Origin of the sequence: Neotamlana nanhaiensis, assembly GCF_000943555.1 — a bacterium.
GTDB lineage: Bacteria > Bacteroidota > Bacteroidia > Flavobacteriales > Flavobacteriaceae > Neotamlana > Neotamlana nanhaiensis.
In genome coordinates this window covers 57,672-115,342 of record NZ_JTDV01000001.1, presented here as the reverse complement: position 1 = coordinate 115,342, position 57,671 = coordinate 57,672, and the positions used below count along the sequence as shown (strand labels likewise).

49 protein-coding genes (2 of these 49 cut by a window edge) are annotated in these 57,671 nt (G+C 34.7%); 33 read left to right on the top strand and 16 right to left on the bottom strand.

Annotation, left to right across the window (positions count from 1 at the left end; translation table 11 throughout):
• The 32 genes from PK35_RS00495 to PK35_RS00340 form a co-directional block, all read left to right on the top strand.
• Nucleotides 1-205, top strand: partial view of a D-ribose ABC transporter substrate-binding protein gene (locus tag PK35_RS00495; protein WP_044624718.1) — the 3' end only. 755 nt of this gene lie to the left of the window's left edge; the window shows 205 of its 960 coding nt (coding positions 756-960); its start codon lies off the left edge, out of view; it ends in the stop codon at nucleotides 203-205.
• A gap of 5 nt (nucleotides 206-210) precedes the next feature.
• Nucleotides 211-831 (top strand): DUF2291 family protein, encoded by a 621-nt coding sequence (locus PK35_RS00490; RefSeq protein ID WP_044624717.1) that lies wholly within the window; start codon nucleotides 211-213, stop codon nucleotides 829-831.
• 6 nt (nucleotides 832-837) lie between these two features.
• On the top strand, nucleotides 838-2,355 hold the full coding sequence (locus PK35_RS00485; protein WP_044624716.1) for a sugar ABC transporter ATP-binding protein: 1,518 nt from the start codon (nucleotides 838-840) through the stop codon (nucleotides 2,353-2,355).
• Between the two features lie 33 nt (nucleotides 2,356-2,388).
• Nucleotides 2,389-3,357: an ABC transporter permease gene (locus PK35_RS00480; protein WP_044624715.1), complete on the top strand. Its 969-nt coding sequence runs from the start codon at nucleotides 2,389-2,391 to the stop codon at nucleotides 3,355-3,357.
• Between the two features lie 15 nt (nucleotides 3,358-3,372).
• Nucleotides 3,373-4,872, top strand: coding sequence for an FGGY family carbohydrate kinase (locus tag PK35_RS00475; protein WP_044624714.1), 1,500 nt, complete (start codon nucleotides 3,373-3,375; stop codon nucleotides 4,870-4,872).
• 23 nt (nucleotides 4,873-4,895) lie between these two features.
• Nucleotides 4,896-5,453 (top strand): RNA polymerase sigma factor, encoded by a 558-nt coding sequence (locus PK35_RS00470; RefSeq protein ID WP_044624713.1) that lies wholly within the window; start codon nucleotides 4,896-4,898, stop codon nucleotides 5,451-5,453.
• A gap of 97 nt (nucleotides 5,454-5,550) precedes the next feature.
• On the top strand, nucleotides 5,551-6,735 hold the full coding sequence (locus PK35_RS00465) for a FecR family protein (protein ID WP_044624712.1): 1,185 nt from the start codon (nucleotides 5,551-5,553) through the stop codon (nucleotides 6,733-6,735).
• 223 nt (nucleotides 6,736-6,958) lie between these two features.
• Nucleotides 6,959-10,396 carry a TonB-dependent receptor gene (locus tag PK35_RS00460; protein WP_052825718.1) on the top strand — a complete coding sequence of 1,146 codons (3,438 nt, stop codon included), beginning with the start codon at nucleotides 6,959-6,961 and terminating at the stop codon, nucleotides 10,394-10,396.
• 29 nt (nucleotides 10,397-10,425) lie between these two features.
• Entirely contained in the window at nucleotides 10,426-11,832 is a 1,407-nt protein-coding gene (locus tag PK35_RS00455) for a RagB/SusD family nutrient uptake outer membrane protein (protein WP_044624711.1), read from the top strand.
• A 472-nt stretch (nucleotides 11,833-12,304) separates the two neighbouring features.
• On the top strand, nucleotides 12,305-13,501 hold the full coding sequence (locus PK35_RS00450; RefSeq protein ID WP_044624710.1) for a T9SS type A sorting domain-containing protein: 1,197 nt from the start codon (nucleotides 12,305-12,307) through the stop codon (nucleotides 13,499-13,501).
• A gap of 183 nt (nucleotides 13,502-13,684) precedes the next feature.
• Complete coding sequence (locus PK35_RS00445; protein ID WP_044624709.1) at nucleotides 13,685-14,533, top strand: dihydrodipicolinate synthase family protein; 849 nt, start codon at nucleotides 13,685-13,687, stop codon at nucleotides 14,531-14,533.
• A 33-nt stretch (nucleotides 14,534-14,566) separates the two neighbouring features.
• Nucleotides 14,567-16,105: a sodium:solute symporter family protein gene (locus PK35_RS00440; RefSeq protein ID WP_044624708.1), complete on the top strand. Its 1,539-nt coding sequence runs from the start codon at nucleotides 14,567-14,569 to the stop codon at nucleotides 16,103-16,105.
• Nucleotides 16,105-17,253, top strand: coding sequence for an iron-containing alcohol dehydrogenase (locus PK35_RS00435; RefSeq protein ID WP_044624707.1), 1,149 nt, complete (start codon nucleotides 16,105-16,107; stop codon nucleotides 17,251-17,253). Before PK35_RS00440 ends, PK35_RS00435 begins: the two co-directional genes overlap by 1 nt.
• 11 nt (nucleotides 17,254-17,264) lie before the next feature.
• The gene (pdxA, locus tag PK35_RS00430; protein ID WP_082048476.1) at nucleotides 17,265-18,287 is read left to right on the top strand and encodes a 4-hydroxythreonine-4-phosphate dehydrogenase PdxA; all 1,023 of its coding nucleotides are present in this window, start codon (nucleotides 17,265-17,267) and stop codon (nucleotides 18,285-18,287) included.
• Between the two features lies 1 nt (nucleotide 18,288).
• Entirely contained in the window at nucleotides 18,289-19,455 is a 1,167-nt protein-coding gene (locus tag PK35_RS00425; protein WP_044624705.1) for a four-carbon acid sugar kinase family protein, read from the top strand.
• A gap of 11 nt (nucleotides 19,456-19,466) precedes the next feature.
• The gene (locus tag PK35_RS00420) at nucleotides 19,467-20,606 is read left to right on the top strand and encodes an extracellular solute-binding protein (protein ID WP_044624704.1); all 1,140 of its coding nucleotides are present in this window, start codon (nucleotides 19,467-19,469) and stop codon (nucleotides 20,604-20,606) included.
• 10 nt (nucleotides 20,607-20,616) lie between these two features.
• The gene (locus tag PK35_RS00415) at nucleotides 20,617-21,759 is read left to right on the top strand and encodes a CaiB/BaiF CoA transferase family protein (protein ID WP_044624703.1); all 1,143 of its coding nucleotides are present in this window, start codon (nucleotides 20,617-20,619) and stop codon (nucleotides 21,757-21,759) included.
• Between the two features lie 3 nt (nucleotides 21,760-21,762).
• The gene (locus PK35_RS00410) at nucleotides 21,763-22,902 is read left to right on the top strand and encodes a CaiB/BaiF CoA transferase family protein (RefSeq protein ID WP_044624702.1); all 1,140 of its coding nucleotides are present in this window, start codon (nucleotides 21,763-21,765) and stop codon (nucleotides 22,900-22,902) included.
• Nucleotides 22,895-24,118: an ABC transporter substrate-binding protein gene (locus PK35_RS00405; protein WP_044624701.1), complete on the top strand. Its 1,224-nt coding sequence runs from the start codon at nucleotides 22,895-22,897 to the stop codon at nucleotides 24,116-24,118. Before PK35_RS00410 ends, PK35_RS00405 begins: the two co-directional genes overlap by 8 nt.
• A gap of 3 nt (nucleotides 24,119-24,121) precedes the next feature.
• On the top strand, nucleotides 24,122-25,192 hold the full coding sequence (locus PK35_RS00400; protein WP_044624700.1) for a Gfo/Idh/MocA family protein: 1,071 nt from the start codon (nucleotides 24,122-24,124) through the stop codon (nucleotides 25,190-25,192).
• A gap of 208 nt (nucleotides 25,193-25,400) precedes the next feature.
• The gene (locus tag PK35_RS00395; protein ID WP_044624699.1) at nucleotides 25,401-25,844 is read left to right on the top strand and encodes a MaoC/PaaZ C-terminal domain-containing protein; all 444 of its coding nucleotides are present in this window, start codon (nucleotides 25,401-25,403) and stop codon (nucleotides 25,842-25,844) included.
• 45 nt (nucleotides 25,845-25,889) lie between these two features.
• Complete coding sequence (locus PK35_RS00390; RefSeq protein WP_044624698.1) at nucleotides 25,890-26,936, top strand: L-rhamnose/proton symporter RhaT; 1,047 nt, start codon at nucleotides 25,890-25,892, stop codon at nucleotides 26,934-26,936.
• A 118-nt stretch (nucleotides 26,937-27,054) separates the two neighbouring features.
• Nucleotides 27,055-27,741, top strand: coding sequence for a LamG-like jellyroll fold domain-containing protein (locus PK35_RS00385; protein WP_052825716.1), 687 nt, complete (start codon nucleotides 27,055-27,057; stop codon nucleotides 27,739-27,741).
• Between the two features lie 131 nt (nucleotides 27,742-27,872).
• Entirely contained in the window at nucleotides 27,873-29,357 is a 1,485-nt protein-coding gene (locus PK35_RS00380) for a pectate lyase (protein WP_238320843.1), read from the top strand.
• Nucleotides 29,358-29,370: 13 nt separating this feature from the next.
• A complete protein-coding gene (locus PK35_RS00375) occupies nucleotides 29,371-32,157 on the top strand; it encodes a T9SS type A sorting domain-containing protein (RefSeq protein ID WP_052825710.1) in 2,787 nt (928 codons plus the stop codon).
• A gap of 4 nt (nucleotides 32,158-32,161) precedes the next feature.
• Nucleotides 32,162-34,708: a hypothetical protein gene (locus PK35_RS00370; protein ID WP_044624696.1), complete on the top strand. Its 2,547-nt coding sequence runs from the start codon at nucleotides 32,162-32,164 to the stop codon at nucleotides 34,706-34,708.
• A 14-nt stretch (nucleotides 34,709-34,722) separates the two neighbouring features.
• A complete protein-coding gene (locus PK35_RS00365; protein WP_117624636.1) occupies nucleotides 34,723-36,270 on the top strand; it encodes a family 43 glycosylhydrolase in 1,548 nt (515 codons plus the stop codon).
• A 5-nt stretch (nucleotides 36,271-36,275) separates the two neighbouring features.
• On the top strand, nucleotides 36,276-37,634 hold the full coding sequence (locus PK35_RS00360) for an MGH1-like glycoside hydrolase domain-containing protein (protein ID WP_044624695.1): 1,359 nt from the start codon (nucleotides 36,276-36,278) through the stop codon (nucleotides 37,632-37,634).
• Between the two features lie 36 nt (nucleotides 37,635-37,670).
• Nucleotides 37,671-38,417, top strand: a complete 747-nt coding sequence (locus PK35_RS00355; protein ID WP_162182419.1) for a cupin domain-containing protein — start codon at nucleotides 37,671-37,673, stop codon at nucleotides 38,415-38,417.
• A gap of 19 nt (nucleotides 38,418-38,436) precedes the next feature.
• Entirely contained in the window at nucleotides 38,437-39,447 is a 1,011-nt protein-coding gene (locus tag PK35_RS00350) for a zinc-binding alcohol dehydrogenase family protein (protein ID WP_044625163.1), read from the top strand.
• A 13-nt stretch (nucleotides 39,448-39,460) separates the two neighbouring features.
• Nucleotides 39,461-40,288 carry an amidohydrolase family protein gene (locus tag PK35_RS00345; protein WP_044624693.1) on the top strand — a complete coding sequence of 276 codons (828 nt, stop codon included), beginning with the start codon at nucleotides 39,461-39,463 and terminating at the stop codon, nucleotides 40,286-40,288.
• 17 nt (nucleotides 40,289-40,305) lie between these two features.
• Nucleotides 40,306-41,100 (top strand): SDR family oxidoreductase, encoded by a 795-nt coding sequence (locus PK35_RS00340; RefSeq protein ID WP_044624692.1) that lies wholly within the window; start codon nucleotides 40,306-40,308, stop codon nucleotides 41,098-41,100.
• On the opposite strand, the gene PK35_RS00335 is transcribed toward PK35_RS00340, so the two are convergent.
• Nucleotides 41,097-43,619 (bottom strand): rhamnogalacturonan lyase family protein, encoded by a 2,523-nt coding sequence (locus tag PK35_RS00335; protein ID WP_238320842.1) that lies wholly within the window; start codon nucleotides 43,617-43,619, stop codon nucleotides 41,097-41,099. The genes PK35_RS00340 and PK35_RS00335 overlap by 4 nt on opposite strands.
• A 239-nt stretch (nucleotides 43,620-43,858) precedes the next feature.
• Between PK35_RS00335 and PK35_RS00330 the strand changes: the two genes are divergently transcribed.
• Nucleotides 43,859-47,305 carry a T9SS type A sorting domain-containing protein gene (locus PK35_RS00330; protein ID WP_131474381.1) on the top strand — a complete coding sequence of 1,149 codons (3,447 nt, stop codon included), beginning with the start codon at nucleotides 43,859-43,861 and terminating at the stop codon, nucleotides 47,303-47,305.
• A gap of 160 nt (nucleotides 47,306-47,465) precedes the next feature.
• On the opposite strand, the gene PK35_RS00325 is transcribed toward PK35_RS00330, so the two are convergent.
• The 15 genes from PK35_RS00325 to PK35_RS00260 form a co-directional block, all read right to left on the bottom strand.
• Entirely contained in the window at nucleotides 47,466-48,770 is a 1,305-nt protein-coding gene (locus PK35_RS00325) for a cryptochrome/photolyase family protein (RefSeq protein ID WP_044624690.1), read from the bottom strand.
• A complete protein-coding gene (locus PK35_RS00320) occupies nucleotides 48,771-49,232 on the bottom strand; it encodes an SRPBCC family protein (RefSeq protein WP_044624689.1) in 462 nt (153 codons plus the stop codon). It abuts the gene before it with no gap.
• A 13-nt stretch (nucleotides 49,233-49,245) separates the two neighbouring features.
• Nucleotides 49,246-49,707, bottom strand: a complete 462-nt coding sequence (locus PK35_RS00315) for a TspO/MBR family protein (RefSeq protein ID WP_044624688.1) — start codon at nucleotides 49,705-49,707, stop codon at nucleotides 49,246-49,248.
• Nucleotides 49,704-49,871 carry a Lacal_2735 family protein gene (locus tag PK35_RS17460; protein ID WP_044624687.1) on the bottom strand — a complete coding sequence of 56 codons (168 nt, stop codon included), beginning with the start codon at nucleotides 49,869-49,871 and terminating at the stop codon, nucleotides 49,704-49,706. Before PK35_RS17460 ends, PK35_RS00315 begins: the two co-directional genes overlap by 4 nt.
• A gap of 4 nt (nucleotides 49,872-49,875) precedes the next feature.
• Nucleotides 49,876-50,397, bottom strand: a complete 522-nt coding sequence (locus PK35_RS00305; RefSeq protein WP_044624686.1) for a glutathione peroxidase — start codon at nucleotides 50,395-50,397, stop codon at nucleotides 49,876-49,878.
• 12 nt (nucleotides 50,398-50,409) lie between these two features.
• A complete protein-coding gene (locus tag PK35_RS00300) occupies nucleotides 50,410-51,093 on the bottom strand; it encodes an SDR family NAD(P)-dependent oxidoreductase (protein WP_044624685.1) in 684 nt (227 codons plus the stop codon).
• A gap of 24 nt (nucleotides 51,094-51,117) precedes the next feature.
• On the bottom strand, nucleotides 51,118-51,333 hold the full coding sequence (locus PK35_RS00295; RefSeq protein WP_044624684.1) for a hypothetical protein: 216 nt from the start codon (nucleotides 51,331-51,333) through the stop codon (nucleotides 51,118-51,120).
• Nucleotides 51,334-51,493: 160 nt separating this feature from the next.
• On the bottom strand, nucleotides 51,494-51,718 hold the full coding sequence (locus PK35_RS00290) for a hypothetical protein (RefSeq protein ID WP_044624683.1): 225 nt from the start codon (nucleotides 51,716-51,718) through the stop codon (nucleotides 51,494-51,496).
• A 4-nt stretch (nucleotides 51,719-51,722) separates the two neighbouring features.
• Nucleotides 51,723-52,409, bottom strand: a complete 687-nt coding sequence (folE, locus tag PK35_RS00285) for a GTP cyclohydrolase I FolE (protein ID WP_044625161.1) — start codon at nucleotides 52,407-52,409, stop codon at nucleotides 51,723-51,725.
• A 48-nt stretch (nucleotides 52,410-52,457) separates the two neighbouring features.
• Nucleotides 52,458-52,742 (bottom strand): TIGR03643 family protein, encoded by a 285-nt coding sequence (locus PK35_RS00280; protein ID WP_262509278.1) that lies wholly within the window; start codon nucleotides 52,740-52,742, stop codon nucleotides 52,458-52,460.
• Nucleotides 52,739-53,176, bottom strand: coding sequence for a hypothetical protein (locus PK35_RS00275; RefSeq protein WP_316930155.1), 438 nt, complete (start codon nucleotides 53,174-53,176; stop codon nucleotides 52,739-52,741). Before PK35_RS00275 ends, PK35_RS00280 begins: the two co-directional genes overlap by 4 nt.
• Nucleotides 53,177-53,285: 109 nt before the next feature.
• Complete coding sequence (locus PK35_RS00270; protein ID WP_044624681.1) at nucleotides 53,286-54,818, bottom strand: cryptochrome/photolyase family protein; 1,533 nt, start codon at nucleotides 54,816-54,818, stop codon at nucleotides 53,286-53,288.
• A 48-nt stretch (nucleotides 54,819-54,866) separates the two neighbouring features.
• Nucleotides 54,867-56,177 (bottom strand): DASH family cryptochrome, encoded by a 1,311-nt coding sequence (locus PK35_RS00265; RefSeq protein ID WP_044624680.1) that lies wholly within the window; start codon nucleotides 56,175-56,177, stop codon nucleotides 54,867-54,869.
• Nucleotides 56,150-56,287 carry a DUF2256 domain-containing protein gene (locus tag PK35_RS17265; RefSeq protein ID WP_202903801.1) on the bottom strand — a complete coding sequence of 46 codons (138 nt, stop codon included), beginning with the start codon at nucleotides 56,285-56,287 and terminating at the stop codon, nucleotides 56,150-56,152. The genes PK35_RS00265 and PK35_RS17265 overlap by 28 nt, the downstream gene beginning before the upstream one ends.
• Before the next feature lie 4 nt (nucleotides 56,288-56,291).
• Nucleotides 56,292-57,671 carry the 3' portion of an SDR family oxidoreductase gene (locus PK35_RS00260; protein ID WP_044624679.1) on the bottom strand. The gene runs 45 nt beyond the window's last position, so only the last 1,380 of its 1,425 coding nucleotides appear in the window; its start codon lies off the right edge, out of view — the gene reads right to left on this strand; the stop codon is at nucleotides 56,292-56,294.

Here is a 57,671-nt window from a genome sequence, read left to right as displayed (position 1 = left end):
CGATGATGTTATGAATGCCATTGCTGATAAGAAAATAAAAGCTACAGTAATGCAATCGCCTAAAGCTATGGCACAAACGGCTGCAGAATTAGCTGATGAATACCTTAAGGGTAAACGGAATTTTTCAGCAAAAACACCTTTGGCTGTTCAGTTGGTAACCCGTGAAAATATTTACCAATTTGAAGACTTTGGTTCAACTAACTAATACCTATGAAAAAGTTAATTAAATATTTGGCTATTGTTCTATTTATTGCAATTTCATTATATAACTCGATCTATATAAAAGATTTAGATGAAATAAAAGCCGAAAAATCTAAAACTAGTTTTAACTCTAAAGTATTTGCTTCAGAATTTATTGAAAACAAAGTTAGCGATTTAAAAGCTATTGAAGCCTTAGGTTTTTTAAACGAGATTTCAAAAAATGTTAAGTCATATTCTGAAACACATGGGAATAAATTGGGTATTAGTAACGATTACTATTTTATAATTTATGGCAATGCAACAGTTTTAACTATTGAAGATGAAGATGTGGTTGTGGCTCTCGCCAAAAGTCAACAAAAACTAAAAATTGCTATCGATTTTATTTTTGGGAATGCTATTCGTGAAGGGGCTAAAATGGCAAATATAGGCGATTACCAAAACACTATGGATTATAATAATATTTCCGTAGAGATCAATAATCTTGTTCGAGAAAATATTGTTCCACCTTTCAGAAGGTCGGTAAAAATAGGAGATAGTATTTATTTTAAAGGAGCGGTAAGGGTAAATGTGTTAAAACAGAAAAATGATACATTACGAGTTATTCCTTTGCAACTTAACATTAAATCTTAGGCCAGTTTGGAACAACAAGATATATTATTTCAAGCTAAAAATATAACCAAAAAATTTGGTGGAGTTACTGCTTTAAACCAAGTGAATTTGAATGTCCATACTGGCAAAGTAAACGTAATTGTTGGCGAAAATGGTGCAGGTAAATCTACTTTAATGAAAATTTTATCTGGCGTTTATCCAGATTATGAAGGCGAGTTAATTTTAAATGGAGAGCTTGTGAGTTTTAGTAACCCTAAAGATGCAATGCAAAAAGGAATCGCCATAATGCACCAAGAGTTAAATTTGATTCCGCATTTAAGTATAACCGAGAACATTTTTTTAGGCAGAGAATTACAAAACAGCTTTGGTTTGTTAGACTCAAAAACTATGTACAGCCAAACCAAAGAATTGTTGGTGCGGTTAGGTTGTGGTTTGAATCCCAGTACTTTAGTTTCAAAACTTCGTGTGGGCGAACAGCAACTTGTTGAAATTGCAAAAGCACTATTGGAAGAGGCAAAAGTGGTAATTATGGACGAGCCTACTTCTGCAATTTCAGATGCTGAAGTTGAGGTGTTGTTTAATATTATCAAATCGTTAAAAGCACAAAACGTTTCCGTGCTTTATATCTCGCATAAATTAGATGAGTTGTTTTTGATTGCAGATAGATTTATTGGTTTGCGAGACGGGAAAACCGTAGGAACCATTGAAAATGTTGAAGCGACTACAAAAAACGATTTAATTAGATTGATGGTAGGGAGAGATATAAAAAATAAATATCAAAAAGATGTGGTCGATTTTGGGAAAGAAGTTTTACGTGTTGAAAATATTAACCTCCCTAACGTAAATAATAAAGAGTTCAATATTCTAAAAGACATTAGTTTCAGTCTGAAAAAAGGAGAGGTTTTAGGTTTTTTTGGCTTGATGGGAGCAGGAAGAACCGAATTACTTGAAACCATTTTTGGTTTGCATCCTAAGGTAATGACAGGTCAAATTTATATTGATGAACAAGAAGTGAAAATTAACGCGGTTAGCGATGCTATTAAACAAGGCTTAGGTTTAGTTCCTGAAGATAGAAAAGAAGATGGCTTGGTATTACAAATGGAAATTTGTAAAAATACCAGTATGGCAGCTGTTGATACTGTGATAAAAAACGGATTTTTAAATAAAAAGTTAGAAGCAGATCTTTCAAAAAAATATATCCAATCACTTAAAATTAAGACACCTTCAGAAAATCAATTATCAAAAAATTTAAGCGGTGGAAACCAACAAAAAGTAGTTTTAGCCAAATGGCTGGCAACAAAACCTAAAGTTTTATTTTTAGACGAACCCACTCGAGGTATTGATGTTAATGCGAAAAATGAAATTTACCATCTTATAAATAAATTAGCTAAAGAAGGATTGGGAATAGTAGTTGTATCATCAGAATTACCAGAAATTATGGCTATTTCCGATCGTATTTTGGTGCTAAGCCAATCAAAAATATCAGGAGAATTTTGTCAAAAAACAGCAACAGAAGAAGTAATTATGCAGGCAGCAACCTTATAAACAGCTAACAAACTAAAACTACAAAACTAAATTATGGCAAACATTAAACCCTATCTGGTAAAGTTTCAATCTATTATAGTGCTTTTAATATTGAGTATGGTGTTAACCATTTTATCCGATAAGTTTTTTACACTCGAAAATGGCTGGAACATCGCTAGACAAATCTCGATAAATGTTTGTATTTCTGTAGGTATGACTTTAGTGATTTTAACCAAAGGAATCGATTTATCGGTAGGCTCGCTATTGGCATTTAGTGGTGCTATTGCAGCCGGTTTATTAAAATTTGGGCTGGAGTTTCCAGTATCAAACACTTTTATTGGTTTTACGGTTTTTGGAGCTATTATCGCCGCTTTAATGGTTGGTGGTGTTTTTGGTGTTTTTAACGGTTTGATGATTACAAAGTTTAAAGTACCACCATTTGTAGCTACGTTGGCTATGCTAACAATTGCACGTGGTGCAACAATGTTGTGGACAGGTGGTTTTCCAATAACTGGTCTGGGTAATAATTTTGCATTTATTGGTACTGGTTGGTTTTTAGGTATGCCTATGCCAGTATGGATAACTTTAGTAGTGGTTGTTTTTACTATAGTTTTAACAAAAAAAACAAAATTTGGACGTCATATTTACGCTATTGGAGGTAACGAAAGTGCCGCCAGACTATCGGGAATAAATATTAACAAGATAAAAATTTGGGTTTATGCAATTGCGGGAACTTTAGCTGCTGTTGGAGGTGTAATTTTAACTTCTAGGTTAGATTCGGCACAGCCCAATGCAGGAATGGGTTACGAGTTGGATTCAATTGCGGCAGTTGTTATTGGAGGAACATCACTATCTGGTGGGCGTGGCTCTATTGTAGGAACTGTTCAAGGAGCATTAATTATTGGTGTTTTAAATAGTGGTTTAGTGTTGCTTAATGTATCTCCATTTTGGCAGCAAATAATTAAAGGACTTGTTATTTTAATAGCAGTAATAATGGATAGACTAAATAATCCAAACAATTAAAACAAATAAATAAACATGTCCAATTCATACATACTATCCATAGATCAAGGAACCAGCGGTACAAAGGCCATAATTTTTGATACACAAGGCAAAGTCGTAATAAAAACAACAACACCTTTAAAATCTTATTATCCGCAGCCAAGTTTTGTAGAGCAAAATCCAGAGGAAATTTATCAAAGCGTCATTAATGCTGTAAAAGCATGCATTGCAAAATTTAGCGAAGAGTTTCCTAATGAATTAGATAATATTAAAGCATGCGGGATTTCGAATCAAAGAGAAACCTTTGTTGTTTGGGATAAAGCAGGTAATGCCTTGTGTGATGCTGTAGTGTGGCAATGTAAGCGATCGAACGCCATCTGCGAACGATTAAAAGCCGAAAATTTAGAAACAAAAATAAATCAAGTTACAGGTTTAACCATAGACCCTTATTTTTCAGCAACAAAAATGATGTGGTTAAACGAGAATAATTCCGAAATAACTTCAGCTATAGCATCAGGAAAAGCTTATTTTGGAACTGTAGATACCTGGTTATTGTATAAACTAACTAATGGGGAAAGCTATAAAACAGACCATACGAACGCTTCACGAACATTGTTCTATAATATTTATGATTTAGAATGGGATAAGTGCTTACTTAAAACGTTCAATTTAGAGCAATTAAACTTACCTGAAGTAATGTTTTCATCCGATAATTTTGGAGCATCGACCTTTCAAGGTACATTCTCAAAACCATTACCAATTTCGGGAATGATAGGCGATTCGCAAGCAGCATTTTTTGGAGAATCGTGTTTCGCATCAGGAATGGCTAAGGCGACATTGGGCACTGGATCTTCCATTTTATGGAATACAGAAAAATTAGATCAACAAACCGAAAATGGCATGCTCACAACTATTGGTTGGAGTGCTAATGGCGAAGTTAATTATGCTTTAGAAGGTGTTATTGTAAGTTGTGGTTCTACGCTGGAATGGTTAAAAAATCAGCTAAATATTTTTACATCACATGATGAAATAGAAGCTATGGCAACCCGTTTGGAAACCAACGAAGATGTTTATTTAATTCCTGCATTTAGTGGTATGGGCGCACCGTATTGGCAAGAAGAATGGAAAGCTTCCATTCACGGATTAACATTTGGTACAAAAAAAGAACATTTGGTAAGAGCAGCATTAGAGTCTATAGCTTTTCAAATAAAAGATGTTGTAAGTTCTATTGAAAAGGAAACAAATTCAAATTTAAAAGAATTAAAGGTTAATGGAGGCATAACAGCAAATGGTTTTTTAATGCAGTTTCTTTCAGACTTATTAAATACGCCAATTACTAATATGGGAATAACCGATGTTTCGTCTTGGGGTGCTGCTTTAATGGCAGGGTTAGGAGTAGGAGTATGGCAAGATTTTAACGATTTGCCTAAACCATCAGAAGATGTGATCAAGAATTACGTGCCAAATTCAGAAAATGTAATGGTAAAAACGGTTTATAACCAATGGCTTAAACTACTTAATGATAAGAAGTTTTAAAACTCGCTAAATTATTTTGCTTAATGATAAGTAGTAGAGATGCAGACATATTAGAAAAACTCAAGCTGGGTAACTCTAAGGCTTTTAAAGAGTTATTCGATCTGTATTATGTGCCTCTTACAAGTTATTCGTTAAAATACTGTGATTCTTTCGAAATGGCCGAAGATATTGTTCAAGACTTATTTATCAAGTTTTGGGACGATAAACTATATGATAAACTTGATTATAGTATTGGCCCATATCTCTTCAAATCTGTAAAAAATAATACACTTCTTTTAAACAAAAAGAATTCAAAATATCGTTTTGAAGCCATCGAAAACCAAGTTGGGACTCTTGTCGATGAGTTTAACTTTAACAATTTCAATTTAGATAATGAAAAAAGTAAACTTCAAGATCAAATCGATAAACTTCCCACAAAAAGTAAGGCAGTTTTTAAAGCAATTGTTTTAGAAAATTTAAAATATAAAGAAGTTGCAAAACAATTTAATATTAGTGTTAATACTGTGAAAACACACTATTCACGAGCCTTAAAGCAACTTCGAGAGGCTGTGGCAATCATTATTTTAATCCTGTTAAACTAAAAAAGTTTATTTTTTTGTCACCCATTTTTTAGTTTTTGTTATTCTATTAATATAGCATATATAATTGTTAAAATAGTATATGTTTTAAAATAATAGAATGAATACTAACAAAGCGATAAAAAAACTATTCTCTTCGTATATAGAAAAAACTATTTCTAAAGAGGATTTTAACGAGTTAAAAAACTGGGTTAATCAATCGGTAGAAAACAAAAATACCTTCATAGAATATTTACGTGTTTATAAAGTAAATAGAAATATAAGTTTTGTTGAGAGTTTAGATAAAGATATCGCTTGGAACAAAATAATTTCTAGAGTTAATCGACCCTTTTTAGAAGGAAGTAAATCTCAAAAATCTGAAACGAAACGATTTGTTCTTACAACAAGGTTTCTTAAATATGCTGCGGTTGCGGTTGTTTTTTTAAGTGTCGGATATTTTGTGTTTAACAACAATTTTTTAAAATCTGATAAAGATTTAATCCCTGAGAATAGTATTGTTCTTGAAATGGAAGATGGTAGTTTAAAGATTTTAAACGAGACATCAAGCAACCAATTAATAGACCTTAACGGCAAACCAATAGGTAAACAACAAGGCACTCATTTAACCTATGAAAAAAAGGGAAACAATGAAAAATTGGTTTATAATACGTTAAATATACCCTATGGAAAGCGTTTTAATATCACGTTATCTGATGGAACAAAGGTGTTCTTAAACGCAGGCTCTTCATTAAAATACCCAATTAATTTTATTGATGGTAAAAGTAGAGAAGTGTTTTTATCAGGTGAGGCACATTTTGATGTTATAAAAGATGCACGTAATCCATTTATTGTTACTTCTGAAAATTTTGATGTTACAGTTTTAGGTACCGTTTTTAATGTTTCGGCGTATCCAGAGGATATTGTTTCAGATGTGGTTTTAATAGAAGGCTCTGTAAGTATGCAATCTACCAGCAGTTTAAAAACAAATGGTCAAATTTTAAAACCAGGATTTAAAGGTTCTATAAATAAAAATAATAACCAGATTACCTCAGAAAAAGTTAATACAGGCATGTATACGTCTTGGGTAAAAGGCGAGTTATTTTTTAGAAATATGCCGTTCAAAAATATTGTAAAAAAGCTAGAGCGTCATTATAATCGTGAGATAATAGTTTTAAATGAAAATTTAGATACCGAAATATTTAACGCTAGCTTTAAAGATGAACCAATAGAAAATGTATTAAGCTATTTTGAAGATAGTTTCAATATAAAACACCACATAAAAAATCAAATTATTTACATCAACTAACTAAAATTAAAAAAGACAAGAACTATGACACATTAATTTATTCCACACAAAAGCATCACTTAATAATACCACAAAATAAAACCGGAAAATGCGGCAACATTTCCCGGTACATTTTAAGTGAAACCAAAATCAATCAGTAATCACTAATTAACATCGTAAAAATATGAAAAAACTTCATGTCAACAGGGGTGAACTATACACTTTTGTGAAATTTGACTTAAAGATGAAACTTACCGCGATATTTATATTCACATCTATTTTTAGTATGCTCGCAAAAACGGGTTATACACAAAACATATCATTGAATGTAGAAAATGTTACGGTATCTCAAGTCATTGATAATATAGAGTCTAAAACTGAATACAGATTTGTTTACAACACGAAATTTGTAGACTTAAACCGAAAAGTATCTATAAAGGTAAAAGACGAAAAAATTGAAAAGATTTTAAGTAATCTATTTCATAACACAAGTACTTCATTTAAAGTTAGAAATACTCAAATTATTCTAAAGGAAGCTACTAAAACACAAAACCAGAACAGTGTACATATTAACAAAGAAAACCAAATACAAAGTTACATAGTTACAGGAAAAGTTACCGATGTTAACGGACAACCGTTAATGGGTGCTAATATTATAGAAAAAGGAACTTCTAATGGCTCGCAAACAGATTTTGATGGTAAGTTTTCGTTTAGTAGTAGTAACGAAAATCCAACCATAGTAGTATCTTATATGGGGTTTGTAACACAAGAACTTACAGTAAATACTAAAACAGATATTACTATTGTTATGCAGGAAGATGCAGCCGCATTAGACGAAGTTGTAATTGTTGGATATGGCTCTGTAAAAAAACGCGATTTAACTGGGTCGGTAATTTCCGTAGGATCAGAAAAATTAGAAGGACGATCAAATAGTAATGCATTACAATCTCTTGCAGGACAAACTACAGGTGTGCAAATTACACAATCACAGGGAGCACCGGGTTTAGCACCAACTATAAAAGTACGTGGCGCTTCATCTATTAATGCAGGAACAACGCCGTTATATGTAATAGATGGTATTCCTTTAGAAGATAATACTACAAATGCGACGGATACAGGAATTACGTCGGGTAGCAATTTAAGTTTTAATAGAAATCCTTTAAATTTTATTAATCCAAATGATATTGAATCTATTGATATTTTAAAAGATGCATCTTCCGCTGCCATTTACGGTTCGCGAGGCGCTAATGGTGTGGTTATTATAACAACCAAGCAAGGACGTGCAGGAAAAACCAAAATTAATGCAACTTTCGAGTCTGGATTGTCTCATGTTAATAGAAAAACAGACATGATGAGTGCCTCAGAATTTATAGCCTTTAATTCTGCGGCTCGTAATAACTCATGGGCAACTATAGTCGCCGAAAATCCTACAGCAACAAGAGGTTTAAATGTTACGGTACCACCAGAGTTTTCAGATGCAGAATGGCTTGAAAGAATAGGGAATGGTACCGATTGGCAAGATGTAACATTTAGAACCGCTAAGAGTAGTAATTTTCAAATATCAGCCTCAGGAGGTAGTGAGAATACTCAATTTATGGTGTCTTTAGGGTATTTAGATTCGGAAGGCGTTGTAGATAACAATACCTACGACAGAATTAATTTAAGATCTAATTTAAAGCATAACTTCAATGATAAAATTAGGTTAGGATTAAATATTGGTTTAAGTAGAACCAAAGAAGCGCCTTACGGAACAGGAGGAAAGAGTGATGTAGTAAGTCTAGCACTACAAAGCGACCCATTCTTTCCGTTGTATGTTGAAACTGGAAGTTTAGGTTTTAAAGATCCAAATTCTATTTGGAATACTTTTGCTAAATACGGATTTCAGTTTTGGCACCCATATTCGCTAACTAGAGAAGCTAGTACTAAAAAAATCATGAACGTTTCTACGGTAACATCATTTTTAGAATGGGATATTTTTAAGGATTTAAGAGTAAAAACATCCGTTAGTTCTAACATAGAAAATACAGAACACAATTTTTATTGGAACGAAGGCCAAAATTGGGGATATTCTGGTTGGGTACCAGCTCAAGCAAGTTTTAAAACCTTAAAATCTAATAACTGGATTTCTGAAACTACTTTAACCTACAATAAAACATTTAATGACGATCATACTTTAAATTTATTAGCTGGGTTCTCTGCGCAAGAACAGCGTATGGATACCAGTAATATGTCTGCAACAAATTTTCCAAACGATTTGGTACATACACTAAATGCAGGTGTTGTAAACTCAGGTAGTACCTTTTCTGAAGAATGGTCGTTAGTATCCTATTTAGCACGTGCTAATTATTCATATAAAGGAAAATATTTAGCATCTGCCGCTATACGAGCCGATGGCTCTTCACGTTTTGGAGCAAATAGCCGATGGGGTTATTTCCCATCTGGTTCTTTAGCATGGCGAGTTTCAGAAGAGCCTTTTTTGCAAGATGTTAATTGGATAAACAACTTAAAAGTTAGATTAAGTTATGGCGTTACGGGTAATAATCAAATTCCTAATTACGGATCAATTGGGGTTTTGGGTTACAACAGATACGTAAGTTCGGGTACGGTTAACCAAGGTATTTATACCACCAATTTTGCCGATAAGAATTTAAAATGGGAAAAAACAAGTCAAACTAATTTTGGTATAGACTTATATGCGCTGAACGGAAGAATTAAATTTACAGGAGATGTTTACTATTCTAAAACAAACGATTTACTATTAAACGTTCCTATTCCAATTCTGTCTGGGTTTTCTTCAACCTTAACAAATATCGGTGAGTTAGAAAATAAAGGTTTCGAAATAAACGTAGGAACTATAAACTTTGATAATGATTTTAAATGGAGTACAGATTTTAACCTATTCGCAAACAGAAATAAGGTACTGAAATTAGGTGTAAATAATGCGCCTATCGATATAAATGTAAGTAGTATGACCTCGCGTACTGCCGTGGGTAAACCTATAGGGATGTATTATGGTTACGTTATTGATGGTGTTATAATGTCTCAAGCAGAATTAGATAGTAATGCTTATCCTGTTTGGCCAGGTAGTGAAGCTGGAGACCCAAGAGTGAGAGATGTTAATGAAGATGGAATTATAGATTCTGATGACAGAACATACTTAGGAAATAATCAAGCCGATTTTCAATGGGGAATTACAAATAATTTTTCGTATTCAGGATTCGAATTATCAATTTTAGTGAGAGGTTCTCAAGGCGGTGAAATACTTAACCATAACGCGAGATACTTAAAATCTGGAGTTGGCGGTGGTAACCGAAATATGTATTCGGTTGTAAACAATTATTGGAAATCGGAAGCAGATCCAGGAAATGGAATGATTCCTAAACCGCGAATGTTACCAACTACAGTAAGAGATTTTGGATCGAGTTATTGGGTAGAAGATGGCTCTTTTGTGAGAATCCAAAATATCCGCTTAGGGTATAATTTACCAGAAAAAATAGTTGAAAAAATTAAACTAAGTAATGTGAAATTATATGTGAACATGGAAAATGTTCATGTTTTTTCAGACTATTTAGGGTTCGATCCAGAAGGAAGTACGTATCAATCAGGTGTTTTGGTTGGTTTCGATTACGGTGCTTATCCTTATCCATTTACAACAACAGCAGGTATAAACATTAGTTTCTAGGTCTGTATTAATTATTAAAATTTAAGAGAATGAAAAAAATATATATCACACTTTTTTGTTGTGCATTTTTGTTGAGTTGTAGCTCTGATTTTTTAGATAAGGCGCCACTATCAAATGCGAACGAAGAAAATTTTTATAAATCACAGGAAGATATTGAAGTCGCTTTGTGGTCTGCTTACAATTCGTTATACACGTTATACGGCCCAGAGAGTTTACCGTCTTTTTATGGAGAACTCATGTCTGATAATGCTTATAGCGATAATGCCGCAGGAAGAATTCAAGATTATGAAAGTTTTGAGTTGCATACTATGGCGGTAGATAATGAGTTGGTTTTAAATTTTTGGAACAGTTATTATCAATCACTGTACATCATAAATAATATTATAGCAAGCGCAGAAAATCTTGATTTTTCTGGTCGAGATACGTTGATAGCAGAAGCCAAATTTTTAAGAGCGCTGTATTATTTCGATATGGTTAGAGCTTGGGGCGATGTGCCTTTAGTAACGAAACCAATTGGTATTGCAGAGGCTTACGCACAAGGACGCACTCCAAAAGAACAAGTTTATAATCAAATTATTGATGATTTAGGTTTTGCTGAAACAAATTTACCTTCAAAATCCGGTGAACGATTTGTTGGAGCAGCAAATCAAGATGCTGCCAATACGCTATTGGGTAAGGTTTATTTAACGCTAAATGATAAGCCTAAGGCAGAAGAAGCGTTATTAAAAGTTTATGGAAAATTTAGTTTAGTTCCTTATGCTAATCTGTGGGATTTAAATAATAAAAATAGCGCATCATCAATTTTTGAGATACAATATAAAGGAGGTATTTCCAATCCATACAGTTTATATTGGGCCATGTTTTCTCCTGTAGATAACCGTGTGGTTACTGCTTGGGGTGGTGGTTTTAATCAAATTACAGAAGATTTGTGGAATGCTTATGAAGTTGATGATCCGAGGCGAGATATTACTATTCAAAATGGTTATGAAACAGCCAACGGAGCAACTGTTGATGTGAAATTTCCAGTAAAATGGAGAGATACAGAGGCAACTGTTGATGGTTTAAGAGAAACTTCAGATAATAACTTTATAATTTTTAGATATGCCGATGTACTGCTAATGCTTACAGAAGCTACTGGAAATGCTCAATATCTTAATGAAGTAAGAGATAGAGTAGGTTTACCCAATTATGGTGCTGCGGGCTATCCTTCAGAATACAATACTATAGAATTGGCTTTAGAGCATGAAAGACAAGTTGAATTTGCATGTGAGTTCCACCGTTGGTTCGATTTAATAAGGACAGGAAGAGCCATTACGGTTATAAAGAATAGCAGTAAGGATGTTACGATTGCGGAAGAAGATTTATTACTTCCCATACCATTTTTAGTTATTAATCAAAATCCAGATGTCATCACTCAAAATGAAGCATACCAATAAAAGATTAAAAGCAAACGAATTTTCAATACCTATTAAATAGTAGTTTAGTTAGTTAGCTAATTGAATTTTTATTCAATTAGTATTTTTCATTAGGCGTTAAAATAGAATTTTAGCGCCTTTTTTAATTATAATTTTATTTGAAATCTTAAGTTATCACTTAAAAAATAAATTTCCCATATAAATCTTACTCATATTTAAAGGTTTTTTTATCTACAGAATTGTGTAATAGATTATATTTTTTTGCTTTTAAGCAAAAATAAAGATGTATTTGTCGATTTTTTTTAGTTATAAAGATGAGTTGTCCATATACAATTTATATTATAGATAACGAAATATTATGAAATTCTAAATCTAGAATTTATAAAATTGACCATCGTGCAAAAATTACCATTATTTTATGTAGATTTTTAAAATTTGTAATAATTAATAAAAATTGCGCGAAAATTATATTTAACAGCTAAAACTATTTAAAATGAAAAAAAAATTACTATTACTAATGTTACCAATGTTGTTTGCTTCGGCAACATTTAATGCCCAAATTAAATATTGGGATTTTGGTGGAAAAGAACTAGGAGCAGGTTATGATAATATGATGCCAACAGAGTATATAAATGCGGTTTCTAATAAAGATCGCAATATTAATTGGGTTGATTCTGGCGGTACTCAACAAGATAATTATGCTGATGGAGTTGGTTATGCTCCGAAAAGTTCAGATTATGCCAACGAAAATGGAGAAAGCATGTTTACTTGTTATTTTTATCAAGGTTTTTTAGGTGCTTATGCAAATTATGCAACAGAGGGTTTTCAAAACTTATGTCGAAAAAGAGATACTGGTGTTGATGGTATATTAATTAGTGGGTTAAGTAGTTTTACTAAGCCAAAGTTACTTCCTGACTTAGATGCAAATACCAATATGACTTGGATGTATGACAGTACAAATGATAGAATTGTTACTGTAAAAAGCGATCTTACACGTTATGATGAGCGTACTGAAATGCCAGATGATGTAGATATAAACGAATTTTCTGGTTGTATTCAATTTACATCACCAGGCGAAAAACGTTGGGATAATAGTGGTGGCCGAGGCTTCTCTATGAATCTTCAAGCAGGTGAATATTTAACTGTAGTTGGGTCTGGGCAATACACAGATATAGAAGGAGATGGTACTTTAGGTTTTTCTACAGGAACATTTCAATTTGCAACTTATGGAGGTACAGGAACTCCGGTAGATATTACCGATTCTGGAACTGGAACAGGAAATCCAAATGGACCTATTGATGGTTCTGATACTGGTGATGAGTCTGTTAGAGTTATGGAATTCCAAGCAGTCGATGCTGGGTCATACATTTTAAGAAACCGAGGTGGTAAAATTAGAATTTATAGAATGTATGTAAGTTCTACATCTATTAAAAGTCAGGTAGAAGCATTATTAAGTGTAGAAGATATTAAATCTAAAGCTTCAACCGATATTAAAGCTGTTGGAAACACAGTATACTTATCAAATGTAACAGCTAAAACAGAAGTTAATATTTACAGCATAACAGGTGCTTTAGTAAAATCTTTAAAAACAGATGTCGATACCGACTTCGAATTTCAATCTGGACTTTGGATTGCTACAATTAAAACACCAAGTGGAAAAAAATCGGTTAAGTTCGTTACTTCAAAGTAATTGTTTTTCCGTAGTTATTAAAATCAACATTTTTTTAAAGAGGTTTGTATTTACAAACCTCTTTTTTATTGCACAAAATCTAATTAAATTTTTACAGAATTGAACACCGCTCAAAAATAACAGCAAAATATTTACAAATTGGCAATATTGCATAGTTACATTTATGTAAAAACCAACTAACTTATGCAAAAACGATTCTCTGGTGTGGTCGTACCAATGGTGACACCTTTAAATAATGATTATACAGTTGATGTAGATGCAGTAAAAAAACTAGTTACACTTTTTGCTGAAAATAACATACATCCTTTAGTACTTGGTACTACTGGTGAATCTTCTTCAATTGGAGCGACAGAGAGTTTAAAACTTGTTGAAGCTGCTGTTAGGGCAAAAGGCAACAATCAATGTATTTATGCAGGTCTAGTAGGAAATCAAGTTTTTGATGTCATAGAACGCGGTAATCAATATATTAATTTAGGAGCCGATTGTGTCGTGGCAACTTTACCTTCATATTACAAACTTATAGATTCGCAGATAACGGATTTTTACACCTTATTGGCCAATAAAATTAATGGCCCTGTAATGATGTACAACATCACAGCAACAACGCATATGTCTATACCTCTTCATGTTGTTCATCAATTACATAATCATCCTAATATTTGGGGTTTAAAAGATTCTGAAAGAGATGAAATACGCATGAAAACTTGCATTGAAAATTACGGCAACGATACTAATTTTTCTTTTTTCTGCGGATGGGGAGCACAAAGTTATGGTAGTTTAAAATTAGGAGCCGATGGCGTCGTACCGAGTACAGGAAATTATGTGCCAGAATTATATAAAAAACTATATGAAGCTGCTTTAAATGAAGATTGGGACACGTGCGAAAAAATGCAGCATGAAACCGATGAAGTCGCTAAAACATATCAAAAAGATTACATTTTAGGGGAATCTTTAGCAGTTTTAAAATATTTAATGAATAAAAAAGGACTTTGTAATAAAACCATGATGCCGCCATTAACCACGGTGGAATAAAATAAATAAAACCAACTAACTAAACCACTTATTATGCTTAACCTTCATTGGATTGATATTGTTATTGTTATTTTAACGGTTATTATTACTCTAGGTGCTGGCTTTTATTTTGCTCGAAAGAACAAGAGTACGAAACAGTATTTTTTCGGTAGTAATAATATTCCTGCTTGGGCCATTGGTATGTCTATTTTTGCTACTTTAATTAGTAGTGTTACTTTTTTAGCTTATCCTTCAGCAGCCTATAAATCAAATTGGATTTTATTAGTACAAGGGCTTATGGTGCCTATTGTTTTGGTATGTTTTATTTGGGTGCTTGTACCATTATTCCGTAAGGTAATAAAACTAAGTACTTACGAATATTTCGAGCGTCGTTTTAGTCCATTTGCGCGTATGTATAGCTCTCTAGCTTTCGTTCTCACGCATTTTTCAAAAATGGGTACCGTACTATATTTAGTAAGTTTAGCATTGGCAACATTAACAGGCATCGATGTTACTATTTATATTGTTTTTTTAACCATCATCATTTTATTTTTAACGCTTTTAGGCGGTATCGAAGCCGTAATTTGGATGGATGTAATCCAAGGATTTTTACTTATTGGCGGCGGTTTGCTTTGTGTGTTTATTTTATTGTTTAAAACGGATGCAGGTGCAGGTTTTATGTTATCTGAGGCAGTTAATTTAAAGAAGATTGATTTTGGTCCCTACGATTTTTCGTTTTCGGAACTTACTTTTTGGGTCATGGTTATTAACGGTGCTTTTTATGCGTTACAAAAATATGGAACCGATCAAACTATTGTGCAACGCTATTTAACTGCAAAAACAGATAAAGACGCAAAAAAAGCAGCCTATTTTGGGGTTTTTGCGAGCGTACCGGTTTGGACACTTTTTATGCTAATAGGTGCATTATTATATGTGTTTTATAATTCTGGCGGCGCTCAACTACCCGAAAATTTAACAGCCGATCAAGTGTTTACATATTTTATAGGTACCGAGTTACCCGTAGGCGCTGTTGGATTAGTTTTAGCCGCACTTATTGCAGCAGCAGTTTCTAGTTTAGATTCCGATATGAACTGTTTAGCAGCCGTAGGTGTTCAAGATTTTTACAGCAGGTTTTATCCTAATTCGTCTGATAAGCAACGTTTACGAGTTGGTCGTCTTTTAGTACTTTTTTCAGGGGTAGCAATGGCCATAGTGGCGTTGCTTTACGCTGCTTGGGATGGTCAAGGTGTTTTAGGTGTTGTGTTTAAATTATATGCCATTTTTTCGGCTGGTATTGTTGGTATTTTCATGTTAGGTTTATTTTCTAAAAAAGCTAATAAGCAAGGGTTGCATGTTGGTATCATAGTCTGCATCCTCTTTACAGCTTATGCTATTTTAACAACCACAAAAATTGGTGATAAGTTAATTCTAGATTTAGGAAGTTTAAATTTTCCGCATCATAAATATATGCTCGGGGTTTATAGTCACTTAATTGTTTTGGTTATTGGGTATTTAGCAAGTTTATGTTTTAAATCCGATCCTGTAAAAGACGAATTAACCATTTATGGATATTTTAAAATGAAGAATAAATAATGCATTCTATTTCACTATTACAACCTAATAAAATCGTTTTTGGAGAAAACGCCATTCTACAAATTCAAAATGATACTATAATTGCATCGTCCAACCGTATTTTATTTTTAGTAGCAACACCTTTATTAGATGTTGTCCATGAACTTTCAGAAATTTTAAAAGCTAAAGAAAAGGAGGTTGTTTGTGTAGAATATACTTTTTTAGGCGAGCCTACTTTTTCGCAGTTTAATAGTTTAATAAGTGAAAACGAAGCTTTTAATCCAGATTGTGTTATTGGTGTTGGTGGCGGAAGTGTATTAGATTGTGCTAAATTACTAGCAGCTTTAATTAATAACACCCAAAAGTTAGAAGATGTTGTTGGTATTGGTTTGTTAAATGGTAGAACGATCAACCTAATTTGTGTACCAACAACTTCAGGAACGGGTAGTGAAGTGTCTCCTAATGCAATTTTGTTAAATGAAGAAACTCAAGCTAAAAGTGGTATTATTAGTCCGTTTTTAGTTCCAGATGCCTGTTATCTCGATCCGGTTTTAACCATAAGTTTACCAGCTAAACTAACCGCCGAAACAGGTATTGATGCATTATCGCATTGTATTGAAGCTTATACTAACAAGTTTGCGCATCCTATGGTTGATGTTTATGCATTAAAAGGCATCAAACTTATTTCAGAAAATCTTAAAAAAGCTTACGATAATGGTAACGATATCGAGGCACGCTCAGCATTATTATTGGGTTCTATGTATGGCGGATTATGTTTAGGCCCCGTAAACACTGCCGCAGTTCATGCTTTATCTTACGGATTAGGTGGAAAATTTCACATTACGCATGGGTTATCCAATGCCATGTTGATGCCCGAAGTTTTACGATTTAATTTATCAGCAAATACTAAACGTCATGCAGAAGTTGCTTTAGCTATGGGTGTAAAAAATGAGGGAACTGATGAAATCATTGCTTTGGCTGGCATCAATCAAATTGAAGCCTTATCAAAAGCTTGCAACATTCCTCAGAAATTAACCGACATAGGAGTAGCGGAGCATGATATTCCCGAATTAGCTGATATCGCTATGAAAGTCACCCGTTTATTAAAAAATAATCCGAAAGAAGTTACAAGAGAAGATGCCATTGAAATTTATAAAAAACTGCTTTAAAATTTAAATAGATGAAACCTAAAATAGGAATCTCAATGGGCGATCCTGCGGGAATTGGTCCAGAAATTATAATAAAAACACTGGCTTTACAAGATGTGTATCAGCGTTGTCAACCTTTGGTTGTTGGTGATGCTCAAACGATGCAAAATGAAATTAAGTCGTTAGAATCATCTTTAAAAATAAATGCCATTACAGAAGTTAGTGATGCTAAGTTTGAACATGGAACTATTGATGTATTCGATTTAAAAAATGTGAATACTGAAGCATTAAAACCTGGCGTAGTCACTGCTATGGCAGGTAAAGCAGCTTTTGAAGCAGTTATAAAAAATATCGAATTGGCCTTAGCAAACAAAATTGATGCAACGGTAACAGCGCCGATAAATAAAGAATCTATTCACAAGGCGGGACATAAATATTCTGGGCATACCGAGATTTATGCCGACTATACCAACACCAAAAAATATGCGATGCTTTTGGCTGATGAAAACTTTCGAGTTATTCATGTGAGCACGCACGTATCCTTACGTCAAGCTTGCGATTTATGCAAAAAAGATCGTGTTTTCGAGGTGATTACTTTATTAAATGATGCATGTAAAAAATTCGGAATAGAAAAACCAAGAATTGCCGTGGCAGGATTGAATCCGCATGCGGGTGAAAATCAGTTATTTGGTGATGAGGAAGTTACAGAAATCATTCCTGCCATTGAAGAAGCTCGAAAATTAGGTTACGATGCACAAGGGCCATTTCCTCCAGACACAATGTTTGTTAAGGCGGTCCAAGGTAAGTTCGATGGTTGTATTGCCATGTATCACGATCAAGGTCATATTCCTTTTAAACTTGAAGGTTTTAAATGGGATAACGATAAAGGCACCATGAAAAGCGTAAAAGGCGTAAACATAACCTTAGGTTTGCCAATTATTAGAACTTCTGTAGACCATGGAACTGCTTTTGAAATAGCAGGACAAGGTATTGCCTCGGCCGATGCTATGTTGGTAGCAATAGATTATGCAATTGTAATGGCTAAACACAATTAATATGATAACAGTAATTGCTGATGATTTAACGGGAGCCGCGGAAATAGCCGGAATATGTCTTAGACATGGCATTGATGTGGGATTTGGTATTGATACAATTCCAGAAAATCAAGGGCAAGTTAATGTTATAGCAACCGATTCGCGTTCATGCTCCGAATCTGAAGCCTATGAAATACATAAAAACATAGCAAAGCAACTTTTAAAAAGCGAGTCGTCTCAAATTATTTTTAAAAAATGTGATTCGGTTTTACGTGGTCATATTTTAGCCGAAGTATCTGCTATGTTAGAAGTTTTAAACAAAAACATTGCAGTGTTACAGCCAGCTAATCCAGAAAACAACAGGTATGTTAGAAACGGAATTTACTACGTTAATGGCAATAAAATTGAACTTTCTGGTTTTGCAACCGACCCTGATTTTCCTGCTAAATATTCAACGGTAAAAGATATTTTAAACAGCAGGAATCATCAAGAATTAAAAAAGCTCGATCATGTTTTTACAGGTGAAATTACGCGCATTAACAAACAGGGTTTGTATATACCAGATTGCCATTCGGTAGACGATTTTTCATCAACTTTAGAGCTGTATAACGGTTCAAATTTAATAGGTGGTTCTGCACCCTTTTTTGAGGCATTTTTATTGAAACAGCCCGTATTTTCAAGAATGAAGGTAACTTCTAGATATCAATTTTCAAGTCAGTATTTGTTGTTATCGGGCAGTTCCCATAACGAAAGTATAAAATTCGCTAAGGCTTTACGCTTAAAAAATTGTCCGCTTGTGGTGTTTCCAAAAGAGCTGCTAAAACCTGAAGTTTCAAACGCTGATTTAGCTTTATTCAAAACAGAAATAACCAATCAATTTGCAAAACACCAAAAAGTAACGCTCCGTGTTTCAGTTGAATTGATTCATTTTAAAAATAGCTCTAAAATTTTAAAAGACAGATTATGTCTCATCGTAAAGCAATTTTTAAGCGATCAAAAAATCAATGATATTTTTATTGAAGGCGGCGCCACGGCATATGATGTTTTAAAAAAACTAAACTGGAATTCGTTTACACCAATTGCCGAATTAGCTCTTGGTGTGGTGCGTATGCGAAACGATTTGCATCCAGAAAAATATATTACAATTAAACCAGGTAGTTATAAATGGCCATACGGTTTATTTAATTAGTAAATAACACGATGATAAATTTAAAAGGAATCGCTTGGAATCACACCCGCGGATTTACTTCGGTAGTCGCCACAGCACAGCGTTTTGAAGAATTAAATCCCGACGTTAGAATTACTTGGGAAAAACGTTCGTTACAAGCTTTTGCCGATGCACCTTTAGATGAATTAACCAATGAATACGATTTGTTAATCATGGATAATCCGCATGTGTCAATAGCCGCTAGAGATGGTGTGTTATTGCCTTTTGATGATTATTTAAAACCCGATTTCATAAAAGAATTAGCCGAAAATAGCGTCGGAAAATCCTATAACAGCTACCATGTAAATGGTAAGTTATGGACGTTAGCAACCGACGCCGCAACACCAGTGGCCACATGGCGTGAAGATTTAATAGCAAAACATCATATCGACATTCCAAAAACCTGGGAAGAATTGCTAGAACTCACTAAAACAGGTAAAGTTGCCTTTGCATCTATTCCTATCGATACCTTAATGCATCACTACATGATGTGTATTGCTTTAGGAGCTAATGTTTTTGAAAGTGAAATCGAAGTTGCACCAAGACAAATAATGATTGATGCGATTAAAACGTATAAACAACTTATTGATATCGCGCCATTATTCTGTTTAGAAATGAATCCGATAAAGATTTACGAACACATGACACAAACAAATGAGATTGCTTACAGTCCGTTTAACTATGGTTATTCCAACTATTCCAAGAAAAATTATGCCGACCATACTTTAAAAGCAGGCGGTTTAGTAACGTTTAACGGAAAACGTTTACGTTCTACTTTAGGCGGCGCGGGAATCGCAGTGTCATCAAAAACAAAACACGCAGAAATTGCTATGAAATATGCCGAATTCACAGCGCTTGAGAAAACCCAATCAGGTTTGTATTTTGAGTTTGGGGGACAACCAGGACACCGAAAATCATGGTTAAACGAAGACGTAAACAGCCAAAGTAAAAACTTTTTCAAAGATACTTTGCAAACTTTAGATGAAGCCACTATGAGACCACAATATTACGGTTACATGCATTTTCAAGACGAAGCAAGCCCCGTTATTCACGAAGCTGTTTCAGGAAAGGCATCCATAGAAGCCGCAGTCGATAAAATGAATGCGATATACAGAGAATCATTAACACATTAATTAAGACAGTTTGAAACCACTTGAAGGTTTATTGGTATTAGAGTTTTCCCAGTTTTTAGCGGGACCATCGGCGGGTTTAAAATTGGCCGATATGGGCGCACGTGTTATAAAAATTGAACGCCCAATAAAAGGTGAGGCTTGTCGCCAGTTAAGTATAAAAGATTTGTTTGTTGATGAAAGCAGCATGCTATTTCACACCATCAACAGAAATAAAGAATCGTTTGAAGCTAATTTAAAAGATGAAAACGACTTGCAATTGGTTAAAAAACTCATTGAAAAAGCCGATGTACTCACGCATAATTTCCGACCAGGAGTTATGGAAAAAATTGGCTTATCATTTAAAGAAGTAAAAGCCATAAACCCAAAATTAGTTTACGCAAGTATAACTGGTTACGGCGATAAAGGGCCTTGGGCAAACAAACCTGGTCAAGATTTGTTAGTGCAATCGTTATCAGGACTCACATGGCTGAGCGGTAAAAGTATTCAAGGGCCAGTGCCTTTTGGTTTGGCTGTAGCCGATTTAATGTGTGGCAATCATTTTGTTCAAGGCATTTTAGCGGCATTGTTAAAGCGCGCCAAAACAGGACAAGGCGTTTTGGTAGAAGTAAGTTTGTTAGAATCTATTTTAGATGTACAATTCGAAGCACTAACCATATTTTTAAACAATGGCGGTAAGTTGGCAGATCGCGGTAATGTGCGTGGTAGTGCACATGCCTTTTTGAGCGCACCTTATGGCATTTACGAAACAAGCGATGGTTATTTGGCTTTGGCTATGGGCGATTTGGTGCTACTTGCAAGCGTCCTTGAAGCCGATTTAGGTAAATACGCTGACAAAAAAACGTGGTTCCGTTCGCGTGCTGCTATCAGAAAAATTTTAGCTAAAAAAATTATCGAGAAGCCATCCGATTATTGGATTAAGGCTTTACGCGGAAAAGGTCTTTGGTGCGAAAAAGTGTCGAATTACAACGATTTGAATCAGCAAGCATTCATGGAAGATTTTCAATTGAAGCAATCTGTAACAAATACGGAGGGTAAAAAAATGACAACCACGAGACATCCTATTCGATTTAATGGAGATATTTTAAGCAGCACGAAAGCAGCACCAAAAGTAGGAGAGGACAATGAAAAGATTTATAAACAATTTCTAAGCTAAACGATGAAACCATTAGAAGATTACTTAGTTATCGATTTTAGCCAGTTTTTATCTGGACCTTCTGCTAGTTTACGATTAGCCGATTTGGGTGCACGCGTTATAAAAATTGAAAAACCAACCACAGGCGATATTTGCCGAACCTTATACACTTCAGATTTAATAATGAATGGCGAATCGTCCATTTTTCATACAATTAACAGAAATAAAGAATCCTTCGCAGTTGATTTTAAAAATCCTGAAGATTTAAAAATAATCAAGCGGCTATTAGAAAAAGCCGATGTGGTTATGCATAATTTCAGACCCGAAGTTATGAGTCGTATTGGCTTGAGTTATGATGATGTAAAAAGCATTAGCCCAAATGTGGTTTATGCCGAAATTTCGGGTTATGGCAATCATCCAGAATTGGTTGATAAACCTGGTCAAGATTTATTATTACAATCGCTTACCGCATTAACATGGTTAACAGGAAATCAAAATGATGGTCCTGTAGCTATGGGATTATCCATCGTCGATATGTTGGCAGGCGCGCATTTAGCACAAGGTATTTTAGCTGCGCTATACAAGAAAACAGTAACTAACACAGGTGCACTTGTACAAGTAAGTATGTTGGAGTCGGCACTCGATTTTCAATTCGAAACCATAACAACGTTTTTTAACGATGGTGGCGAATTACCTGTGCGTACAAAAAGCAATAATGCGCACGCCTATTTAGGTGCGCCTTACGGAATTTATAAAACGAACGATGGGTATTTGGCGCTTGCTATGGGTTCAATACCAGTTTTAGCCAATTTGTTACAGTGTGATGCATTGCTAAAGTTCCCAGAAAACAAGTTTGAGTTACGCGATAAAATTAAAGCAGTTTTAGCAAAACACTTAAAAACACAAAGCACCCAACATTGGTTAGATATTTTAGAACCTGCAGACATTTGGTGTGCTAAAGTGTTGAATTACCAAGAACTGTTTCAAGAAGAAGGTTTTAAGGTGTTAGACTTTGTACAAAAAGTAACTATGGGAGACGGTTACACATACGAAACCACACGTTGCCCAATAAAAATTGATGGCGAATTATTTTTTGCAGACCAAGGCTCACCAAAACTAGGTGAGCATAACGAGAAAATTTTAGAAGAATTAATACATGGATAAGATAAAAATTGCCGTTAGAAAATTTGAACCTTTTGAAACCGCTTTACAGAAGCTGTGGGATGCCTTTTGTGCTGAAAATAGTTTGACTATAGAAGCAGAAATGATTCCGTTAGAGCTTCACGATTTATACGAAGCCACCTTAACAAAAAAAGGCTTAATCAACGGCGATTGGGACATCGCGCACATCAATACCGACTGGATTTTTGATGCCGTAAATGCTAGTGCAGTCCAAAATTTATCACCATATATCAAAGAAAACCCACCACAAGATTTTCCTGAAGGATGGCATAAATCGTTATTACATCTTCAAGAAATAAATGGCAATGTGTATGGTTTACCATTTCATGACGGACCAGAATGTTTAATTTACCGAAAAGATTTATTCGAGAATCCAGAAGAACAACAAGCCTTCAAAAACAAGTTTGGTTACCCGCTACAACCACCAAAAACGTGGCAAGAATTTACAGAAATAGCGGCGTTTTTCAACAAACCAGAGCAAAATTTATATGGCTGTGTATTTGCAAATTATCCAGATGGTCATAACATGGTTTTCGATTTTTGCTTACAATTATGGACACGAGGCGGATCATTATTAAATCAAGAAAATCAAATACAAATCAACACACCAGAAGCGGTTAAGGCTTTAAATTTTTACAGAGCGCTCGTAAATAATGAAAATACAACCCATCCAGAATCAATAGGTTTTGGCTCGGTTGAAGCAGGCATGGCATTTGCAAAAGGCGAAGCCGCTATGGCTATTAATTGGTTTGGTTTTGCATCCATGTGCGAGGTTATCGAAGCTTCAAACGTAAAAGGAAAAGTAGATATCACCGAACTACCAAGCGACGCTAATCATGCATCAGCCTCATTAAACGTGTATTGGTTATATACGATTGGCTCGGGAAGTAAACATAAGGATTTAGCCTATCAATTTTTAAAATTTGCCACCACAGCGCAAAGCGATAAATTATTAACCAACGAAGGCGGAATTGGGTGCCGAAAATCCACTTGGAACGATACCGAAATCAATAAAACCATTCCCTATTATCACAAATTAAGCAAGCTACACGAAAACGCTTTAACGCTACCACAAACACCTATTTGGCCAAAAGTAGCAGAATTAATAGATCATATGGTTTTAGAAGCCATAACTACCACTATTTCATCAGAAATCTTGTTAGAGAACACCCAAAAGAACATTCAAAATATTCAATAAAAAATGACGATTACTTACAAACCAGAATTACCAAAAACAAAACAGCCAATAATTATTATTGGCGCCAGCGGTATTGTAAAAGACGCCCATTTGCCTGCATATAAAATGGCAGGATTTGAAGTTTTTGGAATCACAAACAGAACCATTTCCAAAGCATATGCCATGGCAGAAGCACATGGTATTCCTCATATTTTTACTACGGTTGCCGATGCCGTTAAAAATGCGCCAGAAAATGCCGTTTACGACATCACCGTATTACCCGATCAGTACATCGAAATTTTAGAACAATTACCCAACGGAGCCACAGTGCTTATTCAAAAACCAATGGGTAACGATTATAAACAAGCCCAAGCCATTGTTGAAGTTTGCGAACGTAAAAATTTGGTAGCAGGTATTAATTTTCAGTTGCGTTTTGCATCCTTTGTAAGCGCTGCGAGAAACATGATTAATCAAGGTTTAATAGGCGATTTGTACGATTTAGAGTTTAAAGTTACCGTAAAAACACCGTGGGAACTGTTTCCAGTAATCAAACAACATCCAAGGTTAGAAATCTTGTTTCACAGTGTTCATTACATCGATTGTATTCGTTCTTTTTTAGGCAATCCCGAACGTGTTATGGCACGTACAACCAAGCATCCTTTAAAAGATTTGTCGTCGTGTCGTTCAACAATAATACTTGATTATGGCGACACTATCAGCGTAAAAATCAATACCAATCACGATCACGATTTCGGAACACAAAACCAGGAAAGTTATATAAAATGGGAAGGCACCAAAGGCGCTATAAAAGCAAAAATGGGCTTGCTCATGAATTATCCAGATGGTTTACCCGACGCTTTCGAGTATGTAATTCTAGAAGAAGGTAAACAACCCGAATGGAAAACTCTCGAACTCGAAGGTTCGTGGTTTCCAGAGGCGTTTATCGGTACCATGTCTAACCTCATGCGTTTTAAGGAAGGCACAGACCAAGTCTTGCACGTCAGTGTTCAAGATGTTTTAGATACCATGAAGGTAGTCGAGGCCTGTTACGAAAGTAACAAAAATGGCGGCGTACAATTAACCAAATTAAATTAGAAAATCAATATGGGCGTTACCACAAGGGTCGGGCTTTCCGCTATATCTTTTAAAAACCGTCAGTGCGAGAACAGAGTTTTTTGCAACCATTCTAATCATGGTAATCATGATGAGCTGTATCGATATGTTTTTAAAAGGATGCCGCTTCAATCCCTAACGCAAATCAGAACTCTAAACAATAAATCTATCAACAAATAAATAAGTAACCATGTATTTTAAATCCATATTTTTTGAAGACTATAACCTAAACGAAAAACGGGCAACCTTAGGAAGAACCATCACCGAAACCGATTTTGTGGTGCATGCAGGACACACAGGCGATTTCTTTCCGCATCACATGGATGAAGAATGGTGTAAAACACAACCTTTCGGACAACGAATCGCACACGGCACCATGATTTTTAGCATCGGTATTGGTTTAACAGCATCCGAAATAAACCCAGAAGCATTCTCAAAAGGTTACGACCGTTTACGATTTGTAAAACCAGTACACATTGGTGATACCATACATTCAGAAATCACCATTTCCGAAAAAACAGATGCCAAACGACTAGAAATGGGCACCGTAACCGAGCATGTAGAAATTATTAACCAACGCGGGGAAGTTGTTCTAGTATGCGATCATATTTTACTAGTAAAACGAAAGTCGTAAATCATCAACTATCAACCAAAAACTAACAACTAACAACTAAAATCAATGAATTCATCAAACTCACTATTAGGTATTTTGCTTCATGCGGTTGGCGGTATATCGGCATCTACCTGCTATTTACCAAGCACCAAAACTAAAGGTTGGTCATGGAATACGTTTTGGTTAGCACAATCGCTATTTGCGTGGTTAGTAGTACCATTAATAATTGCCTTATTAACGGTTCCTAATTTTTTCGAAATCATTGTACAAGCACCGTCAAAACCATTTTGGATGGCTTTCTTTTTAGGCGCGGTTTATGGGTTTGGAGGCATGTCGTTTGGTAAAGCAATCAATCATATTGGTTATTCTTTAACTTACACCTTGGCTATTGGTATTTCGGCAGTTGTAGGTACTATAATGCCTCTATTTGTTTTTGGCGGATTAAACGATTTTTTTGCTAAACCAGGAGGTAATATCGTTCTGTTAGGTATGGTTTTATCTATAGTAGGCGTGAGTATTTGCGGATGGGCAGGTTTTAAAAAAGAAAAAGATTTACAAAGCAAAACCGCCAACAAAGCAGGCTTTAACATGATGCTTGGTTTGGTACTTACCATAGTTGCTGGTGTATTATCGGGTGTTTTTAATTTATCACTTGAATACGGACAACCAATAGCAGATTTGGCTGCAGAAAACGGCGCAGGACAATTTGAAGGTAACGCAAAATTGGTCGTATCAACTTTTGGATGTTTCGTAACTAACGTCATTTGGTACGTTGTAGCTGGTGTAAAACAAAAAACAATCTCGGAGTTTTTAATTGATGATACTCAAAACCGAAGCAATAGCGTATTGGTAAAAAACTGGTTTTTATCGCTTTTAACAGGTGCCATGTGGTGTTTGCAATTTTTCTTTTACGGTTTAGGTCATGTAAAAATGGGAGAATACCAATTCGCAAGTTGGGTTCTGCACATGTCTATGTTAATTTTCTTTAGTTACATAGTAGGATTGATTATGAAAGAGTGGAAAAACGTAACAAAGAAAACTTATATTTTATTAGTATTGGGTTTGCTGGTTTTGGTACTATCTTTTTGCGTTACAAGTTATGGAAGCTATTGAACACTTTAACGCTTCATTTGAACAAAACTCTTAAAAATCAATACATTTAATATGATTAAATAGGAATAGGAACAAATTTTGAGTACATTTAAGTAATCGATTGCATAAATTTGCTTTTATGAAACCAACTATAAACCATAAGACTACATTAACCATTTTTTTAATGATGATTTCATTAATGGTTTATGCTCAGGAACCTGAAGAGGATTTTGGTAGTAAACGAAATCTAGAATGGCTGGTTTCTGATTTTTTGAGTGCGAAATTTTCAGATGTTCAAATAAATGGTTCTCCAAAAACAGTAGATTCTCCTTACGGTGATGCCGTATTTTTTGATGGAATTGATGATGCAATTTTTTTAGATTTTAATGCCTTGGAATCTTTTGACGAATTCACTATTGAAATGATTTTTAACCCAGCTATTGATGGTCCTTTTGAGCAACGTATTGTTCATATAGGTGAAGTTTCAGGTGATAGAATGTTACTTGAAATAAGAACAACTGATGAAAATTGGTATTTTGATGGCTTTGTGGCATCAAAGGGAAACAAGTTGGCATTAATTCACGAAGAACTTCTTCATCCTTTAGGGCAATGGCACCATGTTGCTTTTGTGGTTTCTAAAACAATGCTATCAACTTTTGTAAACGGCAAATTGCAGTTAAGTGAGCCTTATGTCTTTTCTTCCATAAACCAAGGAAAAGGTTCTGTTGGCGTTCGTTTAAATAAACGATCATACTTTAAAGGAAGTATTTACAAAATTAAAATATCCCCTAAAAAACTTAACCCTAAATCATTTATGGAATTTTAAAAGAAAAACCAACAGAAAACTAAAATAAACCAATGAGACACCACCACAAATTATTAATAATAGTCTTAATGCTTTTTACATTTCTGTCGAAAGCACAATCTGAAATAAGTAAAAATCAAATCTTGCAAACAATGCAAAAGGCTACGGGATTTATGGTGGAAGAGGTTAGTTATAACGGTGGCTATCTATGGTATTACATGCCAGATTTTTCTAGGCAATGGGGTGAAATGGAAGCATATAAAACCATGATTTGGTTGCAAAATCCAGGAACGATTAGTATGGGACATATTTTTTTGGATGCTTACAACGCAACAAAAAATGAATACTATTATAAAGCAGCCGAAAAAGCTGCAAGAGCAATTATTTGGGGACAAAGTGAAGAGGGTGGATGGAATTATATGATTGATTTTGCAGGAGATAAATCGCTTAAAAAATGGTATGCCACTATTGGAAAGAATGGTTGGAGATTGGAAGAGTTTCAGCATTATTATGGAAATTCAACATTTGATGATGATGTTACCTCTGATGCGGCACGATTCCTCATGAGAATGTATCTTGAGAAAATGGATCCGACTTATAAACCAGCGTTAGACAAGGCTATAAATTTTGTGTTAAAAAGTCAATATCCAAAAGGAGGATGGCCACAACGCTACCCGTTAAAAAATGAATTTGAAAAGCAAGGATTTCCTGATTATACTTCTTTTTATACGTTTAATGATGATGTAATTTGGGAAAACATTAATTTTTTAATGCAATGTTATTTGGTGTTGGGTCAAGAACGCTTTTTAGAACCTATTTATCGAGGTATGAATTTTTACAAAATTTCACAAGATCCATGTGGTGCTTGGGGTCAACAAGTTAATATGGAAATGAAAGCAGCTAGTGCAAGGACTTATGAACCTGCTGCATATTTACCAAGTGCCACTTGCGACAATGCCTTACTACTAATAAAATTTTATAAAATTACAGGTGATGAAAAATATCTCGAAGGTATTCCCGCAGCCATAAAATGGCTAGAAAAAAATGCCTTGCCTAAAGAGAAACAAGAGGGAAGAAGAACTCATCCTACTTTTGTTGATGCAAAAACCCACAAACCTATTTATGTCCATAGGAAGGGCTCGAATGTAAAATTTGGAAGATATTATATTGATGATAATGATAAAAATTTACTCTCTCATTATTACGGAAAAGCCTTTGTGCGTTTGGAAGATTTAAAGAAAGAATATGCTAAAGCATTGACGCTAACAAAAGAAGAAATATTGAAAGATTCACCATTAGCACCAAAGCGTTTTTTACAGTACCAAACACCTCAAGAATATTACATTTTGAGTAAATCTAGATCTTATTTTCCTATAGATACAGCTTCAGTTATTGAAGTAATTAACGAACTTGACAAAAACGGTAGGTGGCTTACAACGCAAGCATATGTAAGCAATCCTTACATTGGAGACGGGGTAAAAAATGAACCAACAACCCTATACGCAACAACTAGTGTTGGAGATGAGACAGATACCTCACCATATCCCAATGAAACCAATCAAGAATATATATCTACAAGAGTATATCTTCGAAATATGCGAATATTATTAAATCAATTAAATCAAAATAAAAATTAAGAAAAAAATTACAATGAAATTGTTTCCACAAACTTTTAAAAACGTAACAAGTTATTTGTTTTTAATGTTTTCAATTATGGTTACCAGTGCATTTTCGCAAAACCCCGTGGTAAAAATCGACTTTGACCAATCAGGAAGAAGTACAAGCGAGGTTGGTGAGCCTGATTATACACCTTGGGTTGTTGGTTCGGTACCTACAACTTCCATGACCGAAAATGGAGTAACTTTTACAGTTTCTAAAGCAGGTGCTTCTGGTACAGAATTAGGAACCAACTGGTATAAAACAGGAATTCAAGCACCTAATTATGCTAGACTTGTTTGTGATGGTGTAACCGTAAAAAATGGAACAGCCAACCAAGGCGGACAAATAGAATTGCGAATTAGTGGGCTGGAAACAGGAAGCCATACATTATTGGCCTTTTTAAATGCTGTTGACAGCCCTGATACAAATACTTTTAGTCCTATTGATATTTCAATAGATAATATTTTGGTGGAAAATGATGTAGTTCCTACGGTTAGAGCTTTATCAACTCCTGAGGCAAAATCAGTATATTTAAATTTTGAAGCAACAACAGGAAATGATGTTGTAATTTTATTTGCATCTGAAACTTCAGGTTCCGAAAACATAAAAAATGTTATTTTAAATGGTTTTGAATTAAACACACCTAACATTTTTTATCAAGCAACAAACCCAGTACCATCGAATAATAATGAGCATGTTGAATTAGCTTCGGGAGGTGTTTTATTAGAATGGACTCCTGCAGATAGTGCAGCTAACCAAAATATTTATTTTGGAACAGACGAGACTGCTGTTGAAGTGGCAAATACTTCATCGTCAGAATACCTGGGCAATCAAACAGTTGGTACCGATTCTTATCAATTAAATGGTCTATACACTGGTGAAACATACTTTTGGCGTGTTGATCAAATTACCTCTGGTGGAGAAGTTACTAAAGGAAATACTTGGCGTTTTCGTCCTGCGCAATTAGCTTTTCCAGGAGCCGAAGGTTACGGACGATTTGCACGTGGTGGACGTGGTGGTCAAGTTGTTATGGTGACTAACTTAAACGATAGTGGTCCAGGTAGTTTTAGAGAAGCTGTTACTAATGATGTTGGTCCGCGTACAATTGTTTTTGCAGTTTCAGGAATTATAAATTTAAACTCGCGTTTAGTCTTAAGCGATCCTTACGTAACCATTGCAGGACAAACGGCTCCAAGTAAAGGAATTACTATTGCTAGAGCACCTTTTGGTGTTACTGGAGATGATTGCATTGTACAAAATATTAGAGTGCGCCTTGGTGGCGGACAAACCTACGATGGTATGGGGCTTACGGGTGCAGACCATAGTATTGTGGACCATTGTTCTATCAGTTGGACGATAGATGAAGCCTTTAGCTCTCGTGGCGGACAAAATTTAACACTGCAACGTACTTTAATTTCTGAAGCTTTAAATGCAGCAGGTCATCAAAATTATCCAGCAGGTACCGAGCATGGTTATGCGGCTTCAATTGGTGGCGATGTGGGGAGTTTTCATCATAACCTTTTAGCTCATAATTACGGGCGTAACTGGAGTCTGGCAGGTGGGTTAGATGGTAGTGGTTACTATGCAGGCCTTCTGGATATCACGAATAACGTGGTTTACAATTGGGGCTCAAGAACGACAGATGGTGGTACAAAAGAGTTAAACTTTGTTGGTAATTACTATAAACCAGGACCAGGTATGCAATTGTCGCGTTACGCGTTAACAGTCGATCATGAAAATGTGGGTATGGGCATGCAACGTGCTTATTTTGCAGGAAACAAAATGCCTGGATATTTCGATGAGTCTAATCAAGATTATGGCAGACGATCAAGAGATAGAAATGGTGCCAATACAACTTACGACACCTTTGTTGATGTACCTTTTTTTGAGTCTCACGTAACAACGCAAACCGCAGACCATGCATACAAAATAGTACTTTCAGATGTTGGTAATACGGTTCCTGTTTTAGATGATCATGATTTAAGAATGATTTCAGAAACCCTAAACGGAACATACTCGGTAACAGGAAGCTACACTGGTAAAAAAGGTTTTCCGGATGATGAAGCCGATTCAGGTGGATATGAAGATTATCCTTTTATAACAAGGGCTGCAGATTGGGATTCTGATAATGATGGATTGCCAAATTGGTGGGAAGAAATTATTGGTACAAACATAAACTCAGGAGCTGGAGATTATTCTGACGCAAATGAGGATAGCAATATGGATGGTTATACCAATATGGATTATTACTTACAATGGATGAGTTTGCCACATTATAGCACAGAATCTGGAGAAATGGTTAGTGTCAATTTACAAGAATTATCAAGAGGATTCACAAGTAGTCCTGCTTACCAAGTATCAAATATTGTGAATGGTTCAACTAATTTGGTAGGTGATATTTTAGAGTTTACACCAACTACTGAAGGTTTCGGTTCTTTCGATTTTACAGTTACTGATTCCGAAGGTGATAGTATGACACGCACAGTAAATATTTTAAATGGTTATGATTTATCATTATCAGTTGATGAAAAAATAGTTGAAGATTTCAAGATTTGGCCAGTACCAAACAATGGCTCCTTTTCAATACAAATGAAAGGTAATTTTGATGATGCGGCTTATAAAGTGTACGATATTTTAGGCAAAGAAGTGTCTGAAGGGTTAGTTAAGGTTAATATGGCTAACAATATAAAAATCAATACTAAAGGTGTTTTCATTATAAAGATTATTGAGCCACGTTCAAAACAAATATTGCGTACTCAAAAAATTATAATCAATTAGCACTATGCAACTTAAAAACAAATCATATTGGGTTTTACTAATTGCTTTTATTGTTCTTAATATAAGTATGACGGCTCAAAACTATCCTCAAGGTCTTTCAAAAGAAGTTGTTTTTTGGGGAGATTATATAAATTACAAGAATAAAAATATTCAATTAGGGCCTAAGGCATTTTTTATAGATGGAAGTTTAAGCAACAATGAGGTAGCTCAATATGATTTTGTTTTCAATTCAATTAACGAAGCTTCAAAACATTTAACCAATGGAAATGAAGATTCTCCCATGGTACTTTACATTGCGCCTTGGGTGTACTGGATCGACAATCCTGATGATCCTGAAATTAGAATGCCTGATACAGTTGGAGGCTCACCAATAGGTTTAGAAATTAACTGCGAATGGTTAAAATTTCGAGGATTGTCAGATAATCCAGAGCATGTTATTCTGGCTTGTAATAGAGGTCAAACTATGGGCTCTAAAGGTAATTTCACCATGTTTCGTATTAATGGCAATGGTACAAATACAGAAAATATAACTTTTGGAAATTATTGTAATATAGATCTGGAATATCCATTAAATCCGAAATTAAACAGAGAAAAAAGAGGTTCGGCAATAGTACAAGCTCAACTTATTTTTTCAAATGGCGATAAGATTGTGGCTCGAAACACGCATTTTATAAGTCGTTTAAATTTGGGGCCTTTCTGGGGAAGTAAACGCACGCTTTTTGATAAATGTCATTTTGAAATGACCGATGATGCACTTAACGGTAGTGCCGTGTATTTAAATTCTACGTTTGAGTTTTACTCTTCTAAACCTTTTGGGCATACCGTAGGTACAGGCGCTGTTTTTTTAAATTGTGATATTAAAGCTTTTACAAGAAATACTCAATATTTTGTAAAAGGCCGCGGACCTGTAGCTGCTATTGATACGCGTTTTATTTCTGAAGATTTAAGTTATATAGGTTGGAGAGATATTCCAGATTTAGAATCGAGATATTATCAAAGTAATATAACTCTCAATGAAAACCCTCTGTTTATAAGTAAAAATGAATCATACGCCACTGTTGATATTTCAAAAAAAACACTGCTTGATGCCTATCGCATTACGTATAATGACAAAGTAATTTATAACACTTACAATTTATTAAAGGGCAATGACGATTGGGACCCCATGGGTATAAAATCGATTGTTCAACAAATTGAAACAGAAACAGGGAAAATTTATTCTTCAATTCCAACACAACTTGTTGTAAAGTCAACACAACAAAAAATTGAAACAGGAAAAGATAGCTTGCTTCTCGAAACTATAGTAAATCGTTTTGGTAATTTTAAAATGGAAGGTGAAACTATTATTTGGAAAGTTTCAGATGAATTCAAGTCATTTGTAAAATTAAAAGATAATGAAGACGGTACTTGCCTAATCATTCCAACCAACGATGTAAATGAAACCAAAAAAGTTATTGTTTCAGCATCGACACCCTATGGTTTAGAATCAGCAACGGTACTTTATATTGCGCCTTCTTTTTTAAATCCGCCTAAATTCAAGAAACTTCCAAAAATTAGTACGCCTAAAAAAGGGAAGCTTAGTTTATATTATGATTTGGATATGTCTTTTGAGGACCAATCTATAATCAGTTGGTATCGCTGTAAAAATGTAAATGGTGATGAACCCATTGAAATAGCTGTTTCAAGGTTTGATAATCCATTAAAAACATATCAACTTTCTAACGGCGATGTTGGATTTTACATCATGGCAAGTGTATCTCCAAAGCATTTGCGCTGTAACCCAGGAGAAGCGAAATCTGTTGTTTACAAAAAGTCAATTTCCGAAAAAGATGTAAAAAGTAACCCTAAAATTTTGGAAGCAAATTTCGAAACGATGTCGGGCAAATATCAACCACAAGTTTTACAAGGTTTTTGGACTTTAGATAGTTATGCGCCTTTAGATACTAAAGATTTTAATTGGGAAGCAGATAATAGCCAAGACCATTGGTATTACGGAGAAGGCATTAATGGAGCTGCTGGGGTTAAAGGTTTTGTACAAAATACCAAAGGAGCAAGAATGCGTTACACGCCCGTTGACGATAGTTTTGGCGATATGAAAATCAGCTTTTTGGCTGTGCCTTCAAAAACTGCTGGCCAAGGGTTTAGCAGCGCCAGAATGCAGTATATGGATGTTGGCATAAAGATGGATACCAAAAACATGAATGGCTATGCTCTCCGTTTAATCAGAACCACAAAATATAGTGATGCTATTGATTTCGTTATTATGAAATACGAAAATGGTAATGCAACCGCAATTAGCGAAGCTATTTCAGCAACGTGTTATCGTCCTAATTGCAAAATTACTGTTGAGGTTAAGGGCAATAAATTGTTGGTGCATGCTGAAAATACGGAAGATTATTTTACACCTCACAATGCATCAGAAGTTGTTAAAGTAGTTAATATGGAAACTGAAATCATGCCAAACACTTTTGGAGGTGTTAGTTTTCAGCACACAGGAACTGTAAGAAGTGGAGCAACATTAATTAAAGATTTAAAAATAGAATGGTTCTAAAAGATAAAATTCAAATGAAAAAACTAAATTTTAAATCAGTATTTATTACTATAACAGTATTGTTTTCTATCACCATACTTACAAATTGTAAAGAAGAAAACGAAACAAAAAAAGAAGTAGAAATACTAACAGAACAATCAACTTATACAAATCCTATTTTAGGAGGTGATTATCCAGACCCTTCAATTGTTAGGGTGGAAAGTGATTATTATATGACGCATTCGTCGTTCAATTATTATCCAGGTTTGATTATTTGGCATTCAACTGATTTGGTAAATTGGACGCGTATTTCTCATGCCTTGACAAAAAATGTGGGATCTGTGTGGGCACCAGATTTAGTGTTTGTTAATGGAAAATATTACATTTATTTCCCTGCTGGCGGAACCAATTGGGTGGTTTATGCCGATTCACCAAATGGTCCATGGAGTGAGCCAATAGATTTAAAATTAAGCGGATATATTGACCCCGGTCATTTAGTTGATGAAGATGGAAATAGGTTTCTGTATCTATCAAAAGGCTATATTGTGAAGTTAACCAATGATGGTTTAGCAACAGCTGAAAAACCTGTACAAAACTACGAAGGCTGGCAATTTCCAAAAGAATGGAGTACAGAGTGCTTTTGTTTAGAATCTCCAAAATCAACAGTAAAAGATGGTTATTATTACTTAACCACTGCCGAAGGCGGAACAGCAGGACCGGCAACGGCTCACCTAGTGGTTTCAGCGAGAGCAAAATCACCTTATGGGCCTTTTGAAAACTCGCCTTACAACCCGATAGTTCATACTGAAAATAGAAGTGAACGCTGGTGGAACCAAGGTCATGGCACTTTGGTTGATGATATTAATGGAAATTGGTGGATTATGTATCATGGCTATGAAAAACACTTTCAAACATTAGGTCGCCAAACATTAATGCTGCCAATTGAATGGACTGAAGATGGTTGGTTTAAAGTGCCAGATAGTATTAATGCTTCAGATTATATTGAGTTTCCTAAGCTAAAAATTTCAGAAGCTTCACACGGTTTAAGTGATGATTTTGATAATGAAACATTAAATCTTCAGTGGCAATTTTATAAAGACAATGCACCAGAAAGAGTAAGTTTTAATGAAGGAAAAATCATTTTTAAAGCAAAAGGAAAATCATTTGCTGATAGTTCGCCAATTTTGGTGAATAGTAGTGACAGAAAATACGAAGTACAAGTTGAGTATACTATTTTGGATGATGTTGAGTTTGGGTTGTGTTTGTATTATAATGAGGTAGCAAATATGCACATTTCGGCAACCAAAGAACGCTTTGCAGTATTTAATAGGCAACGCCGAAAAATTAGTGAACCAAATACTTTAGGAAATCATGGTTACCTCAGAATTCTAAATGATGAAAACGAAGTAAGTTTTTATTTTAGTAGTGATGCCAAAAATTGGTCAAGGGTTGAACGTACAATTGAAGCAAGTGGCTTTAATCATAATGTTTTTGGAGAGTTTTTAAGTCTTCGTGCCGGTTTGTTTGCTTTTGGTGAGGGACAAGTACAGTTTGATAATTTTGTGTATAAAAAAATAGATTAAAATTCATGAAAAGGTTTTTACTAAATTTTGCGATGTTTTTTATGGTTTCGATGTTTTATGGTCAGCAGTCCGATTCCATTTCCAACTATTCAAACATCATAAAATCATATGTTTATAAGGATTACAAAAAAATGTATAGGCCAGCTAGTGGTGCATTAACGTATCCTTTTCTCACTCCTGGAAGCAATCAGTACGCAAATGTGCTCTGGGATTGGGATTCTTGGTTGAGCAACATTGCACTTAGGCAAATATTATCTGATATTGGTTCTGAAAAAGATAAGAAAGAAGCCATTAAATATGAACAAGGTTGCGTGCTTAACTTTTTGCATTATGGTGAGTGGGATGGCTATTTGCCTATAGTTATTTGGGAAGATTCTAACCCGCGTAGTGTTTTACCCGAGAATATTTATGATGTTAATATGCACAAACCTGTATTAGCGCAGCATGCGGCATTTTTAACAAAAACAAATGATGGAAATGCGGAGTGGCTTCGCGAGAAATTTTATCATTTACAGGCTTTTGTAAATAACTACAAAACACATCATCGACATAAATCTACAGGGTTATACTATTGGCAAAATGATGTGGCCATTGGTGTAGATAATGACCCTAGTACATTTTTTAGGCCTGCCAAAAGCTCTGGCTCTATTTATTTAAACTGCTTGATGTATAAAGAACTTCTGGCTATGGTTTATTTGGCCAAACAGTTAAACCAAGATGAAATAGGAAAAGAATTTGCCAAAGATGCAAAAGAATTGAAGGCAGCAATACAAGAACATTGTTGGGATGAGCGCGATGGGTTTTATTATAGTGTAGATTTAAATTTGACTTCAACAAAAAACCGATTAGACAACACTTTGGGTAAAGGTTTTATGATTCATAGTGGCTATCCACGTGATTATGATTGCCTCATTCAACGTATTGAGGTGTGGTCTGGATTTTTAGCACTATGGGCAGGAGTAGCCACACCAGAGCAAGCCCAACGCATCGTAAATGAGCATTATTCTAACTCCAAAACTTTTAACGCTCAATCTGGAGTACGTACACTTTCCAAAATGGAAAAAATGTATAGTATGCGTGCTAGTGCCAATCCTTCAAATTGGAGAGGTCCTATTTGGGGCATTTCAAATTATATGGTTTTTAAAGGTTTAAAAGATTACGGATTTACGAATGAAGCTAAAGAAATCGCATCAAAAACCATTTGGTTATTTGGAAGGGATTTTGAAAAAAATGGTGCTTTGCATGAATATTATGAGCCAGAAACAGGCGAACCGCTTTTGAATAAAGGTTTTCAAAACTGGAATTATTTGGTTTTAAATATGATAGCTTGGATGGAAAATAAAAAAGCAGTTGAAGAATTTTAATAACATTTACCTATGAAAAATTTAATAATTAGTTTTGTGTGCCTATCAACAGTAGCAGTCTTTGCACAATTAAAACCTGTACAAGATGGTGTTTATAAATGGGGTAATTTTGTTGTAAACAAAGGTGAAGAGAGAGAATCTAGAGCAATTCTAGAAGGCACTTCGCCACATTTTGAATATTTGGAAATTCACGCGACTACTCAATATCCTGGGGCTAAACCCAATGAGCCAAATGCAAATGATGATATTGAAGAACTTATTATAGTCAAGGAAGGTTTAATGAAAGTTACCAATGAAGGGAAAAGTGAAATTATTGGTCCAGGAAGTGTCGTATTATTCATGCCAAAACAAGTGCATTCTATTGAAAATGTGGGAGACAATAACCTCACTTATTACATCATGAGCTATAAATCAAGAAAACCAATGAATATTGAACGTGGCGAAAAAAATGGAGGTTCAACAGTTTATAACGCTAATAATTTAGAATATAAACCAAGCGAAAAAGGAGGTGGTATTGCTTATTTTGATAGGCCAACTGCAATGTGCGACCGATTTGAAATGCATATTACAGAACTAAATAGAAAAGGATTAAGCCACAAACCTCATACACATATAGAAACCGAGATTATCTTGATAATATCAGGTGATACAGAAATGATGATTGATGGCGAAACTTATAAAGCATCTGCTGGCGATTTTTACTTTGCTAATTCCCAAACGCTTCACGGCGTTGGCAATGCAAGTGATGAATCCTGTAAGTACTTTGCTTTCAAATGGAATTAATTTTACAGAAATACATATAATGAAATACATAGTTTGTGAAGAGCCCGGAGCATTTCAATTAAAAGAAAAAGATGTTCCAAAACGAAAAGCTGGTGAAGCCCTTTTAAAAATAAAGAAAGTAGGAATTTGCGGAACCGATTTGCATGCCTATGGAGGTAATCAGCCATTTTTTACCTACCCAAGAATTTTAGGACACGAATTAGCATCCGAAGTTTTAGAAATCGACGAAAATGCAGAAGGTATAAAAATAGGCGATAAGGTTGTTGTTATGCCATATTTAAGTTGTGGAACTTGTATTGCTTGCAAAAACGGTAAAACCAATTGTTGTACCCAAATTAAAGTATTAGGCGTTCATATCGATGGTGGTATGCAGCAACAAATAACAGTGCCAACAAATGTACTTTTAAAAGCTAATAATTTATCCGATAATGAAATGGCCATTGTAGAGCCTTTGGCTATTGGTGCGCATGGCATTCGTCGTGCTCAAATAAAATCGGGAGAAATTGTTGCAGTTGTGGGGTGTGGTCCTATTGGTATCGGTATTATGAAGTTGGCCCAAATAGCAGGAGCTAAAGTAATAGCTATAGATATGAATGAGCAACGATTGGCCTATGCTAAAGATAAAATTGGTGTAGATTATGTTGTTAAAGCAGGAGAGTCTGCTGTTGAAGAAATATCAAAAATTACAAACGGTGACTTATGTACGGCAGTGTTTGATGCTTCTGGAAACAAATTTGCCTTAGAAGCTTGTCCAAGTTATATGGCACATGGCGGACGTTTTGTACTCGTGGGACTCTCAAAAGGCGATTTAACCTATAATCATCCTGCAATTCACGCAAAAGAAATAACTTTAATGTGTAGCAGGAATGCCACTACCGAAGACTTTGAACACGTTATTAGTGTGTTAAATCAATTTCCAACAGAATCGTTTGTAACGCATCAAGTAGATTTTACCGAAATGATTGCTAATTTTGATAGTTGGTTAAAACCCGAAACCGGAGTTATGAAGGCAACAGTAAGTTTTAATTAAAATATAAAGTGAAATGATTATTGATGCACATCAACATTTTTGGCATTACAATCCTATAAAACATAGTTGGATAGATGATGACATGGCGGTTATTAGAAGAGATTTTTTGCCCACCGATTTGCAGAATGTTTATAAAGAAAATGGCATTGATGGTTGCGTAGCCGTTGAAGCAGATCAAAATATTGAAGAAACTCAATTTTTATTAAAATTGGCCGAAGATCATAGTTTTATTAAAGGTGTAGTTGGTTGGGTTGATTTACAGTCTGATGCAATAGAATCGGTGCTAAATAATTTTTCAAAATACAATACATTAAAAGGGTTTCGTCATGTTGTGCAGGCGGAACCCGATCATAATTTTATTTTGCGACCTAACTTTTTAAATGGTATTGCTGCTCTAGAAAAATACCAGTACACTTACGATATTTTAGTATTTCCGCATCAGTTAGGAGCTGTTTTAGAGTTTGTAAGGCGTTTTCCAAATCAGAAATTTGTTATCGATCACATAGCAAAACCGTATATTAAAGATGGTTTTTATGATGGTTGGGCGTTTTTAATGAAAGAAATAGCCAAACATGAAAATGTGTATTGTAAAGTTTCTGGAATGATTACTGAAGCGGATTATAATAATTGGACAGAAATGCAATTAAAGCCATATTTAGATTTAATTTTTGAGGTATTTGGCACAAAAAGAATTATGTTTGGTTCCGATTGGCCTGTTTGTTTGGTTGCTGGAAATTATAGCGAGGTTAAAAATATTGTAAACAATTATATTGATACTTTTTCAATTACCGAGAAACAAGCCATTATGGGCGAAAATGCCGTAAGATTTTATAATTTATAAAACCAACTATTTTAAATATGAACTTACAATTAAAGGATAAAGTTGTTGCTGTTACCGGAGCAGCTGGAATTAAAGGAAGTATTGGAGAAACTATTGTACAGCATTTAGCAAACGAAGGTGCTATTCCAGTTATTATTTGCAGAAATGATCGTGGATTTGCCTATGAAAAAGAATTACAAGAACGCGGTGTTGATGCTATTTTTATAAAAACAGATTTATCGGATTACCACCAAATAGAAAAAGCGGCTAAAAAAATTGAAGAAAAGTATGGCCGATTAGATGTGCTTATAAATAATGTAGGCGTTAACGATGGGGCAGGGTTAGATGCTTCTATGGATGATTTTATGTATTCTTTGAAATTAAATATGGTAAGTTATTTTGCTATGACTAAGTTTTGCTTGCCTATGCTAAAAAAATCAAAAGGAAATATTTTGAATATTGGCTCTAAAGTAGCTTTAACAGGTCAAGGAGGCACATCGGGTTATGCGGCTGCTAAAGGTGGAGTTTATGGCTTAACGCGAGAATGGGCTGTCGATTTGTTGCCTTTTGGTATACGCTGCAACGCCATAGTAATTGCCGAAAGTTGGACACCAGCTTACGATAATTGGATAAAAACCCTTAAAAATGGCGAAGAAAAGCTTAAAACTATTGTTAGCAAAATTCCTTTAGAAAATAGAATGACAACCCCTGCTGAAATAGCCAACCAATGTTTATTTACTATTTCGGCGCTATCATCGCACACCACAGGACAATTTATTGCCGTTGATGGCGGTTATGTACATTTAGATCGTTCGCTTTTACCACTTAGTTAATCTAAATCGAACATTTCGGCGCCAAAATAAAAGCTTGTAAATGGAGGCTGGTTATAAGCCACATTTTGCCATGCAATGCTTAATCGATATTGCGGATCTTGCATCAAACTATTCATTCTATATGACGTAGGTATTGTAGTGGTGTAAATGTATAAATGACTATTGTTTTTTGTGCGCCAAATAACTTCTTCGCGCCAATCTCCAAAAATATCGGCACTTAAACAAGGCGTAGCTTTTGTTCCATTGTTGGAAGCGCAATTTTTTGCCGTTAAAAGGTTTTCAGTAGTTTGTAATTGCCAATTCCATTTGTCTATTCTGTTTTTATCTAAAAGTTCACGTGTTAAATCGCCATCCCACCAAATGGCAAAATTGGTTGAGTTAGGTGTATTTTTACAAATAGTATTACCATTAACATCTCTTAACCCGCCTGGACCACCCCAATTTTCGTAACCCCGATGGGTAGGATCAATATCTGCCGATAAACCTCTACCAACATCTACACCTGGACCTTTACTAAACAAAATATGTCCATTTTTAGCATCAAACATAGCTACACCAGGTGTTTTAAATTTTAAGGTTTTGCCTTCACTTTCATGTATGCCAAAGACTTCTAAACCAGGTTTATCAGGATTCATATCAGTAAGTGAAAGTGCATCGCCATGTCTTAAACCTGTTGAGTACAAACCTTTGCCGTTATCATCAATGGTCATTGCGCCAACACAAAGTTCATCATTACCATCAAAATCTACATCGGCAACGCTAACATGATGATTAGCTTGACCAGAATACGGATTTTCTCTGTCTTTAGAATCGAAAACCCAGCGTTTACCAAGTTTATTGTCTTTAAAATCCCAAGCCGCAACAACTGTTCGTCCATACCAACCACGAACAAATAATGCACTTGGTTTTTCGCCATCGAGGTAAGCCACGGCTGCCGAAAATCTATCAGCGCGACCACCGGTATTATCGTTATTACCATTTCCGCCATAACCACCCCAACCATTTAAAGGATATCTGTTAGGAATATAATTGGTTGTGGCTAGAGCTTTTCCTGTTAATCCTTCGAATACCGTTAAATATTCGGGACCATCAACTATTTTTCCGTATGTAGGCAATGAGTCGTTATAGGTTCTCCAGTCTTTATTAGCGTCACCAATTATGTTTCCTTGGCCATCAATAGTGCCATCGGCGGTTTTACACATAATTTCAGCACGACCATCGCAATTAAAATCATATACAAGAAATTGAGTATATGCTGCACCGGCACGTATATTTTTACCAAGATTTATACGCCATAAAAAGGTGCCATCTAATTTATAGGCATCAATTAATTCTTCGCCTGTTAAACCTTTTTGCGGTGGATTTTTAGTTAATGTAGGTTGCCATTTTAAAATAATTTCATATTCGCCATCACCATCTAAATCACCAACACTAGCATCGTTTGCGTTATAGGAATAGGAAAGGCCGTTTATAGTTTTTGGTGGTGGTATATTTAAAGGAATTTTTAGAAAGGGTTCTTTTGAAGCTTCAGCCGATAATGTAAAACTGTTCCATTTTGTGAATTTTGGTGTTTCAGAAGATTTACAAACAAAATAAGTATTGGTAACATTTAAACTAACATTAGAGTCAATAAAGAAAGTACCTTTTGAAATTGGGCTTGCATTGATTTTTACGGGTTTTGAAGCGCCTGATTTTCTGTAAACATTAAAAGTTTGATTCTTAGCATCAGATTTTAGTAGTCTCCAACTAATAAACACAGAATCTGGTGAATGATTAACAGCTACAACGCCTCGATTTAGGTTTTCAGTAAAGCGCACATTTTCACTGTTTAATTGAGTGATTTTAAAATTTTTAAGTTTTAAGTGATTCTTTACAGTTCTAAATCCAAAATAGCCCTCGGTATATGGCGTATAGTCTATGTATTTAAAAATAGGTTTGTTGTTTAAGTAATATGTTATTAAACTGTCTTTGCAAACAATATCAATATGTTTCCAAATATTGGGTTTTATTAAGTGTACACTATCCTTGTATTCTTTAATAATTTTTGGTCTAATCTTATCTTTTTTAAAAGCTTCAAAATTACCGTCGTATTTTCTAAATCGGGTAGTGGTGTTACTGTTTCCGCCATAACCCACATAATACATCGCTAGGGAATAGTAATTACCAAATATACCATGACGCCATTTAGATTTTTTAAAAAAGTCGTTAGGATTTTCAGGATCGTTAGCCATCCAAAAGCAATTTAAATCGGATACTCTGTCAAATTCGCCACCATTATATACTACTAAGGCATCATAAGAAATTTTAATATTTCCAGCTAATTTGTGTTTATACCATAGGGTTAAACCGTTAGGTGTTATAATTTCAAGAGTATTGGCTTTGGTTGTTAAAGAGGTATTTGGGTTATTAAATTCGGCGACCCATTGGTGTAAATTTTTAAAATCATCTTTAAATAAAATAGGTTGAGTGACGCATGATGTTGTATACAGAAGTAGTAGCGATAAAAGTTGTAATCTCATATTGTGGTTTAGTTGGTGAAAATCTTGTTATGAAGGTAATATTAAAATTCAAATGATATAAAATAATCTTTTTATTTAGACTATTAAAAATATGAATTGTTTAATTATGAGTTATAAAATCGTTCATCGTTCAAATTTATCTGTAAATTTTTATTAATTCTTTAATTTTCAGTCGGAAAAAATGAGGAAAAACCACTTCATTGTAAAACTATTTTTAACTAAACTTAATTCATTAAACTATGAGAAAAATTACATCAATTTTGATGATAATGCTTTTTGCTGCATTATTACCAAATTCTCTCACAGCACAACAAGAGGTGCTGTATTTAAACAATGCCAATACCACAGACGAAGGTGGAGCGGCTTCTACACCAGGTGATGATGCCATTACACGAATGCTAAATGCCGATGCGAACTTTAATGTAACGGCAGGAACAATTGGTGGAGATGGTACCATAACACCTTCAGATCTTTCGGGGTACGATTTAATAATTGTGCAAGAAAGCGTATCGTCAGGTAATGCAGCCTTTATTCCAGATGTTGGTCCTTTAGCCGTTAAAAGTATTACCGTTCCGGTAATTTATTGTAAATCGGAAGCGTTTAGAAACGGAAAAGCAGTTACCGATGCCAATGCTGGTATTGCAAGTAACAAGAGTAGCACAATGGTTACTGTTCCTGTAGCAAATCAATCGAATCCTTTATTTAGTGGTATTGATTTTTCTGGTGGTGATGATATTGAATTATTCTTTAATACCACAAACGATAATGGTACACCAGGAGGCTCAACAGCACTTAAAGTACTTAATAATTTAGATATTTCGAATGCTGCTGGAGGGACTTTGGCAACTACACCAGAAGTTACCGATGCGGCTTCATCTATTGTAATTAACCATATTCCTTCTGGAACACAGTTGGGTGAAACAGCTACCGATGTTACAGCTCAAGATATTGTAGCATTTGCATTTGGATATGGCGCGCAAGTTTCTGGAGATGGAGTTAATATTACTTCGGAAGCCTTAACTATTTGGAGAAATGCAGCCTATATGCTTACAGGTTTAACCGTACCAACAACTTTATATGAAAACACTCAAGAATTATCGAGAGTATTATATTTAAACAATGCTAATACTAACGATGAAGGCGGACAAGCCTCTGTACCAGGAGACGACCCAATTACAAGAATGTTGGTAGATGATATTAACTTTGAAGTAACTGCAGGAACTATTGGTGGAGATGGTACTATTACACCATCAGACCTTTCTGGTTACGATTTAATAATTGTACAAGAAAGTGTATCGTCTGGTAATGCGGCCTTCATTCCAGATGTTGGGCCATTAGCTGTTAAAAGCATTACGGCTCCTGTAATTTATTGTAAATCTGAGGCGTTTAGAAATGGAAAAGCAGTTACCGATGCTAATGCAGGTATTGCAAGTAATAAAAGCAGTGTTTCTGTAACTATTCCAGCTGCTAACCAATCTAATCCTTTATTTAATGGTATCGATTTTTCTGGAGGTGATGATGTTCGTTTATTTTTAACAACAGCCAATGATAATGGTACACCAGGAGGTTCAACAGCAATTAAAGTACTTAACAATTTAGATATTTCTAATGCTGCTGGTGGTACATTAGCTACTACACCAGAAGTTATCGATGTGGCGTCATCAATTGTAATAAATCATATTCCAGCTGGAACACAACTAGGCGAAGTTGCTACCGATGTTACAGCACAAGATATTGTTGCATTTGCCTTTGGTTATGGAGCGCAAGTACGTGCCGATGGTAAAAATATTACATCTGAAGCCTTAACAATTTGGAGAAATGCAGCTTATATGTTAACAGGAAAAATGATGCCAACTGAACTTTATGAAAATGAAGAGGCTGCGAAAAAAATTCTTTATGTTAACCAAGTTGGAGTAGGGCAAGGTGCTGGTGCATCAGCTCCAGGAGCCGATCCTGTTATTAGCATGTTAGAAAATGATGACAACTTTTATGTAGAATATATTGAAACGGCTTCAGACGGGTCAGCAATCCCTGATTTAGGAGGTTTCGATTTAGTAATTGCTCAAGAAACTATTAGTTCTGGTGCAGCTTTATTTCAACCAGGTGGTGCATTAGGAGTAAAAGATGTTACTATTCCAATTATTTATAATAAAACTTGGGCGTTTAGAGATGGTAGAGCTATTACTGATAGCGATGCGGCTGTTACAGCAACTCAAAACCTTTCGGTTACAGCAACAAATACAAACCATTTCTTATTTAAAGGTATCGATTTTTCAGGAGGAGACGATATTAGAATATTTAAAGAAGCTACAGCAAACGATGATGGTAGCGTTGGTGGTACAAAAGCCATTGATGTTTTAAACGGTATAGACTTCTCTAGTCCTGCTGCTGCTACTATTGCAACAGTTCCAGAAGTAACCGATGCTAGTTCTGCGATGGTTATTAACTATTTACCTAGTGGTACGCAAATTGGTACAGCTGCTACCGATGTTTTAGGAGTAAATGCTGTTGCATTATCTTTTAGCTATGGTGCTACAATTATGGGCGATGGTGCTAATATCTCGCATGAAGCCTTGACCATTTGGAGAAACGCTGTTTACGCTTTAATTTTCGGTATTAGTGAAGTACCAGCTACTTTAGTTGATAATCCAAATTATACAACTCCTAAAAAATTACTTTATGTTAACCAACAAGGTGTAGGCCAAGGAGCAGGAGCTTCTGCAGCAGGCGCCGATCCTGTAATTGAGATGTTTATAGCAGATAGTAATTTTGATGTGGATTATGTTGAAACACCAGCAGATGGTAGTTTAATTCCAGATTTGTCTGGGTACGATTTAGTAATTGCTCAAGAAACTATTAGTTCTGGTGCAGGTTTATTTATGCCAGGTGGTGCTTTAGGTGTTAAAGATGTTACTATTCCAATTATTTACAATAAAACTTGGGCATTTAGAGATGGTAGAGCGGTTACCGATAGTGATGCTGCAGTTACAGCTACACAAAACGTTTCTGTTACAGCAACAAATACAAACCACTTTTTATTTAAAGGTATCGATTTTTCTGGAGGTGATGATATTAGAATATTTTCTCAAGCGACCGCTAATGATGACGGAAGTGAAGGCGGAACAAAAGCTATCGATGTGTTAAATGGTATTGATTTCTCTAGTCCTGCTGCAGCAACAATTGCAACGGTACCAGAAGTTACAAATGCAAGTTCGGCAATGGTAATAAACTATTTACCAACAGGTACACAAATTGGTACCGCTGCTACCGATGTTTTAGCTGTTAATGCAGTGGCATTATCATTTAGCTATGGCGCAACAATTATGGGCGATGGCGCAAATATTTCTCCTGAAGCCTTAACTATTTGGAGAAACGCTGCTTATGCACTTGCCTTTGGTATTGCTGATGTACCAGATACATTAGTACAAAACCCAAATTTTGTATTAAGTATTGATAAAGTAGGTGAAGTTTCAAATGTATCATCAAATGTTAGAGCTATTGGAAATAGAATTTATATTTCTGATGTAAAAGCATCAACCGAAGTAAATATTTATAGTCTTACAGGAGCTTTAGTTAAAACTGTAAAAACTAATGAAGATACCAGCTTTAATTTCGGTACTGGAATTTGGATTGCTACTGTAAAAACTTTTGAAGGAGCTAAGGCTGTTAAACTTTTAGTTAAATAGTAAAATTTAGCAAAATATTTTAGCTTTATTAAAGGCTGCTCTGAAAGGGCAGTCTTTTTTCGTTATTGTTAAAATAACTTGAGTTTTATTCTACATTAAAAAATTCATTACCGTGATTGCATTGAGCGTATAAATGTAATTTTAAAACCTAATGATTGACTTAATTTAAAGCTGATTTATACGTTTCTAAACAGCGTTCGCGAGCAAATTTATGATCTACAATGGGTTTCGGATAGGTTAATTCCTGATAATCTGGAACCCATTTTTTTATGTACTCATGTTGCTTATCAAATTTAGTAATTTGAGTGGTTGGGTTAAAGATTCTAAAATATGGTGCAGCATCAACCCCAGAACCAGCAACCCATTGCCAGTTACCTACGTTACTTGCTAATTCGTAATCATGTAATTTTTCGGCAAAATAAGCTTCACCCCAACGCCAATCGATAAGTAAATGTTTACACAAAAAACTGCCAACAAGCATGCGCACACGGTTATGCATGTGTCCCGTTTCGTTTAGTTCTCGCATACCAGCATCAACTAAGGGGTAGCCTGTTTTACCTTCGCACCAGGCTTTAAATTCAGTTTCATTATTTCGCCAAGAAATGCCATCGTATTTTGGTTTAAATGCTTTGGTTGCGGTATCTGGAAAATGCCACAGAATTTGCATAAAAAATTCGCGCCAAATTAGTTCTTGCCAGAATATTTCGTTTTTTTCAGCAATGGCTTTTTTTACCATTTTTCTAACGCTAACCGTTCCGAACCGTAAGTGTGGCCCTAATCGTGATGTACCGTCTTTGGCGGGGAAATTTCTAGTAGCTTCGTAATTTTGTATTAAAGTTGGTGTGACGTTGTAATCTTCAATTTGTTGATTAGATTTTTTAAAGCCAATATCCGATAAGGTTAGATTTGGTAATCGTGTATGTTCTATAAGATTATTTAGGTATGAATTGGTGTAGAAAATTTCAAGATTGTAATTTTTGAATTTATTTTTCCAAGTTTTCATATATGGCGTGTAAACCACATACGGATCGCCATCGTTTTTTACCACCTCGCTTTTTTCAAAAATAACTTGATCTTTGTAAGTTTTAAACGAAATATTATGATTGATTAATAACGATTTAATAGCTGTATCGCGAGTTTTAGCATAAGGCTCATAATCGTGATTAGTGTAAACCGTGTTTATCTTGTAGCTTTCTATAAGTTCCTTAAAAATGGTTTCTGGAGTACCTTTAAATATGGCAATACTACTGTTATGCTGTTCTTGTAATTCACTACGCATGCTTTGTAACGTCTGGTGTATAAAAGTTACGCGGGCATCATCTTCTGGTAAATTTTCAAGAATTTCGGTGTCAAATATAAAAATCGGGAGCACAGGATGCTCGCCTCGTAAAGCTTCATAAAAACCAATGTTATCATCTAGTCGTAAATCACGACGAAACCAAAATATATTTACTGTTTTTTCCATTTAATAAGTGCCAAATAATGCTTCTAATTTTTCTTTTCTGTAACTAAAAATTTCCTCAAGCTTTGGTTTTACAACAATGGGATGCATTAATTGACCTAAAATACCAAACGGCAATTTGTAATCTATAATATCTTCCATTTCTACACCACCGTCAATTACTTTAACAAAATGTTTATGGTGCCACAAATCGTAAGGGCCAAAACGTTGTTCATCCACAAAATACTGTTTATCGATAACATGCGTAATCTCAGTGACCCATTTTGTTTTGATCCCTAAAACTGGTGTTACAATATATTGAATTATTTGACCCGCAAACATCGGTCTATCGGCACCTGAAAGAATTTCAAAACCCATATAATCTGGGGTTATTACTTTTAAATTTCGTGGGTCTGACAAAAAATCCCAAGCTTGATTCACTGTTATTGGTAGCTTTTGAGTTCTATGTAACCTATAAACTTTCATTTATTGTAAATTATTAATTGTAAATAAAAATGTATGCATTTAGCGACGTAGCAATACATAACCAAACTAAATAGGGCAGTATGAGTAGCGATTTATACTTTAACGTAGCTTTATAATCGAAAAGAAATTTTGCAACTACCAAGGTTAAAAGCAAAATGCAAATTAAACCTAGAAGGATAAAATGCTTGTTAAAGAACAGAAAATTCCAACTGACGTTTAATACAAATTGAATACTAAAAAGCACTAGAATAGACGCTTCAGTTTTTAATTTGTATAAATACGCCATGTATATCGAAAAACAAAGCATGATGGTACTCCAAGCTACACCAAATAGCCAACCAGGTGGCGTCCAAGGTGCTTTATTTAAACTAGCGTACCATGTGGTTTGCGGCTCGTTATTCATTAATAACGTTCCCATTGCTAATGCCCCAAAATTGATAATTAAAAAAATGATTATCCCTTTTACGAGTTTCATGATTTTAGCATATCGAATTGTTTTGCAATGGCTCTGGCCTCGGCATATTTTCTCGCACTTTTTAAAGGATTTGTGCTTGAAAGCTGTAACCATTCGGCCATAACTTTATTGAATTTATCTTGAAGCTTTTCTGCTTCAGTTTTTCTTTTGAATAAATTAAACATGATTTTAATGTTTTAAGTGTTCGGTAATTTTTGAATTTAAAGGACTCGTGGTAGAGTAGAAGTAGTCAATGAATTGACCTTCTGGATCGACTAAATATTTCTGAAAATTCCATTTTACCGAAGAATTTTTTACTCCGTTATTTTCTTTTTGTGTTAACCAAGCATACAAAGGATGCTGATGGTCTCCTGTGACATCAATTTTTTCGGTAATTAAAAACGTAACACCGTAATTAACCTCGCAAAACGATTCAATTTCTTGTGCATTACCAGGTTCTTGATTTCCGAATTGATTACAAGGTAAACCTATTACTTGTAGATTTTTATGATATTTTTCATGTAATTCTTGCAATTCTTTATACTGTGGTGTAAAACCGCATTTTGATGCCACGTTTACAAATAATATGTATTTGCCTCGAAAATCATTAAGATTTATATGTTCTCCAGACAAACTTTTTAGCGTCACATCGTAAAGCGATGTGACACTTTGTGGTTTTTCTTTACTGAATAAGGTTTTTAAAAATGCCATAATGCTTCTTTTTTAAATTTTAAAACTTACAATGCCACAATCCATTTCGAAAACTTGTCCGGATAGTGAATTTGCCTTATCGGAAATTAAAAATTCGGCCATATTAGCAACTTCCTCAGGATTTAAAAGTTTCTTTAATGGATGACGCTCGGTAATGTTATCTACCATTTTCTCGTTTCGTAACAGTTTTGCGGCTAAGGGTGTGTTAGTAACCGTTGGCGCAATGGCGTTTACGCGAATATTAGGTGCTAATTCGGCGCCTAAAGATTTTACTAAACCTTCTACACCAGATTTTGCTGTGGCGATACTGGCATGAAAAGGCATCCCTAATTTAGATGCTACCGTACTAAAAAGTAGAATTGAAGCGTGTTCGGCTTGCTTTAAGACAGGTAAGTAATGCTTAATTGATTTTACGGCTCCTAAAACATTTATTTCGAAGTCGTTTTTAAAATCGTCTAAACTTAAATGCGAAATAGGTTTTAAATTGATACTTCCTGGGCAATAAATTAAACTGCTAATAGCATCAATTTTTGGTAAATCGTCGTTTAAAATGTCGCAGGAAAAATGGGTTAAATTGTCATGGTTAATTTCGGGAGATGTCCTGCTTATATTTATAACCCTATAGTTATCTAAAAGCGCATTAACAATGGCTTTACCAATGCCCTTACTACCACCAATTACAAGTATTGTTTTCATATGGTTTCAGGGCATTTTGTTTTTTTATGGCCTGCCCTTCAGCCGTTTTTCAATTTTTTGTTTTATCACGGTTAGGCGTTTCATTAGATCCATAATTTTAGGATCTTTTTCCTTTTTATAAATTGTGTTTAAGTCTAAAATTAGGCTTTTTACTTCTCTAGACGATTCAATACGCTCACTTGTCGTTTTAAACGTGTGCTTACGTTGTTCGAATTCTAAAGCACGATTAATGATCTCCATAGTCTTTTCTTTAATTTCTCATATTGGTTATAAAACCAGTACATTTTAACAATTTTGCAATATAGTAAAATGTGAGAAATTTTATGTTTTTAGCCATGGAAATTGTGTAAATTTTAATAAAATCAATTCAGATGAGCATATTTTTATCGATTTAATTAAATTAGGAAATTAAAGGAACTCCTTTTAATCGTTTTTCAACTTTTTGTTTAATAGCTGTTAATCGCTTCATTAAATCCATGATTTTTTGATCTTTTTTTTGCTTATAAATCTGGTTTAAATCTAGAATTAAGGTCTTGGCTTCTCTAGAGATTTTTACTCTGTCGCTGGTCGATAAAGATTTTCTTTTTCTGTTTTCAAACTCTAATGCGCGTTCTATTAAATCCATAATTTTAAATATTTATGTAGTTATACAATTCTGCAATTTTTTCTGAAGTATTAAAAGCACCACCATAATAAGCGGTAACAGTGCTCGAGTTATCGTCTTTTACACCGCGAGAAGACACGCATAAATGCTTAGCATCTATAATTACGGCAACATCTTGAGTGTTAAGTACACTTTGAAGTTCGTGGGCGATTTGGTTGGTAAGACGTTCTTGTACCTGCGGTCGCTTAGCAAAATATTGCACTATTCGGTTTAATTTTGATAAACCAATAACTTTACCAGAAGAAATATAAGCCACATGTGCTTTACCAATTATTGGAACAAAATGATGTTCACAATTGGAATAAAATGTGATGTTTTTTTCTACTAGCATTTGATTGTATTGATACTTATTATCAAACAACGCAACTTTAGGTTTGTTTTTTGGGTTTAATCCAGAGAAGATTTCTTCAACATACATTTTGGCAACACGCTGTGGTGTACCTCTTAAAGAATCGTCTGTTAGGTCTAAACCTAAAACGTCCATGATTTCTTCAAATAAAATGGAGATACGCTCTTTTTTTTCAGAATCTGATAATTTGAACGCATCTGGTTTCATAGGAGTTTTCAGATTTGTAAAGAGATGATCGTCTCCAATATCTTCAACCGTAAAACCATTTAAATCATGACCGTTTAGTAATTTTTCATTTTTCATAGCATCTTTTTTAATTGCTGTTTTCATGAGGAATGAAACAAAGCAAATTTATCTTCGTTTAGATATTTTATTGTGTGTTATTTGTTTTTGTCTGCTACATTTAAAGCGTCCTTTTTCAAATACTCTTAATTTTTCATGTTTTGTTGTTCTGCCTTGAACGCGTTTACGCCAAAGCTTGAAACTACTCGGCTTAAGTTGCTTACGCATCAAGTTTATTACGTCTTGTTCTTTTAATCCAAATTGAAATTTTATGGCTTCAAAAGTTGTTCGATCTTCCCATGCCATTTCAATTATGCGGTCTATGTCTTCAGTTGTAAATTGTGCGTATTTCAAAAGCTAAATTGTTTACTGTACTTTATTTTCTCGTTTAATATCTTTTTAAAAAACTGTTTATTTTCCTTTAGCATCTTATTCATATTAAATCGAATGAAATTACCTTGAGCGTGTATGCTCGTTGCATCGGTTTTGTAAATAACAAGTTGGTAATATGGAATAGCCCAAGTGTAATTTTTCAATCCTTTGTTAATGTAAACCAGTATGCCTTCTTTTCTAATTTCGATGTTTGCATAATTGATATTCGATACTTTATTAAGGTATTTTTTAAAGTTGTTACTTACTTCATCAATTATCATTCTGGAAGAACCAATACCTTTTATTCTAAAAGCTTCAAAAAGCGTGTACGGTCTTCCTACCAATTCGTTTATTATGAATTTATGCTCTTTGTTGTAATGTGTTGTATCTAATACCATTGGTAAAGCTTTCCTCAAAGATAAATAATGTTTAAATTTTTTTTATAAAAATTAAACAAAAATTAACATTTATGTGTTTGATTGAATGTGGTGTGTGGTTTCAAAGATTTATTAGTTCTGGTAATTTCTAATAATTATCAGGATTTTCAATGATACTTTGTGCACGTTTTTTGATGTTTACCAGTTGGTCTTTATCCATTTTATCAAGTAAACTGTACATCATTCCCATACGACGGTTATTGCCTAAAATGCTGCGTTTGTCATCTAAAAAATTCCAGTATAAGCTGTTAAAAGGACAAGCTTTGTTGCCTAATTTTTCTTTTTTATCGTAATGGCAATTATCACAATAATTACTCATTTTATTGATGTAACTTCCGCTAGAAACGTATGGTTTGGTTGCTATTTTTCCACCATCAGCAAATTGACTCATGCCACGCGTGTTGGGTAATTGTACCCATTCTAAAGCATCAACATAAATACCTAAATACCATGCATCAACATCTTCTGGATTTATTTGTGCAAGCAACGCAAAATTACCAGTCACCATTAAACGCTGTATGTGATGCGCGTAACCATTATCAAGACTGTTGGTTATGGCATTTTTTAGGCAATTCATTTTGGTGTTTCCTGTCCAATAAAATTCAGGAAGTTTATTGGTGTTTTCTAAATGATTTTCAGTTTTATAATCTGGCATTAAAGCCCAATACATACCGCGCATATACTCTCGCCAACCAATAATTTGACGAATAAAACCTTCAACTTGAGAAATATCAATATTGTTACCATGTTTGCGCCAATAATTTAAAACAGTATCTACAATATTTTTTGCTGAAATAAGCTTGATATTCATCGCAAAAGATAATCGTGAATGGAATAAATAGACTTCGTCCGTATGCATGGCATCTTGATAATCGCCAAAATGAATGAGCAATTCCTCACAGAAATATTTAAGTTGATCAAGCGCTTGTGCTCTGGTAATTGGGTAACTAAACGTTTTAGTGTCAAATTTGCCAATGGTTTTGATGTCACTTTTTTTGATTAACTCGACAATATTTGAAACATCATTTTTAAAATATTTGTAAGTCGGAATATTGTGTTCGCCTTTCCATTTGTTGCGATTACTTTTGTCGTAGTTCCATTTACCGCCTTCAGGTTGGTTTCCAGCCATAAGAATGTCGTGCTTTTTACGCATATCGCGGTAAAAATTCTCCATTAAATATTGCTTTTTACCTTTGAAGAAGTTCTTTAAGTCATTGCGTTCTGTGTAAAAATGTTCTGTTGAAAACACTTCAGATTCAATATCTAGAGACTTGCAAAATTCTGATAATTGTTGATCTACGCGATACTCGTCTGGTAATTGGTATTCAAACTTTTCAATATCGTGTTTTTTGATAAGTTGTTTTAGGTTTTTAACTAAATCTTGCGTGTTGTCTTTATCGTCTAGTTTGTAATAGACAACTTTAAAATTGTTTGTTTTAAGATGATTTGAAAACGCACGCATTGCAGCAAAAAAGCCAATTATTTTTTGAATATGATGCGTGACATAATCGGTTTCTTGGCGCATTTCAAATAGACAATACACTACATTTTTATCGTTGGTTTTATACCTACTGTGTTTGCTGTTTAATTGATCGCCAAGTATAAGTCTAAGTGTTTTCATGAAATCTTTTTTAGTCTTCGACTGTGCTCAGACTGACATAAATATATTTTAAAATAAAGTGTCTTGTAACCATAAACGCTGGTATTTACCGTTACTATCGTAGCGGTCGGCTTGAAGTTTGACGTTAAACTTTCGGTCTCTCGGGTCGTTACCAACGCCAGCAACATACATCCAGTTACCGTAATTGCTGTGCACATCGTAATCGATAAGTAAACTCTCAAAATACGCTGCACCAATGCGCCAATCTAATTCCATGGACTTTGCAAAATAACTCGCTACATTTTGTCTACCGCGATTACTCATCCAACCAGTTTTTTTAAGTTCGATCATATTGGCATTTACAAAAGGTTCAGACGTTTTACCATTTATCCAGTCGTTAATTTTTTGTTGATTTTTAGACCAGTTGTAATCCTTGTTTAAAATTCCACCTATTTTAAAGATTTGATTGCCAAATTTTAAAGACACATATTTAAAATAGTCGCGCCAAATAAGCTCGAAAATAAGCCAAAAGGTAGAATCGTTTTTAAAATAGGCTTTCTCAAACTGCTTGACTTGATAGTAAATATGTTTAGCAGAAATGCTTCCATTGGCTAACCAAGGTGAAAATTTGGAACTAAAATCTTTACCAATCAATCCGTTACGCGTCTTTTTATAAACGCCTAATTTTTTAGAGTTGAAAAAATAGTCTTCCAAACGTTTCAATCCTTCAGTTTCTCCACCTTTTAACGGAAACGCAAAATTTGGATGAACTTCAAAATCTTCAAAACCTAAATCCTGAAGTGTTGGAATAGAAGTTGGATTTTCTAAAGTGTTTTCATTTATTTTTTCATTTGAAAAAGAAGTTTCTGGTCGTATTGTGCTTTGTTTTTCGCAAGCTTTTCTAAATTCCGTAAAAACTTTAGGTAATTGTTCTATACTGAAAGGAATATCCTCCGGATGATATAAAAATTGATTGTAACTTGCTAAAATTTGGATGTGATCAGGCAACTTTTCTTTCACCTTATTAAATACATCAACTTCTTCTTGCGTCCATTCTTCTTGTAAAAAAATATGATTGACTTGATAATTTTCTACCAAATCTGGAATACAATTTTCCGGTTTTATGGTATACACAAATAACGGAATATTAAGTTGAGCTAGATTATTTTTTAAATCGGTTACGGTTTCAATTAAAAATTTAGCTCTGTATTTTTCGGTTTTTTTAAAGCCAAATTGATCATCTTCAAATTGTCTTGGATCAAAGCAAAATAAAGCGATGACACGATTATTACTTTTAATAGCATTGGCTAACGAAGCGTTATCGTGAATGCTTAAATCGTTTCTAAACCAAACTAGGCTTGTGTTTTGTTTCTTCTGCATTTTTCGCTACAATATTTTATATTGTCCCAATTTTTCTCCCATTTTTTTCGCCATGTAAATGGTAGTTGGCAAACGGGACAAATCTTTGTTGGTAAGTGTTGTTTAGCTATTCCTTTAGGCATTGGCAAGTTTGTTAATCATGCCTCTAAAAATAAAGCCGTGAAAGGGTAAAACGCTATACCAATATAGGCGTCCCCAAAGCCCACGTGGTCTAAATGTAGCCGTTTGTTTGAGTAGGTTATTTTCAATTTTAAATTCTAACCAAGCCTCGCCAGGTAAGCGCATTTCGGCGTAAAGCAGTAGTTTTTGTTGTTCTTTATCGGCAAAAATAACGCGCCAAAAGTCAAGCGCATCACCGGCATCAAGTTCAGTTGGGCTAGTTCGTCCACGGCGTAATCCTATACCGCCAAAAACCTTATCGATATAGCCTCTAATTTTCCATAAAAATGTACCGTAATACCAACCATTTACGCCACCTATACGCCATATTTTATCAATGGTCTTTTTAGCATTTAAAACCTGTTTTTCTTTATAATCTTTAAAACAGCCGTACTGTGGCACATTCACGTATTTATGAAGATTGTTTCGTAAACGACCACTACTAACCATAGAATCTTTCCAACTGGAAATAATACCGTTTTGCTCAATTTTTTCGAATGCTAATTCGACGGCTTCTTTATAAGTTATCGGGTCAATATTTAAAATTGCGTTAATGTCACTTGGTTTTCCTATTATTTGAATGCCCATACTATCTACCAACGAGGTTGCTAGTTTGTATGAAGTCGATGTGACAAAATATAACCAATACGACGATAATTTGGGCGTCATTACAGGAACCGTTAAAATGTAGCGTTTCAATCCTCTAACTTTTGCAAACTGTAGGAGCATTTGCTTGTACGTTAATATTTCAGGCCCAAAAATATCGAATGCGTTGTTATACAATTTGGTGTTTCCAGCAGCTTTACTCAAATAGTTTAAAACATGGCGAACAGCAATAGGTTGGGTTTTGGTGTGAAGCCACTTTGGCGCGATCATTACAGGAAGTTTTTCAACCAAATCTCGAATAATCTCAAACGATGAACTTCCTGAACCCACAATAATTCCAGCTTTAAAAGTAGTAAGCGCGTAGTGTTTCGAATTCAGTTTATTTTCAACGTTTTTTCTAGATTCTAAATGTTTTGAAAGTCGGTCTTCGTTGGTAATTCCACTTAAATAAATGACTTGATCAACCTGAGTAGTTTCCATGTAATTCTTGAAGTTTACTGCACAGGTTTCTTCAAGTTCATTAAATTTTTTTGATGAATTAGACATGGAATGTATGAGGTAATACGCCACATCTATCTTTTTAGGAATATTATTTAAGGTTTCCGGCTTTAAAAAATCGGCTTCAATAACATAAATTAGTTCTTCCTCGCTGTAGCTTTTATCGGCTCTCAATCGGTCGCGAACCACGCACACTACGGTATGTCCTTCATTTATTAAAAAAGGAATTAA

What these genes read in the sequence shown, in the direction of transcription:
- PK35_RS00490 (WP_044624717.1), top strand. Translation starts at nt 211, where the DNA reads ATGAAAAAGTTAATTAAATATTTGGCTATTGTTCTATTTATTGCAATT.
- PK35_RS00480 (WP_044624715.1), top strand. Translation starts at nt 2,389, where the DNA reads ATGGCAAACATTAAACCCTATCTGGTAAAGTTTCAATCTATTATAGTG.
- PK35_RS00475 (WP_044624714.1), top strand. Translation starts at nt 3,373, where the DNA reads ATGTCCAATTCATACATACTATCCATAGATCAAGGAACCAGCGGTACA.
- PK35_RS00470 (WP_044624713.1), top strand. Translation starts at nt 4,896, where the DNA reads ATGATAAGTAGTAGAGATGCAGACATATTAGAAAAACTCAAGCTGGGT.
- PK35_RS00465 (WP_044624712.1), top strand. Translation starts at nt 5,551, where the DNA reads ATGAATACTAACAAAGCGATAAAAAAACTATTCTCTTCGTATATAGAA.
- PK35_RS00460 (WP_052825718.1), top strand. Translation starts at nt 6,959, where the DNA reads ATGAAACTTACCGCGATATTTATATTCACATCTATTTTTAGTATGCTC.
- PK35_RS00455 (WP_044624711.1), top strand. Translation starts at nt 10,426, where the DNA reads ATGAAAAAAATATATATCACACTTTTTTGTTGTGCATTTTTGTTGAGT.
- PK35_RS00450 (WP_044624710.1), top strand. Translation starts at nt 12,305, where the DNA reads ATGAAAAAAAAATTACTATTACTAATGTTACCAATGTTGTTTGCTTCG.
- PK35_RS00445 (WP_044624709.1), top strand. Translation starts at nt 13,685, where the DNA reads ATGCAAAAACGATTCTCTGGTGTGGTCGTACCAATGGTGACACCTTTA.
- PK35_RS00440 (WP_044624708.1), top strand. Translation starts at nt 14,567, where the DNA reads ATGCTTAACCTTCATTGGATTGATATTGTTATTGTTATTTTAACGGTT.
- PK35_RS00435 (WP_044624707.1), top strand. Translation starts at nt 16,105, where the DNA reads ATGCATTCTATTTCACTATTACAACCTAATAAAATCGTTTTTGGAGAA.
- pdxA (WP_082048476.1), top strand. Translation starts at nt 17,265, where the DNA reads ATGAAACCTAAAATAGGAATCTCAATGGGCGATCCTGCGGGAATTGGT.
- PK35_RS00425 (WP_044624705.1), top strand. Translation starts at nt 18,289, where the DNA reads ATGATAACAGTAATTGCTGATGATTTAACGGGAGCCGCGGAAATAGCC.
- PK35_RS00420 (WP_044624704.1), top strand. Translation starts at nt 19,467, where the DNA reads ATGATAAATTTAAAAGGAATCGCTTGGAATCACACCCGCGGATTTACT.
- PK35_RS00410 (WP_044624702.1), top strand. Translation starts at nt 21,763, where the DNA reads ATGAAACCATTAGAAGATTACTTAGTTATCGATTTTAGCCAGTTTTTA.
- PK35_RS00405 (WP_044624701.1), top strand. Translation starts at nt 22,895, where the DNA reads ATGGATAAGATAAAAATTGCCGTTAGAAAATTTGAACCTTTTGAAACC.
- PK35_RS00400 (WP_044624700.1), top strand. Translation starts at nt 24,122, where the DNA reads ATGACGATTACTTACAAACCAGAATTACCAAAAACAAAACAGCCAATA.
- PK35_RS00395 (WP_044624699.1), top strand. Translation starts at nt 25,401, where the DNA reads ATGTATTTTAAATCCATATTTTTTGAAGACTATAACCTAAACGAAAAA.
- PK35_RS00390 (WP_044624698.1), top strand. Translation starts at nt 25,890, where the DNA reads ATGAATTCATCAAACTCACTATTAGGTATTTTGCTTCATGCGGTTGGC.
- PK35_RS00385 (WP_052825716.1), top strand. Translation starts at nt 27,055, where the DNA reads ATGAAACCAACTATAAACCATAAGACTACATTAACCATTTTTTTAATG.
- PK35_RS00380 (WP_238320843.1), top strand. Translation starts at nt 27,873, where the DNA reads ATGCAAAAGGCTACGGGATTTATGGTGGAAGAGGTTAGTTATAACGGT.
- PK35_RS00375 (WP_052825710.1), top strand. Translation starts at nt 29,371, where the DNA reads ATGAAATTGTTTCCACAAACTTTTAAAAACGTAACAAGTTATTTGTTT.
- PK35_RS00370 (WP_044624696.1), top strand. Translation starts at nt 32,162, where the DNA reads ATGCAACTTAAAAACAAATCATATTGGGTTTTACTAATTGCTTTTATT.
- PK35_RS00365 (WP_117624636.1), top strand. Translation starts at nt 34,723, where the DNA reads ATGAAAAAACTAAATTTTAAATCAGTATTTATTACTATAACAGTATTG.
- PK35_RS00360 (WP_044624695.1), top strand. Translation starts at nt 36,276, where the DNA reads ATGAAAAGGTTTTTACTAAATTTTGCGATGTTTTTTATGGTTTCGATG.
- PK35_RS00350 (WP_044625163.1), top strand. Translation starts at nt 38,437, where the DNA reads ATGAAATACATAGTTTGTGAAGAGCCCGGAGCATTTCAATTAAAAGAA.
- PK35_RS00345 (WP_044624693.1), top strand. Translation starts at nt 39,461, where the DNA reads ATGATTATTGATGCACATCAACATTTTTGGCATTACAATCCTATAAAA.
- PK35_RS00340 (WP_044624692.1), top strand. Translation starts at nt 40,306, where the DNA reads ATGAACTTACAATTAAAGGATAAAGTTGTTGCTGTTACCGGAGCAGCT.
- PK35_RS00335 (WP_238320842.1), bottom strand. Translation starts at nt 43,619, where the DNA reads ATGAGATTACAACTTTTATCGCTACTACTTCTGTATACAACATCATGC.
- PK35_RS00330 (WP_131474381.1), top strand. Translation starts at nt 43,859, where the DNA reads ATGAGAAAAATTACATCAATTTTGATGATAATGCTTTTTGCTGCATTA.
- PK35_RS00325 (WP_044624690.1), bottom strand. Translation starts at nt 48,770, where the DNA reads ATGGAAAAAACAGTAAATATATTTTGGTTTCGTCGTGATTTACGACTA.
- PK35_RS00320 (WP_044624689.1), bottom strand. Translation starts at nt 49,232, where the DNA reads ATGAAAGTTTATAGGTTACATAGAACTCAAAAGCTACCAATAACAGTG.
- PK35_RS00315 (WP_044624688.1), bottom strand. Translation starts at nt 49,707, where the DNA reads ATGAAACTCGTAAAAGGGATAATCATTTTTTTAATTATCAATTTTGGG.
- PK35_RS17460 (WP_044624687.1), bottom strand. Translation starts at nt 49,871, where the DNA reads ATGTTTAATTTATTCAAAAGAAAAACTGAAGCAGAAAAGCTTCAAGAT.
- PK35_RS00305 (WP_044624686.1), bottom strand. Translation starts at nt 50,397, where the DNA reads ATGGCATTTTTAAAAACCTTATTCAGTAAAGAAAAACCACAAAGTGTC.
- PK35_RS00300 (WP_044624685.1), bottom strand. Translation starts at nt 51,093, where the DNA reads ATGAAAACAATACTTGTAATTGGTGGTAGTAAGGGCATTGGTAAAGCC.
- PK35_RS00295 (WP_044624684.1), bottom strand. Translation starts at nt 51,333, where the DNA reads ATGGAGATCATTAATCGTGCTTTAGAATTCGAACAACGTAAGCACACG.
- PK35_RS00290 (WP_044624683.1), bottom strand. Translation starts at nt 51,718, where the DNA reads ATGGATTTAATAGAACGCGCATTAGAGTTTGAAAACAGAAAAAGAAAA.
- folE (WP_044625161.1), bottom strand. Translation starts at nt 52,409, where the DNA reads ATGAAAAATGAAAAATTACTAAACGGTCATGATTTAAATGGTTTTACG.
- PK35_RS00270 (WP_044624681.1), bottom strand. Translation starts at nt 54,818, where the DNA reads ATGAAAACACTTAGACTTATACTTGGCGATCAATTAAACAGCAAACAC.
- PK35_RS00265 (WP_044624680.1), bottom strand. Translation starts at nt 56,177, where the DNA reads ATGCAGAAGAAACAAAACACAAGCCTAGTTTGGTTTAGAAACGATTTA.